Annotated in this window: 48 protein-coding genes (1 of these 48 running past the window's edge); 44 read left to right on the top strand and 4 right to left on the bottom strand. The window is 52.1% G+C overall.

Annotated features, from left to right (window positions below; translation table 11 throughout):
• Together ACLU9Q_RS18370 and ACLU9Q_RS18365 are read left to right on the top strand one after the other, a co-directional pair.
• Positions 1-3128 carry the 3' portion of an alpha-mannosidase gene (locus ACLU9Q_RS18370; RefSeq protein ID WP_298513140.1) on the top strand. The gene continues 55 nt to the left of window position 1, outside the view, so the window shows 3128 of its 3183 coding nt (coding positions 56-3183); the start codon falls outside the window, past its left edge; the stop codon is at positions 3126-3128.
• Positions 3125-4141, top strand: coding sequence for a zinc-binding alcohol dehydrogenase family protein (locus ACLU9Q_RS18365; protein ID WP_298513142.1), 1017 nt, complete (start codon positions 3125-3127; stop codon positions 4139-4141). Before ACLU9Q_RS18370 ends, ACLU9Q_RS18365 begins: the two co-directional genes overlap by 4 nt.
• A gap of 293 nt (positions 4142-4434) precedes the next feature.
• On the opposite strand, the gene ACLU9Q_RS18360 is transcribed toward ACLU9Q_RS18365, so the two are convergent.
• On the bottom strand, positions 4435-5895 hold the full coding sequence (locus ACLU9Q_RS18360) for a L,D-transpeptidase family protein (protein ID WP_412625802.1): 1461 nt from the start codon (positions 5893-5895) through the stop codon (positions 4435-4437).
• A 290-nt stretch (positions 5896-6185) separates the two neighbouring features.
• Here ACLU9Q_RS18360 and udk point away from each other — a divergent pair, with 290 nt between their 5' ends.
• The 4 genes from udk to sdaAA are packed head-to-tail and all read left to right on the top strand — an operon-like array spanning position 6186 to position 9242.
• Complete coding sequence (gene udk / locus ACLU9Q_RS18355; RefSeq protein ID WP_296833290.1) at positions 6186-6803, top strand: uridine kinase; 618 nt, start codon at positions 6186-6188, stop codon at positions 6801-6803.
• Positions 6804-6819: 16 nt separating this feature from the next.
• On the top strand, positions 6820-7704 hold the full coding sequence (locus ACLU9Q_RS18350) for an aldose 1-epimerase family protein (protein WP_296833288.1): 885 nt from the start codon (positions 6820-6822) through the stop codon (positions 7702-7704).
• Between the two features lie 21 nt (positions 7705-7725).
• Positions 7726-8388, top strand: a complete 663-nt coding sequence (sdaAB, locus tag ACLU9Q_RS18345) for an L-serine ammonia-lyase, iron-sulfur-dependent subunit beta (RefSeq protein ID WP_296833285.1) — start codon at positions 7726-7728, stop codon at positions 8386-8388.
• Positions 8385-9242: an L-serine ammonia-lyase, iron-sulfur-dependent, subunit alpha gene (sdaAA, locus tag ACLU9Q_RS18340; RefSeq protein ID WP_298513146.1), complete on the top strand. Its 858-nt coding sequence runs from the start codon at positions 8385-8387 to the stop codon at positions 9240-9242. The genes sdaAB and sdaAA overlap by 4 nt, the downstream gene beginning before the upstream one ends.
• Here the strand turns inward: sdaAA and arcC are convergent.
• Positions 9239-10171, bottom strand: a complete 933-nt coding sequence (gene arcC, locus ACLU9Q_RS18335; RefSeq protein ID WP_296841353.1) for a carbamate kinase — start codon at positions 10169-10171, stop codon at positions 9239-9241. The two genes, sdaAA and arcC, sit on opposite strands and share 4 nt — an antisense overlap.
• A 311-nt stretch (positions 10172-10482) precedes the next feature.
• On the opposite strand from arcC, the gene spoIIIAA reads away from it, so the two are divergent.
• The 20 genes from spoIIIAA (at position 10483) to spoIVB (ending at position 27681) form a co-directional block, all read left to right on the top strand.
• Positions 10483-11448 carry a stage III sporulation protein AA gene (gene spoIIIAA / locus ACLU9Q_RS18330; protein ID WP_296907294.1) on the top strand — a complete coding sequence of 322 codons (966 nt, stop codon included), beginning with the start codon at positions 10483-10485 and terminating at the stop codon, positions 11446-11448.
• On the top strand, positions 11442-11960 hold the full coding sequence (locus ACLU9Q_RS18325) for a stage III sporulation protein AB (RefSeq protein ID WP_296907291.1): 519 nt from the start codon (positions 11442-11444) through the stop codon (positions 11958-11960). Before spoIIIAA ends, ACLU9Q_RS18325 begins: the two co-directional genes overlap by 7 nt.
• 12 nt (positions 11961-11972) lie before the next feature.
• Complete coding sequence (gene spoIIIAC / locus ACLU9Q_RS18320) at positions 11973-12167, top strand: stage III sporulation protein AC (RefSeq protein WP_296841285.1); 195 nt, start codon at positions 11973-11975, stop codon at positions 12165-12167.
• 20 nt (positions 12168-12187) lie between these two features.
• Complete coding sequence (locus ACLU9Q_RS18315) at positions 12188-12574, top strand: SpoIIIAC/SpoIIIAD family protein (RefSeq protein WP_296841288.1); 387 nt, start codon at positions 12188-12190, stop codon at positions 12572-12574.
• Positions 12571-13710 (top strand): stage III sporulation protein AE, encoded by a 1140-nt coding sequence (locus tag ACLU9Q_RS18310; protein WP_296841290.1) that lies wholly within the window; start codon positions 12571-12573, stop codon positions 13708-13710. Before ACLU9Q_RS18315 ends, ACLU9Q_RS18310 begins: the two co-directional genes overlap by 4 nt.
• A gap of 9 nt (positions 13711-13719) precedes the next feature.
• Complete coding sequence (locus tag ACLU9Q_RS18305) at positions 13720-14286, top strand: stage III sporulation protein AF (protein WP_296841293.1); 567 nt, start codon at positions 13720-13722, stop codon at positions 14284-14286.
• Positions 14283-14840 (top strand): stage III sporulation protein AG, encoded by a 558-nt coding sequence (locus tag ACLU9Q_RS18300; protein WP_296907277.1) that lies wholly within the window; start codon positions 14283-14285, stop codon positions 14838-14840. Before ACLU9Q_RS18305 ends, ACLU9Q_RS18300 begins: the two co-directional genes overlap by 4 nt.
• A gap of 14 nt (positions 14841-14854) precedes the next feature.
• Positions 14855-15436, top strand: a complete 582-nt coding sequence (locus ACLU9Q_RS18295) for a SpoIIIAH-like family protein (RefSeq protein WP_296907268.1) — start codon at positions 14855-14857, stop codon at positions 15434-15436.
• A 141-nt stretch (positions 15437-15577) separates the two neighbouring features.
• Positions 15578-17164 (top strand): peptide chain release factor 3, encoded by a 1587-nt coding sequence (locus tag ACLU9Q_RS18290; RefSeq protein WP_296907265.1) that lies wholly within the window; start codon positions 15578-15580, stop codon positions 17162-17164.
• A gap of 120 nt (positions 17165-17284) precedes the next feature.
• Positions 17285-17674 (top strand): Asp23/Gls24 family envelope stress response protein, encoded by a 390-nt coding sequence (locus ACLU9Q_RS18285; RefSeq protein WP_330592648.1) that lies wholly within the window; start codon positions 17285-17287, stop codon positions 17672-17674.
• Positions 17675-17798: 124 nt separating this feature from the next.
• Positions 17799-18206 carry a transcription antitermination factor NusB gene (gene nusB / locus ACLU9Q_RS18280; RefSeq protein ID WP_296907257.1) on the top strand — a complete coding sequence of 136 codons (408 nt, stop codon included), beginning with the start codon at positions 17799-17801 and terminating at the stop codon, positions 18204-18206.
• Positions 18203-19438, top strand: coding sequence for an exodeoxyribonuclease VII large subunit (gene xseA / locus ACLU9Q_RS18275; protein ID WP_412625796.1), 1236 nt, complete (start codon positions 18203-18205; stop codon positions 19436-19438). The genes nusB and xseA overlap by 4 nt, the downstream gene beginning before the upstream one ends.
• Positions 19431-19646 (top strand): exodeoxyribonuclease VII small subunit, encoded by a 216-nt coding sequence (gene xseB, locus ACLU9Q_RS18270; RefSeq protein ID WP_296834678.1) that lies wholly within the window; start codon positions 19431-19433, stop codon positions 19644-19646. Before xseA ends, xseB begins: the two co-directional genes overlap by 8 nt.
• Complete coding sequence (locus tag ACLU9Q_RS18265) at positions 19636-20523, top strand: polyprenyl synthetase family protein (RefSeq protein WP_412625793.1); 888 nt, start codon at positions 19636-19638, stop codon at positions 20521-20523. Before xseB ends, ACLU9Q_RS18265 begins: the two co-directional genes overlap by 11 nt.
• An 11-nt stretch (positions 20524-20534) precedes the next feature.
• Positions 20535-22397 carry a 1-deoxy-D-xylulose-5-phosphate synthase gene (gene dxs, locus ACLU9Q_RS18260; RefSeq protein WP_412625791.1) on the top strand — a complete coding sequence of 621 codons (1863 nt, stop codon included), beginning with the start codon at positions 20535-20537 and terminating at the stop codon, positions 22395-22397.
• Between the two features lie 18 nt (positions 22398-22415).
• Complete coding sequence (locus tag ACLU9Q_RS18255; protein ID WP_296834673.1) at positions 22416-23237, top strand: TlyA family RNA methyltransferase; 822 nt, start codon at positions 22416-22418, stop codon at positions 23235-23237.
• The gene (locus tag ACLU9Q_RS18250) at positions 23234-24094 is read left to right on the top strand and encodes an NAD(+)/NADH kinase (RefSeq protein WP_296834670.1); all 861 of its coding nucleotides are present in this window, start codon (positions 23234-23236) and stop codon (positions 24092-24094) included. Before ACLU9Q_RS18255 ends, ACLU9Q_RS18250 begins: the two co-directional genes overlap by 4 nt.
• Positions 24095-24108: 14 nt before the next feature.
• A complete protein-coding gene (locus ACLU9Q_RS18245) occupies positions 24109-24558 on the top strand; it encodes an arginine repressor (RefSeq protein ID WP_296834668.1) in 450 nt (149 codons plus the stop codon).
• A gap of 37 nt (positions 24559-24595) precedes the next feature.
• Entirely contained in the window at positions 24596-26275 is a 1680-nt protein-coding gene (gene recN / locus ACLU9Q_RS18240; protein WP_412625788.1) for a DNA repair protein RecN, read from the top strand.
• A 155-nt stretch (positions 26276-26430) separates the two neighbouring features.
• On the top strand, positions 26431-27681 hold the full coding sequence (gene spoIVB, locus ACLU9Q_RS18235; RefSeq protein ID WP_412625810.1) for a SpoIVB peptidase: 1251 nt from the start codon (positions 26431-26433) through the stop codon (positions 27679-27681).
• 249 nt (positions 27682-27930) lie between these two features.
• Here spoIVB and ACLU9Q_RS18230 read toward each other — a convergent pair whose 3' ends face one another.
• Positions 27931-28944 carry a LacI family DNA-binding transcriptional regulator gene (locus ACLU9Q_RS18230; protein WP_296834663.1) on the bottom strand — a complete coding sequence of 338 codons (1014 nt, stop codon included), beginning with the start codon at positions 28942-28944 and terminating at the stop codon, positions 27931-27933.
• A 413-nt stretch (positions 28945-29357) separates the two neighbouring features.
• Here ACLU9Q_RS18230 and ACLU9Q_RS18225 point away from each other — a divergent pair, with 413 nt between their 5' ends.
• The 6 genes from ACLU9Q_RS18225 (at position 29358) to ACLU9Q_RS18200 (ending at position 35464) form a co-directional block, all read left to right on the top strand.
• Positions 29358-30743, top strand: coding sequence for an ABC transporter substrate-binding protein (locus ACLU9Q_RS18225; protein WP_412625786.1), 1386 nt, complete (start codon positions 29358-29360; stop codon positions 30741-30743).
• A gap of 184 nt (positions 30744-30927) precedes the next feature.
• Entirely contained in the window at positions 30928-31713 is a 786-nt protein-coding gene (locus ACLU9Q_RS18220; protein ID WP_412625784.1) for a carbohydrate ABC transporter permease, read from the top strand.
• A 3-nt stretch (positions 31714-31716) separates the two neighbouring features.
• Positions 31717-32544 carry a carbohydrate ABC transporter permease gene (locus ACLU9Q_RS18215; RefSeq protein WP_412625782.1) on the top strand — a complete coding sequence of 276 codons (828 nt, stop codon included), beginning with the start codon at positions 31717-31719 and terminating at the stop codon, positions 32542-32544.
• 60 nt (positions 32545-32604) lie between these two features.
• Positions 32605-33525, top strand: coding sequence for a dihydrodipicolinate synthase family protein (locus tag ACLU9Q_RS18210; protein WP_412625780.1), 921 nt, complete (start codon positions 32605-32607; stop codon positions 33523-33525).
• Between the two features lie 60 nt (positions 33526-33585).
• The gene (locus tag ACLU9Q_RS18205) at positions 33586-34503 is read left to right on the top strand and encodes an aldo/keto reductase (protein ID WP_412625778.1); all 918 of its coding nucleotides are present in this window, start codon (positions 33586-33588) and stop codon (positions 34501-34503) included.
• 46 nt (positions 34504-34549) lie between these two features.
• Complete coding sequence (locus tag ACLU9Q_RS18200) at positions 34550-35464, top strand: dihydrodipicolinate synthase family protein (RefSeq protein ID WP_412625776.1); 915 nt, start codon at positions 34550-34552, stop codon at positions 35462-35464.
• 179 nt (positions 35465-35643) lie between these two features.
• On the opposite strand, the gene ACLU9Q_RS18195 is transcribed toward ACLU9Q_RS18200, so the two are convergent.
• Positions 35644-36234, bottom strand: a complete 591-nt coding sequence (locus ACLU9Q_RS18195) for an alpha/beta fold hydrolase (RefSeq protein ID WP_412625775.1) — start codon at positions 36232-36234, stop codon at positions 35644-35646.
• A gap of 333 nt (positions 36235-36567) precedes the next feature.
• Between ACLU9Q_RS18195 and ACLU9Q_RS18190 the strand changes: the two genes are divergently transcribed.
• From ACLU9Q_RS18190 to ACLU9Q_RS18135, 12 genes are all read left to right on the top strand, one after another.
• Positions 36568-38832 carry a glycoside hydrolase family 2 protein gene (locus ACLU9Q_RS18190; protein WP_412625774.1) on the top strand — a complete coding sequence of 755 codons (2265 nt, stop codon included), beginning with the start codon at positions 36568-36570 and terminating at the stop codon, positions 38830-38832.
• Positions 38833-39233: 401 nt separating this feature from the next.
• Entirely contained in the window at positions 39234-40274 is a 1041-nt protein-coding gene (locus ACLU9Q_RS18185) for a LacI family DNA-binding transcriptional regulator (RefSeq protein WP_412625773.1), read from the top strand.
• Positions 40264-41220, top strand: coding sequence for an ABC transporter permease (locus ACLU9Q_RS18180; protein ID WP_006862619.1), 957 nt, complete (start codon positions 40264-40266; stop codon positions 41218-41220). The genes ACLU9Q_RS18185 and ACLU9Q_RS18180 overlap by 11 nt, the downstream gene beginning before the upstream one ends.
• Positions 41221-41232: 12 nt before the next feature.
• On the top strand, positions 41233-42159 hold the full coding sequence (locus ACLU9Q_RS18175) for a carbohydrate ABC transporter permease (RefSeq protein WP_006862620.1): 927 nt from the start codon (positions 41233-41235) through the stop codon (positions 42157-42159).
• A gap of 153 nt (positions 42160-42312) precedes the next feature.
• The gene (locus tag ACLU9Q_RS18170; RefSeq protein ID WP_006862622.1) at positions 42313-43737 is read left to right on the top strand and encodes an ABC transporter substrate-binding protein; all 1425 of its coding nucleotides are present in this window, start codon (positions 42313-42315) and stop codon (positions 43735-43737) included.
• A 125-nt stretch (positions 43738-43862) separates the two neighbouring features.
• Entirely contained in the window at positions 43863-46979 is a 3117-nt protein-coding gene (locus tag ACLU9Q_RS18165; protein WP_296834633.1) for an alpha-mannosidase, read from the top strand.
• Positions 46980-46981: 2 nt separating this feature from the next.
• The gene (locus ACLU9Q_RS18160; RefSeq protein WP_298514763.1) at positions 46982-49342 is read left to right on the top strand and encodes a beta-glucosidase family protein; all 2361 of its coding nucleotides are present in this window, start codon (positions 46982-46984) and stop codon (positions 49340-49342) included.
• Positions 49343-49378: 36 nt separating this feature from the next.
• Positions 49379-51811 carry a beta-mannosidase gene (locus ACLU9Q_RS18155; protein ID WP_296908517.1) on the top strand — a complete coding sequence of 811 codons (2433 nt, stop codon included), beginning with the start codon at positions 49379-49381 and terminating at the stop codon, positions 51809-51811.
• Between the two features lie 228 nt (positions 51812-52039).
• Positions 52040-52669: a TetR/AcrR family transcriptional regulator gene (locus tag ACLU9Q_RS18150; protein ID WP_302592233.1), complete on the top strand. Its 630-nt coding sequence runs from the start codon at positions 52040-52042 to the stop codon at positions 52667-52669.
• Between the two features lie 135 nt (positions 52670-52804).
• Positions 52805-54568: an ABC transporter ATP-binding protein gene (locus ACLU9Q_RS18145; protein ID WP_302592232.1), complete on the top strand. Its 1764-nt coding sequence runs from the start codon at positions 52805-52807 to the stop codon at positions 54566-54568.
• Positions 54561-56294 carry an ABC transporter ATP-binding protein gene (locus ACLU9Q_RS18140; RefSeq protein WP_302592231.1) on the top strand — a complete coding sequence of 578 codons (1734 nt, stop codon included), beginning with the start codon at positions 54561-54563 and terminating at the stop codon, positions 56292-56294. Before ACLU9Q_RS18145 ends, ACLU9Q_RS18140 begins: the two co-directional genes overlap by 8 nt.
• A gap of 217 nt (positions 56295-56511) precedes the next feature.
• Positions 56512-57671 (top strand): recombinase family protein (locus tag ACLU9Q_RS18135; protein ID WP_412625769.1); only part of this gene is annotated, 1160 nt, incomplete at its 3' end.

Below are 57671 nucleotides of genomic sequence, written 5' to 3'. Positions count from 1 at the left end.
TGAAAGCTTGTACGATTTCGCATGTTATCATTCCGGAAAAAATAAAATACCGTGCAGGGAAGATGGAGCCGGAACGGGAGAAAGAACTCGTCGATTTTTATCCGTTTGACAGTTGGGGAGGATTTGATGAGTACGGGTGGTTCCGCTGTGAATTCACTGTTCCGGAAATTTATGAGGGACGTTCACTGTGGGTTGAAATATCGCAGGATAAGCGCGACTGGTACGCCCAGAATCCTCAGTTCCTGCTCTGGTGTAATGGAGAGCCAATGCAGGGCATGGATATTTATCACGAAGAGTGCATGCTGCGGGAATGTGCCAGAGCAGGAGAAACTCTGTGCCTTGATTTTGATGCATGGTCCGGCATGTCGATCAGAGACAGAAGCTGGAGTGATAAGGAAAACAGAAAGGGAATGTTTTCAATCCGTTTTTATTCCGTAGAACCATTGATAAATAAGCTTTATTATGATTTGAAAACCCCATATGAAGCAGCAAAATATGTGGGACGTGAGAGCGATGCGGGGCTGAAAATCGTGGATGCGCTGACAGCGGCAGTGAATGCGATTGATATGCGTCAGCCGGGAAGTATGCAGTTTTTTGCGTCCGCAGAGTGTGCGGAGAAAATTCTGCAGGAAATGCTGTATGCGGATGGAGAATCGCTGAATGCCATCGCAGCAAGCATTGGACACACGCATATCGATGTAGCATGGATGTGGCAGTTTTCACATACACGGATGAAAACACAGAGAAGTTTTGATACGGCTTTAAAGCTTCTGGAAGAATATCCGGAATACGTGTTTATGTCATCACAGCCGCAGCTTTACGAATATCTGAAAGAAGCGCAGCCGGAGCAATTTGAAAAGGTGAGAGCGTATGTGAAAGCAGGACGATGGGAGCCGGAGGGTGGTATGTGGGTGGAAGCAGACTGCAATCTGACCTCCGGAGAGAGTCTGATTCGCCAGTTCTTAGAAGGAAAAAGGTATTTCCGGGAAGAATTTGGATCAGATAATAAGGTTTTGTGGCTGCCGGATGTTTTTGGATATTCGGCGGCGCTTCCGCAGATCTGTAAAAAATGCGGGATAGATTATTTCATGACCACGAAAATCAGCTGGAATGAGGTGGATAAAATTCCGTTTGACACATTTTTGTGGAAGGGAATCGACGGTACGGAGATTCTGACACATTTTGCCCCGGCAAAGCAGTTCGATGCTGTGAATTATAATCCATTTGGCTTTGCAAGAAGTCCGCATATTACGACCTATAATGGAGTGTTGGAACCGGATTACGTAATGGGCGGATGGAAGCGCTACAGTCAGAAAGCGCTGAATACGGAATTTTTACTGCCATATGGATACGGAGACGGCGGCGGCGGTACAACCAGGGAAATGATTGAAAAAGGAAGGCGCATGGAGCGCGGTATTCCCGGTTGTCCGAAAGTAAAGTTTTCTACTGTTCTGCAGTTTTTTAAGGAGCTGGAGGATCAGGTGATAAACGAGAAAAAGCTGCCGGTATGGAACGGGGAACTTTATCTGGAATTCCACAGAGGCACATATACGACGGCCGGAATTATAAAGCGGCTGAACCGAAAAGCAGAAAATCTTCTGCAGTGTGCAGAATTTTTGATGTCGGCAGCGGAATACAGTCAGAAAGGATATTGTTGGGATAAACAGGAATGGAGAAAAGCGATTCGTGCATTTTTGACCAATCAATTTCACGATATTTTACCGGGTTCCTCTATCACGGCAGTATACGACGATGTGAAAGGTATTTACAGGGAGATATTCCAGGTATTCCGGAAAAATGCGGAGGATGCACTGGAAGGGCTGATGCAGGAGGTTCCGGAAGGAAAACTGGCAGTGATCAATACACTTGGCTTTTCCAGAAACGGAAAACTGGAATTTTCCTGTCAGTCGGAAGCGCCGGTTCTTAGATTAAACGGGGAGGATGGAACGTCGTTCTATGCGCAGAACGCAGGGCAAAACTCTTATGTGACCAGTATCAGGAATGTACCGGCGGGAAGTATCAGTCTATTTGATGTGCAGGAAGTGCAGAATGAGACGGAAAATCCATGGAAATGGGACGGAGAGACTATCGAAAATGCGTATATCCGTGTAAAATTTGCAAATGACGGAACCCTGGAATCTATATTCGATAAGGAAGAACAGCGGGAGGTTTTATCTGCGCCTGCTAATGTGCTGGAAACATATGAAGACAGACCGTATCAGTATGACGCGTGGGAGCTGAGTCCGTATTACCGGGAAAAGATGTACTGCTGCAGCGATCTTACTTCCTCGGAGCTGGTTGAGATGGGGCCGGTCAGAGCATGCGTCCGCCAGAAGAGAAAGTATTTATCCTCTGAAATTTGTCAGGATATCTATTTTTATAGTGACAGTAAAAGAATTGACTTTCACACAATTATAGAATGGAGAGAAAGCCACATTTTGCTGAAAGCAGCATTTCCGGCAGATGTTTTGGCAGACCAGGCTACTTATGAGATTCAGTTCGGTACGGTGCAGAGACCAACGCATACGAACACTTCCTGGGATGCAGAAAAATTTGAGACATGTGCACAGCGGTTTGCAGACTTATCGGAGCCGGACTACGGCGCAGCGCTGCTGAATGACTGTAAATACGGATACGATATTCATGATGGTGTGATTCGTTTAACGCTTCTGCGCTCACCGTCTTTCCCGAATGATATTGATAAGGGAATTCACGAATTTACGTATTCATTTATGCCGCATAAAGGGGATTACCGCAGGGCGGAAATTCAGAAGGAGGCGTACGATCTGAACCGGCCGCTTATCAGCGCATGGGGAAGCGGAAAAGAAGCAAAGAAAGCAAAGAAGCCTGCTTACCAAGCGCCGATGGTTTGTGATTGCCCCGGAGTATTTATGGAAACATTGAAACCGGCGGAGGACGGTGACGGGCTGATCGCGAGATGCTATGAAGGCTTTGGATGCAGGCAGCACGCAGATATGAGAGTCATACCGGGGTGGTGTGTAACAGAGTGCAACATGCTGGAGGAAGAACTTGAGGGGGAAAAAGGAAAGAGGAATAATTTTTCCTGTATGTTCAGACCATTTGAAATCAAGACGTTTAGAATAATACCTGTGGAGGAAGAAAAATGAAACAGATTAAGCTGGTAAAGCCGTGGGAGATTATCCTGGAAGAAGGGGAAATGCCGGTACCGAAAGAGGGAGAGGCGTTGATAAAGGTAAGATCTGCCGGCATCTGCGGTTCAGATATTGGGGCTTTTCGGGGAACGAACGGACTGGTAAGCTATCCAAGAATTATCGGACACGAGATTGCGGGAGAAATTGTTTCTATCCCGCAAAATGAAAAGGGGCTGAAGGCAGGTGATAAGGTAATTCTTGATCCTTATCTGTACTGTGGAAAATGCTATCCGTGCAGCATTGGGAGAACAAACTGCTGCACAGATTTAAAGGTGCTTGGAGTACATGTAGATGGAGGATTTGCAGAATATTTTACTCATCCCGCCGATATGCTGGTTCCGGTACCGTCGGATATGCCGTGGGAATTAATTCCGCTTGCAGAACCGGTTACGATCTCGCTTCACGGAATTCATCGTGCAAAATTAAAGGCAGGCGAACACATTGCAATAAGCGGGGCAGGACCGATCGGTCTTCTCGCGGCAATGATAGCGCTCCATTATGGCGCGCAGCCGATTATGATTGATCCGGTGGATGAAAGACTGGAAAAAGCAAGAGAGCTGGGAGTAAATTATACGGTAAATCCGGCAAAGGAAAACCTTCTGGAAAAAGTGAAGGAGTATACGAATGGCAGAGGACCGGAAGTGGTGATGGAAGCATCCGGAGCACAGTCTGCTGTTCGCAGTGCAATCGATATGGTATCCAACGCCGGAAGAGTGATTCTTACCGGCTGGCCCAAAGCAGCAACGGAACTGGACACTGCAATGTTTACGAAAAAAGAACTGGATATCCGTGGAGCGAGGACAAGCGCCGGAGAATTTGAAGAAGCGATTGATTTGATTTATAACAATAAAATCAATGCGAAGGCAATTCTTACGAAGGTAATATCTATAGAAGAGGTGCCGGAAACGGTAATAGATATAGAAAAAAATCCGGGCAGTTATTTAAAGGTAAATGTCTTAATGCAGTGAAAATACTGCTCTTGAAAAAAGCTCCCCGCTTTGCAGTGAGTTGAAAGCATTCACTGCCGGGCGGGGAAATTTTAATCGTCCTGCCTGCCGGGCGCACTGCTGTAACGCAAAAGCTTTGATACTCCGGGAAGTAAACGGGTATGATAAGGAGTACTATTTCTGGGACAGAAAAATGTTACAATCTCGCCTGAAAAAGTGAGAAAAACGTTACAAACAGCTGTTTGAGGTGGATCTGAGCGCACTTCCGTAGATAAAATTGAGCCGTCCGGTTAATCCGGGCGGCTCAGACATTTCTAGCTATAAATCAGAATACAAACATTTTCTTCCATTTCGTTATAAATCGCAGCCGCTACATCGAGCGGAAGATTGATGCAGCCGTGGGAGCCGTTTGTCTGGTATACGGTTCCGCCGAAGCTGTACTGCCAGGTGGCGTCGTGCAGTCCCTGACCGTCATCGAACGGCATCCAGTACTGCACCTCAACGTCCCAGGTTTCGCCTGGGCCTCCGCCTTGTCCGACAAGATTTGCCGGGCTTTGCTTGTAGGGAATGGTAAATACTCCCTCGTGTGTGGCGCGCTCCTCTGTGGGCAGACCGGAGACGATCGGGCTTTCGACCACCAGACTGCCATACTTGTAGAACCAAAGATACTGATTGGTGAGATCCACTTCTACATAGGTGCCGTTCAGATCGTCCTTGCCGTTACGGTTGTAGCCCTCGTGATAGTAAATTGGTTCGCGCGTGGTGACGGTGTTGGCTTCAATATCAGCTATCAGCTGCGCTGCTTCCTGGTCGATATCTATTTCATAGCCGTAGCTGTTGTACTCGATGGTCATGGTGCCGCGGTTGGTGCTCTCAAAGGTGCGCGGCAGGCTGTAGGTGTCGTATTCCTCCGCCAGCGCGTACACATAATTGTACACCGCTTCCGTGTCGATCGGATCGTCCGGCTGATCCGGCAGAATCCAGTCGCGGATCGTATTCCAGTCGAGCACCTCCGTCACCTCGCCGAACGTATAGGTGATCTCGGCATTGCAGTATCGCTGGTAAAGCGCGATGGTGTCTGCAAGATCCGGATCGTCCTGGGTGATTGCGGGCACGTAGTAAATACTCTCCGGGATTTCCACGGTAACGGTAGTGTCTGCAGAGCCGTCGGAGAGCTGTTTGTTGATTGCTTCTTTTACAAGAGCCTGCAGGTCGCTGTCCGCGAAATCCGTTCCGTAGACCTCCGGCTGAATCACAAAGCTGCCGTCCTGCTCCACAAGCGTGGCGTCCGTCGTGGCAACGCGCGGCTTTGTGAGGCTGTCGGCGCAGACCGCAGAGGAAAATGCAGTCTCATCCACCGTAAAGGGGACGCGGGCTCCGTAACGGTCGCCGAAAAGAAGTCCGGGGTACACAAATGTGCTCTGCCGGTCGATCAGCTCTTCGACTGCACTGAGAAGCGCCTGCTCGTCCACTGCATAGCCGATCTCGTCGAACGGGATATTCAGAACCGTCTCCCCCTGCTCATCAATGCGGAGGGTAAGTTCGTTGTAGGGCTTCTTCAGATATTCCACGGCTTCCGCAGCGGTCATGCCGGATACGGAGTAGCCGTTCAGGGTCGTGTGGTGATAGAAACGACCATCCATCAGTTTTACATATAATAAATCAACGGCAGTAACCGCGGCGACCACCGCAGTGAAAATAAGCGCTTTTTTTCGGAAAGCACGCTTTTTTTCCTGTCGCTGCCGGTTTATACGTTTTCGTCTGTTGCGTCTCATAAAAATCTCCTTGTCATAATAAAAATATAGCCTGTTCTTATATCCTACACCGTTGCTATGAAAATGTCGACAGGAAACAGACATTTTTACAGTATTTTTACAAAAAAGTGTAGACGGCTGTGTAAAATCCCAAAGGGAGCGGAGTGGACGCTTGATAAACAGGGCAGTTTATGGTACGATTAGAGCAGAAAAAGGAGCGCAGATATCCATCTGCATGGGAGCATCAGTGCTCGATCGGGAGACTGAAAAGATAGTAGATCATATACGAAGCATAAAGGAGAGAAAAGACGATGGGAGATGTTTTGGTAATTGGGATCGCGGGTGGTTCCGGGAGCGGGAAAACGACGCTGACAAACCAGATCGCGGCGCAGCTGAAGGAGAGCGTGACAGTCATCAAGCATGATGACTACTACAAAGCGCACGACGAGATGACGTATGAGGAGCGCTGCAGGCTGAACTATGATCATCCGAACGCATTCGATACGGAGCTGATGATCGAGCACTTAAAGCTGCTGCGGCAGGGCAGATCGGTGGAGTGCCCGGTCTACGACTATACGGTGCACAACCGCAGCAAGGATACTGTGATCATCAATCCCGGACAGGTAATTATTGTCGAGGGAATTCTGATTTTTGAAAATAAGGCACTCTGCGAGCTGATGGATATCCGTATTTTTGTGGACACCGATGCCGACCTGCGTATCATCCGCAGGATCCAGCGGGACGTAATGGAGCGGGCCCGCAGCCTTGATTCCGTCATCAGCCAGTATCTGCACACGGTCAAGCCGATGCATGAGCAGTTTGTGGAGCCGAGCAAGAAAAACGCAAACATCATCGTGCCGGAGGGCGGGTACAATCAGGTCGCGATGGAAATGATCCGCAACCACATTTTAAATCATCTGGAGAAATAGGAAGGGAGAAAAAACGATGCAGACATACGTATTGGAAAATGAGCAGTTAAAGGTGACGATCCGCAGCAAAAGCGCGGAGCTGATTTCGATTATAAAAAAGGAAAACGGGGCAGAATATCTCTGGAACGGCGACAGCCGCTACTGGGGCTGGACATCCCCGGTGCTGTTTCCGTTTGTGGGCGGTCTGCGGGACAAAAAATATACGTATCAGGGTAACACCTACACGATGAACCAGCACGGCTTCGCCAGAAATCAGGAGTTCGACCTGCTTTCGCAGACGGAGGAGGAAATCTGGTTTGCATTCTCAGCGACGAGGGAGACGAAGGAAAATTATCCGTTCGACTTTTGCCTGAAAATTGGCTACCGTCTGGAGGGCAGTAAAATTTCGGTGCTCTGGAAGGTGGAAAATACAGATGAAAAGACACTGTATTTCTCTATCGGCGCACATCCGGCATTTATGTGCCCGCTAAACGGAGCGGGAGAGCAGACCGATTATTATATGGGCTTTGAAACCGATAAGGAGGAGCTCAGGTATCGTCTGATCGATCTGAGCTGTAATCTGATCGACCCGAAGGAGTATCCTATGACACTGGAGAACGGGCTGCACAAAATTGAGAAGGATCGATTCGACCTGGATGCGCTCGTGATCGAGCATCACCAGACCGGAAAAATGTGGCTGGCAGGACCGGACAAGAGGCCGTATGTGAGTGTGGAATTTGATGCGCCGCTCTTTGGCGTATGGTCCCCGGCGGGCAAAAACGCGCCGTTCATATGCATCGAGCCCTGGTATGGCAGAAGCGACAGCACCGAATTTTACGGAACACTGGAAGAACGGGAATATGGAAATACGGCAGAGCCGGGCGAAGTATTTGAGCGTTCCTATACGATTACCATCTGTTAAATAAAATGAGCGGGGATTTTGATGAAGGAGTACGGACTATTTGATATTATCGGACCGCGGATGATCGGACCGTCCAGCTCCCACACTGCCGGAGCCGCAAGGCTCGGGCGCGTGGCGTACCGTCTGTCCGGCGGCAGAGTGAAGCGGGCAAGGGTGACGCTGTACGGATCCTTTTCCGATACCGGCAGGGGACACGGCACGGATCGGGCGATCGTCGCCGGGCTTCTCGGAATGGAGCCGGATGACAGCCGGATACGAAATGCGCTTGTGCTGGCGCGGGAGCAGGGAAAGGATATTTCCCTGGAATTTTCCGGTCAGAGCATGAAGCACCCGAATACCGCCAGAATCATCGTTGAGGACGAAAACGGTCATGTGATCAATATGGTGGGAGCCTCCGTGGGCGGAGGGAATATTGAGATACAGGAAATTAATGGCATGGAGGTATCCTTTGGCTGCGAATATCCGACCATTCTGATCTTCCACCGGGATATGCCGGGCGTGATCAGCCAGGTGACAGGGATGCTGGCGCAGAAGGGAATCAATATTGCCTTTATGCGCTGCTTCCGAAGCTCCCGGCGGCAGAACGCCTGTATGGTGCTGGAGACGGATGAAGCGGTGGAAGAGGATATTTTAAAGAGCATAAAGAAAAATCTGACAGATATCATGGAGGTGTGCGCGCTTTGAGGTATGAATTTCATTCCGGCTCCCGGTTAGAGGAAATCAGCAGACAGGAAGGGCTTCCGATCAGTGAGATCATGCTGCGCTATGAGATGGAAAAAAGCGAGCGGACGCGGGAGAGTATCGTCGATGAGATGAAGCTGAATCTTTCCGTTATGCAGGAATCCATCCGGGAGGGGCTGCGGGAGGACAAAACGCAGCGCGGATTTTTTACCGGCGAGGATGCGGCGAAACTGATGAAATTTGCCGGACAGAGTAATATGGGAAAAAATCTGGCGGAGGTGACTGCCGCTGCGATGGCGGTCGTGGAGTGGAACGCTGCGATGGGAAAGATCGTGGCGGCTCCGACAGCCGGGGCGAGCGGGATCCTTCCGGCAGTGCTGATCATCTGCGGCGGTCAGAAGGGGTTTGATGAGGACGAAATCTGCCGCGGACTGTTTACGGCGGGAGCGATCGGACGCATCATCGCGCAGAACGCCAGCATTGCGGGAGCCTCCGGCGGCTGCCAGGCGGAGACCGGAAGCGCGGCGGCAATGGCGGCGGGAGCGCTTGCCGAGCTGTGCGGCGCAGACGCTGCTGCCGTGCTGCACGCGGCAGCGATGGCTCTGAAAAATGTGATGGGACTGGTCTGCGATCCGGTTGGCGGACTGGTGGAATGTCCCTGCGTAAAACGCAACGCGATCGGAGCGGTAAATGCGGTGCTCTCCTGCGATATGGCGCTTGCCGGCATCAGGAGCCTGATCCCTTTCGATGAAGTAGTCGGCGCGATGAGAAGCGTGGGAAACCAGATGCATCCCGATCTGAGAGAGACAGCGCGGGGCGGGCTTGCGGGCACGCCTACCGCGCAGAAGCTCATCTAGCAGGTGATATGCGTCCCTGTCTTTCCCTCGATCGCCTCAAGCGCATGCTCCAGGTTCGTGATGATCGCCTCGCGTCCCTCATGTCCGGAGACGAAGTCGACAGCAGCCTGGATCTTCGGCAGCATTGCCGTCTCGCCGAACTGTTTCTTTTCGATATGCTCCCGCGCCTCTGCCGCAATGATCGTTTCCAGAACAGTCGGCTGCGCGCTGTCGCGGTCGATTTCTACTTTTTCCTCATTGGTGAGGATCAGCAGCACATCTGCATTTGTCATTTCTGCCAGCTTTCCGGCCGCGTAATCCTTTTCAATAATCGCGCTGGCGCCTTTCAGCACATTTCCCTGTTCCATCACCGGCACGCCGCCGCCTCCGCAGGCGATAACAAACTGCCCTGCGTCCAGAAGTGCGTTGATGGCGTCGATCTCGATGATCGCCTGCGGCTTCGGCGCCGACACGATCCGGCGGTAGCGGTTTCCGCTTTCCTCAACTACATGATTTCCCTTGGCCTCTTCTTTTTCTGCCTCTTCCTTTGTAAGATAACGCCCGATCACCTTTACCGGATGATAAAATGCCTCGTCATACGGATCGACCAGCACCTGCGTGAGGATCGTGCTGACGGTCTTGAAAATGCCGCGTTTTACAAGCTCTGCACGGAGGGCATTCTGGATGTCGTAGCCGATGTAGCCCTGGCTCATGGCGGAGCAGACAGACATGGGCGCGCCGGTATAGTCGCTGTGAAAATGAGCAAATTCATTCATTGCGGTGTGGATCATGCCCACCTGCGGCGCGTTGCTGTGCGTGATGATAAGCTGGCAGCCCGCCTGCGCCATATCAGCAAGCACCTTTGCGGATTCTTTCACCGCGATCTGCTGCTCCGGGAAGGTGGTGCCGAGGGCACGGTGTCCAAGTGCGATAACAACTTTCTTCTTCATAATGCAAATACCTCTCTTTATTCTTAAATATAAAGCATATATCCCTATTCCGCTGCAGTTCATCCGTGCCATTCGCAAAGGCTCCTGAGTTAAATGCCCCGCAGCAGGCAGCAGCTGTAGAATTATGATACAACGCCTGTGGCAAAATTGCAAGCAATCCACAGGCATATTTTTTGGACAGACTCATATATTGAAGTATGGCAGCTGCTGGCACAGGCCGGGCGCTTACCGGTAAAGAAGAAGCAGTGTTGCTGTGAACGGAGAGAACAGTAACGAAGCAATGCCAACGGAAATATCACAGGAGTGTTGTTATGAGAAATATACAGGAATTTTTAAAAATTTTTTCACGGAATCTGCGCCGTGTTCTGGAGCGTCTGAACGTGGATTTTGAAAAGCTGCAGGAAATCCGGATGCGGGTGGAGCAGCCGCTGCTGGTCACCTGGGACGGGCGGGAATATTTTGTGCGTTCGACGGGTGAGATCACGGACAAAGAGGAGGAGGGCTACCTGGTGGAGCGCCGGGAGCTTCTGGAGACGGTGGAGTACATCGCACACTACTCGCTGTATGCCTTTGAGGACGAGATCCGCCAGGGCTTTCTCACCATTCAGGGCGGGCACCGCATCGGGATCGCCGGAAAAATCATCATGGAGGGAGAGAAGATCAAAAGCGTGAAGCATATTTCTTTTTTAAATATCCGCCTTTCCCATCAGAGAAAGGGATGCGCGGACAACATTCTGCCGTATCTGATTGAGCGGGACGAGGTATGCCACACATTGATCATTTCACCGCCGCGCTGCGGAAAGACGACGCTGCTGCGCGATCTGATCCGGCAGATATCAAATGGAACATCTTATTTTCCGGGCATTACCGTCGGGGTGGTGGATGAACGCTCGGAGATCGGCGGCGCTTACCTTGGTGTGCCGCAGAATGATCTTGGAATCCGCACGGATGTGCTGGATTGCTGCCCGAAGGCGGAGGGCATGATGATGCTGATCCGGGCGATGTCGCCGCGCATGATCGCGGTTGATGAGATCGGGGATTACCAGGATATCCGGGCGATCGAATCTGTGATACACTGCGGCTGCAAGCTGCTGGCAACCGTCCACGGAGATTCCATGGAGGACGTACAGCGAAAGCCGCTCTTACAGAAGCTTGTGCAGGAGCGGGTGTTCGAGCGCTATATTGTGCTACATAACCATCGAAAAATCGGACAGGTGAAAGAGATTTTCGACGACCGCGGAACGGATATTTATCACGGCGGGGGAGCGCTATGCTGAAAGCGGCGGGAATGATTTTCATTGTCATTGCAAGCAGCGCGCTTGGAGCCGGAATGAGCAGGGAATTGGCGGAGCGCGTGAAATGGCTTTCGGAGCTGGAGCGTCTGATGCAGGTGCTGAAGGGGGAGATTCAGTATGCGGCGACGCCGCTTCCGGAAATTTTTTCGGAATTGTCGAAAAGGACGGAAGGAAATCTGAGCGCTTTTTTTGCCGGGATAGCAGCGGCGATGGAGCAGCGAAGCGGCAGCAGCATGGGGGATATTTTTGAGGAACAGGCGCAAAGGCTCTCGCGGATATCCGGGCTGAACCACAGGGACATCCAGGAAGTGGCACGCTTTGGCAGGCGGCTGGGGTATTCTGACCGGGAAATGCAGGTGCAGGCGATACGGCTCTACCAGGAGGAGCTTGCGGCGGCGCGCGCCCAGGCGCAGGAGGATTACCGGCAGAAGGCGAAGATGTACCGGAGCCTGGGATTTTTGGGCGGCTGCTTCTGCGCGCTGCTGCTGGTATAAAAGGGGTGGCTCATGAGCGTAAACATTATTTTCAAAATTGCGGCGGTCGGAATTCTGGTGTCGGTCATCAGCCAGGTTTTAAAGCACGGGGGACGGGAGGACCAGGCATCCCTCGCTTCGCTGGCGGGACTGGTGCTTGTGCTGTTCTGGCTGCTTCCCTATATCTATGAACTGTTTGATACGATCAAAAGTCTGTTTGCGCTGTAGGCAGATAGGAGGACAAGGATATGGACATGCTGAAAATCGGGGTTCTCGGGATCGCGGGCGTTTTTCTGTCGCTCTTTGTGCGGGAGTGGAAGCCGCAGTTTTCCGCGCTCATCAGTATTGCGACCTGCACGCTGATTTTTTTCTGCGCAATTTCCAGGATCCAGGCGCTTGCCGGAGTGATCGCACAGCTTGTGCAGTATCTTACCGTGAAGGAAGCCTATCTGAAAATCCTGCTGAAAATCGTCGGAATTGCCTATATTGCCGATTTTGCCGCCAGCATTTGCCGGGATGCCGGTTATTCGGCGGTTGCCGGGCAGATCGAGCTGACCGGAAAAATATCGGTGCTGACCGTCAGCACGCCGATCGTGCTGGCGCTTTTAAATACTATCTCGGAGTACCTGCAATGAAGCGGGCATGGATAGTTGCCGTGATTTTTATATTTCTATTGCTTTCGGACGGCACGGCAGTGCAGGCAGAAGAGACGGAGGAGCTGATCGGCTCTTATCTGGACGAGCTGGATTTCGGGGAGCTGCAGGACAGCATCGACGAGATGTTCCCAACGTATGATTTTGATTTCCGCGAGAGCATTCTGAAGCTTTTAAAAGGCGAGCTTCCGCTGAGCAGGGAGACCTTGCAGGAATTACTAAAGGAAGCGGCGTTCGCTGAGCTTTCTAATCAGAAAAGCATGGTATTTCAGATTATGGTGCTGGCGATCGCCGCCGCTGTTTTTTCGAATTTTGTGAAGGTGTTCGAAAAAAATCAGATTTCTGACATCGCGTTTTATATGATCTATCTTTTGCTGTTTGTGATCTTAATGAAGGCATTTGGCGACCTCGGGCGCATGACAGAGACGCATCTGCGGCAGATGCTTCATTTTATGAAGCTGCTCCTTCCGACCTACCTGGTGGTAGCTTCGCTGGCGGCGGGTTCTCTGACGGCGATTGCATTTTATGAGCTGACGCTGGTTTTCATTGCGGCGGTACAGGTGCTGATGACATATGTCGTGCTGCCGGGCATTCGCTTTTACGTTCTGTTTCTGCTGCTGAACCACCTGGGAAAGGAGGAGCATTTTTCCAAGCTTGCAGAGCTTATTCATCTGGCGCTTTCCTGGCTTATGAAAACACTGCTGGCGTTTGTGGTCGGCATCCAGACCGTGCAGGCGCTGCTGCTTCCGGCAATTGACTCTTTAAAAAATTCCGTCTGGACGAAGGCGACCGGGGCGCTTCCGGTGCTTGGAAATACTTTGAACGCTGTCACGGAGACGGTTCTTGGAACAGCGGTGCTTCTGAAAAATGCAGTCGGGGTGGCGGGCCTTCTGGTGATCGTGCTGATCTGCCTTGCCCCGGTGGTGCGGCTTCTGGTGTGTACTTTTTTGTATAAGGCGGTCGGGGCGGCGGTGCAGCCAATTTCTGACCGGCGGATTACGGAGTGTATCAGCGGCGTTGGAGAGGGCGCGGCGCTGCTTTTAAAGACCATATCCGTCACAGGCGTGATTTTTTTGATCACACTGGCAATGGTGACGGCGTCAATTCGCGGCGTTTAGGAGGAAGTTATGGAGATTGTTTATCGCTGGGCAAGAAATTTTATTTGCTGTCTCTGTCTGCTGGAGTTGTTCTGTCACCTGGTGCGAAATGAGGATTATCGCCGGTATATCCGTTTCTTTGGCGGTCTGCTCGTGCTGATGCTGGTAATCTCGCCGCTTGCGGAAATATTTTCTTTGGGGGAGACCTTTGGGGAAGAACTGCGGCAGGCGTTCGCCGCAGAGGAGGCGCGCGAGCTTACCGTTTCGCAGGAGGCGCTTTCCGGGCTGCAGAACGAGAAAATTTCCGAGGCCTATGAAAAAGAATTGAAGCGGCAGATCGAGGAGATCGTGAAGGCATACGGGCAGCAGCCACTCTCGGTGACACTCCGGCTCGAGGAGCAGCAGGAGAGCGCGGCACTGCTTACCGGGGTTTCTGTTTTGCTTGCTTCTGCAAAAAGCGCTCCGGGCGATACAGAGGGCGCGCAGGCGGCGAAGGAGCGGCAGCAGGAGGAGATCGGGAAGCTGCGGACGGAGATTTCCGCAGTTTATGGAGTGGAGCGAGAGGCTGTTACGGTGTCGGTAAAGGAGCAGGGATGAATAAAAAATATCATTTGCTGGAAAAACTGAAAAATGTGCGGCGGGATCAATGGATCGTCCTTTTGCTTGCCGGTGTGCTGCTGATCGTCATTTCGCTGCCGGTGGAAAACGGCGCAGAGGAGGAGGCGCAGGCAGAGACCGAGGCGGAGGGCGGGACGCAGGAGTCGGTCTATGAGATGGAACGGCGTCTGGAGGACATTCTCTCAAAGCTTGACGGCGCCGGAAAGGTGAGTGTGATGATCCACTGGCAGGATTCGGGGGAAAAGATCGTGGAGAAGGATACCGCCTCCGTCAGCCGCACGACGCAGGAGGACGGCGACGGGACGGCGCGCAGCACGCTGGAGGAGGAAGCGCGCCCGGAAACGGTTTACGGAAAAAGCAGCGGCGGGAGCGAGACGCCTTACGTCACAAAGGAGCTGACCCCGCAGATCGCCGGAGTGCTGGTGCTCGCGCAGGGCGCGGACAGCGCGGTGGTGAAAAAGGACATAACTGACGCAGTGATGGCATTATTCGGGCTGGAGGCGCATAAAATCAAAGTAATGAAGATGAATTGAAAGGAGAGGATAAGGTGAAACAGATCATGAAAAAGAACCAGATCATCATAACGGCGCTTGCTATTATGATCGCGGTGGCGGGTTACTTAAACTACTCGGGGACGAAGCTGGAGGAAGCGGTGGTGCAGAGCGCGGTGTCGGAGGAGCAGGTGCTTATGGAGAACGGCGTCAGCACGGCGGACGCCACGTCGTCGGAGGTGACGGATACGCCGGGCGAGGCGGTTCTGACCAGCCTTACGGGTTCCGCAGTGGCGGCGGAGGCGAAGCTCACGCGGGAGCAGCTTCGCGCGCAGAATAAGGAGACGCTGCTGGAGGTTATTAATAACGAAAGCATCACCCAGGAGCAGAAGCAGAATGCGATCGACAGCATCACCTCGCTGACGGAGAATGCAGAGCGGGAAGCGGCGGCGGAGCTTCTGCTTGACGCCAAGGGCTTTGAGGGAAGCGTCGTGAGCATCACCGACGGCAGTGTCGATGTGGTCATTAATATGGCGGAGATCACCGACGCCCAGCGCGCGCAGATCGAGGATATCGTAAAACGGAAAACAGAGATCTCCGGCGAGAACATAGTCATCACCCCGGTGAGCGGGGAATAGGACGAAAGCCCATTGCAGGCCGTGCAGTGGGCTTTCCCTGTTCCTTTTTTTACAAGCCTCGTTGACAGCGATTCCGGCATCTGCTAATATGGATGGGTCAAGGGACAACTGAACGTTAAAACATATTTTGGAGGAATTACAGTGAGTAATATTACAGATGAGATAAAAAAGCGGCGCACATTTGCGATCATATCCCACCCGGACGCCGGAAAGACAACGCTGACGGAGAAGTTTCTGCTCTACGGCGGCGCGATCAATCTTGCCGGTTCGGTAAAGGGAAAGGCAACGGCGCGCCATGCCGTTTCCGACTGGATGGAAATAGAGAAGGAGAGAGGTATTTCCGTCACCTCTTCGGTGCTGCAGTTTAATTACGGCGGCTACTGCATCAATATTCTGGACACGCCGGGGCACCAGGACTTCTCGGAGGATACTTACCGCACGCTGATGGCGGCGGATTCTGCGGTGATGGTGATCGACGCTTCGAAGGGCGTGGAGGCGCAGACGAGAAAGTTGTTTAAGGTCTGTGTGATGCGTCATATTCCGATCTTTACCTTTATCAACAAGATGGACCGCGATGCGAACGATACGTTTGAATTGCTTGACGATATCGAAAAAGAGCTTGGCATTGCCACCTGCCCGATCAACTGGCCGATCGGTTCCGGGAAAAATTTTAAAGGCGTGTATGAGCGCGGCAGCAAAAAGGTGACGACGTTTTCCGATACACAAAAAGGTACGAAAGAGGGGGAAAGCCGCGAGATTCCGATCGATTCCCCGGAGCTGGAGGAGTTTGTCGGAGCGGAAAATATGGAGCAGCTTCTGGAGGAAATCGAGCTGCTGGACGGTGCCAGCGCGGAATTTGATCAGGAGCTCGTGAGTGCGGGAAAGCTCTCTCCGGTATTCTTTGGTTCGGCGCTCACCAACTTTGGCGTGGAAATTTTTCTGAAGCATTTCCTGCAGATGACGACCTCCCCGCTTCCGCGCAAGGCGGATATCGGGCTGATCGATCCGATGAAGGAGGAGTTTTCAGCGTTTGTCTTTAAGATCCAGGCGAACATGAACAAAGCGCACCGCGACCGTATTGCCTTTATGCGCATCTGCTCCGGGAAATTTGACGCCGGCATGGAGGTTTACCATGTGCAGGGCGACAAGAAGCAGCGCCTCTCACAGCCGCAGCAGATGATGGCGCAGGAGCGTCATGTGGTGGATGAGGCATATGCGGGGGATATTATCGGTGTATTTGATCCGGGTATCTATTCCATCGGCGATACCATCTGTATGCCGGGCAAAAAATTTGCCTACGAGGGCATTCCGACCTTCGCTCCGGAGCATTTTGCGCGCGTGCGCCAGGTCGATACCATGAAGCGCAAGCAGTTTGTTAAGGGTATTACGCAGATCGCGCAGGAGGGCGCCATCCAGATCTTTCAGGAATTTAACACCGGCATGGAGGAGATCATCGTCGGCGTAGTCGGCGTTCTGCAGTTCGAGGTGCTGAAATACCGTCTCGAAAACGAATACAATGTGGAAATCCGCATGGAGGATCTGCCTTACGAATACATCCGCTGGATCGAGAATGAGGATATCGACATGAACAAGCTGACCGGTACCTCCGACATGAAGAAGATCCAGGACCTCAAGGGCAGACCGCTGCTCATCTGGGTAAACTCCTGGAGCATCCGCATGACCGAAGAGCGCAACCCGGGGCTTGTGCTCGCGGAATTTGGACGATAACAAATCCTTAACAAATCCTGCCGGCAGGCTTTGCTTGAAGAAACAGTTTACAAACCTCCATATTTTTGGTATACTGAAAAGAGCAAATGACAGGATATGTCATTGAAGGAGGTAATCGTTATGGGAAAGGAAGAGCGTCAGAACAGCAATTATACCATTATGGATAATGAAGGAACAGGCAGAGTTCAGATTTCGAACGAAGTCATTACAATTATTGCAGGGCTGGCTGCCACCGAGACGAAGGGCGTGGCGAGCATGGCAGGAAATATCACAAACGAGATGGTGAGCAGGATGGGTATCAAGAGCCTTTCCAGAGGCGTGAAGGTCACGGTGGACAACGGCATCATCAATGTGGATCTCACCTTGAATCTTGACTACGGCTACAGCGTTCCGAAGACCTGTCAGAAGGTGCAGGAGAAGGTGAAGAGCGCTATAGAAAATATGACAGGGCTTACCGTGGAGAATATCAATATCCAGATTGCAAATGTAATGATGGAAAGCGGCAAATAAGCAAAAAGAAGAATGTGCCGGAGCAGCACATTCTTTTTTTCTATGAGTTGCCATGCATCCGAAAGGAGCTGCCGGTGGCAGGTCCTGTAGGTAATTTTACGAGACTTTACGACAGGAGATTTTTATGAGCAGGAGAGAGATTCGGGAGCATATTTTCAAATTGCTTTTTTTGAGGGAATTCTACCAGAAGGAAGAGATCAGCGAACAGGCGGAGCTTTACATGGATGAGGTGGAGGAAGCGGCTCCCACGGAGAAAGAGGCCGAATATATTATCGAAAAATTCCGCAAAATAGAAGAAAAGCTGCCGCAGCTCGACGAGCGCCTTGCGGCGGAATCACAGGGCTGGAAGCTTGGCAGGATGAATAAAGTGGATCTTGCGATCCTGCGCCTTGCAGCGTATGAGGTGCTGGAGGATGACGACATCCCGGTGGGTGTTGCGATCAACGAGGCGGTGGAGCTTGCGAAGAAATTCGGTGGGGATGATTCTCCGTCCTTTGTAAACGGCGTGCTTGGGAAAGTAGCGAAGGAATGAAAAACGTCTATTCGGTAGGACAGGTAAACCGATATATCAAAAATATGTTTCAGCAGGATTTTATGCTGAAACGGATTTACGTAAAAGGCGAGGTCTCCAACTGCAAATATCATACCTCCGGGCATATTTATTTTTCGCTGAAGGATGAGACGGGCAGCATGGTGTGCGTCATGTTTGCCGGCAGCCGCAGCGGGCTGTCGTTCCGGATGCAGGACGGGCAGAGTGTGATCGCGCTCGGCAGCATCAGCGTGTATGAGCGCGATGGAAAATACCAGCTCTACGCAGAAGAAATCATTCTGGACGGGGCCGGTCTTTTGTATGAAAAATTTGAGGCATTAAAGCGCGAGCTTGCGGAGATGGGCATGTTTGCGCCGGAGTATAAGCGTCCGATTCCGGCATTTTCCAGAAAAATCGGAATCGTGACGGCGCCGACCGGGGCAGCGATCCGCGATATCCAGAACATTGCTCACCGGCGGAATCCGGGAGTGCAGCTTATTTTGTACCCGGCTCTGGTGCAGGGAAAGGATGCCGCGCCAAGTATTATCAGGGGCATCGAGACGCTGGATGCCTGCGGCGTCGACGTGATCATTGTCGGCAGGGGCGGCGGCTCCATTGAAGATCTCTGGGCATTTAACGAGGAAAGCGTGGCATATGCCATTTTCCGCTGCAGTACGCCGGTGATCTCCGCGGTGGGACATGAGACAGATTTTACGATCGCAGACTACGTGGCGGATCTGCGCGCGCCGACGCCCTCGGCGGCTGCGGAGCTGGCGGTGGCGGATGTCAGCGGGATCCTGGCGCAGATGGAGCAGTATCAGCAGCAGCTTGCGCGCCGCATGACGGACCGGCTGCTGGATAAGCGGACGCGGCTTTCAGAGATCTCCGGAAAGCTTCAGTTTTTAAGCCCGCAGAACCAGATACGCGAGCAACGCCAGCTTTTGATAGAAAAAGAAGAAAAACTGCAGTACCGGATGACGAATGTGCTGGAAAGCAAGCGGCATCAGATGCTGATTTATATAGAGCGCTTCCGGGGGCTGTCGCCGCTGGATAAATTAAAACAGGGCTACGCCTATGTGGCGGATGCGCAGGGAAAGACGGTCACGAGCACGAAGCAGGTGAAGCCGGAGGATATGCTGACGCTCTATGTGGCGGACGGCTGCATCCACGCGCGTGTGGCGGATACGGAAAGCGAAGGAAACGAAGCGCGGCAGGAGGAGAGGACAGATGGCTGAGGAAAAGCAGGAAATGACGCTGGAGGAAGCCTTTGAGAAGCTGGACGGGATACTGGCGGCGCTGGAGAGCCGCGATATCACGCTGGAGGAATCCTTTCAGAACTATCAGCGAGGGATGGAGCTGCTGAAAAAGTGCAACGAAAAGATCGATCTTGTAGAAAAAAAGATGCAGCTCATAAATGAAGAGGGTGAATTAAGTGACTTTTAGCGAAGAACTTTCAAGACGCAGTGAAGCGGTGCAGAAGATAATTTACACATACCTTCCGGCGGAGGAGGGCTTTCAGAAAACCCTTCTGGAAGCGATGAATTACAGCATGACGGCAGGAGGAAAAAGGCTCCGTCCGCTTCTGATGCAGGAAACCTACCGGCTGTTCGGCGGAAACGGGAAAGCGGTCGAACCGTTTATGGCTGCGATGGAGATGATTCACACGCACTCCCTCGTGCATGACGACCTTCCGGCAATGGACAACGACGAGTATCGTCGCGGAAAGAAAACCACGCACATCGTTTACGGCGAGGCGATGGCGATCCTTGCCGGGGACGGGCTTTTAAATTATGCCTATGAGACGGCGTGCCGCGCGTTTGTACTGGAGCCGGAAAATCCGCATATCGGCGAGGCGATGGCAATTCTTGCCGGAAAAACAGGGATTTACGGAATGCTCGGCGGACAGGCGGTGGACGTGCAGGCGGTCGGTGAGCCGCTCTCCAGGGAAAAGCTTGACTTTATCTACCGTTTAAAGACGGGCGCGCTGATCGAGGGGGCCATGATGATCGGAGCGATCCTTGCAGGAGCGTCAAAAGAAGAGATAGAGACGATTGCGCGGGTGGCGGCGGACGTCGGGCTCGCGTTCCAGATCCAGGACGATATTCTGGATGTGATCAGTACAAACCAGGAGCTTGGAAAGCCGACCGGCAGCGATGAGCGCAACCACAAAACGACGTATATCACCGTGCAGGGGCTTGAAAAAGCAAAGACGGACGTTGCCGCGATCTCAGAGCGCGCGATTCGCACGCTTGCGTCTCTGCCGCAGAAAAATGATTTTTTGGAGGAACTGATCGGGGCGCTTGTTACCCGCAGGAACTGACAGGAGAAAACATGATTCTGGATAAAATTCAAAAGGAAAATGATATCAAGGAACTAAAGCGCGAGGAGCTGCCGCAGCTTGCGGACGAGATACGCACTTTCCTGATTGAAAAGATCAGTGAAAACGGCGGACACCTCGGCTCGAATCTGGGTGTGGTGGAGCTGACGATGGCGCTTCATTTAAGCTTTACGCTTCCGCAGGATAAGATCATCTGGGACGTCGGGCATCAGTCCTACACGCACAAGCTGCTCACCGGGCGCAGGGAGGGCTTTGAGACGCTGCGCAAATACGGCGGAATGAGCGGCTTCCCGAAGCGCAAGGAGAGCGCCTGCGACGCTTTTGATACCGGGCACAGCTCGACCTCGATCTCTGCCGGTATGGGCTATGCGATGGCGCGCGACCTGCGCGGGGAGGATCACTATGTTGTCTCGGTGATCGGCGACGGCGCGCTCACCGGCGGTATGGCGTGGGAGGCGATGAACAACGCGTCGCGCCTTGACACCAATTTTATCATTGTTCTGAACGATAATAATATGTCGATCTCTGAGAATGTCGGTGGAATTTCGACATATTTAAATTCGGTCCGCACAAAGGAGGGCTATATCAATCTGAAGGCGGGGGTGGAGAATGCGCTCTCACAGATTCCGGTGTACGGCGATGAGATCATAAAAAGGGTGCGCCGCACAAAAAATGGTCTGAAGCAGTTTGTGGTACAGGGAATGCTTTTTGAGGAGATGGGGCTGACGTACTTAGGCCCGGTGGACGGGCACAACATCGAGCTGCTTACAAAGACCTTCCGGGAGGCAAAAAAGGTGAAGGGCGCGGTTATTGTGCATGTCTGTACGCAGAAAGGGCAGGGTTATGAGCCTGCGATGCGCCATCCGGCGCGGTTCCACGGGGCGGAGCCGTTTGTGATCGAGACGGGACTTCCGAAGAAGAAGCGTGTGAAGGCAAATTATACGGACATTTTTTCCACAGTAATGTGCAAGATGGGCAACCGGGAGCCGGACGTGGTGGCGATCACAGCGGCAATGCCGGACGGTACCGGATTAAAGCGTTTCCGCAATATGTTTCCGGAACGCTTTTTCGACGTGGGAATTGCGGAGCAGCACGCAGTTACCTTTGCGGCTGGTCTGGCGGCTGCCGGATTGAAGCCGGTGGTTGCGGTATATTCGTCATTTTTGCAGCGCGCCTATGACCAAGTGCTGCATGACGTCTGTATCCAGAATCTGCACGTTGTGTTTGCGATCGACCGCGCCGGTCTGGTGGGAAGCGACGGGGAGACGCACCAGGGCATATTTGACCTCTCATATCTGTCATCTATTCCGAATATGTGTGTGATGGCGCCGAAGAATAAATGGGAGCTGTCCGATATGATGAAATTTGCGGTCGCTTACGGCGGACCGATCGCCGTGCGTTATCCGCGCGGGGAAGCCTACGACGGGCTGGAGCGGTTTCGTGCGCCAATGGAATACGGGAAAAGCGAGGTCATCTACGATGAATCTGAGATCGCGCTGCTGGCTGTCGGAAGTATGGTAAAGACGGCGGTGGAGGTGCGTGAAAAGCTGCGCGTCATGGGCTACGGCTGTACGCTTGTAAACGCCCGGTTTGTGAAGCCGCTCGATGAGAAAATGATACGTACTCTTCAGGCGGAGCATAAGCTTCTGGTGACGATGGAAGAAAATGTCAGGAGCGGCGGCTTTGGCGAGGCTGTTCTTGATTATTTAAACGAGATCGGCGGTAAGGTGAGAAGCATCAACATTTCGCTGCCGGACGATTATGTGGAACATGGCAATGTGGAGATCTTAAAGGCAGATGCGGGCATCGACGCCGATTCGATCGTGAAACGCATTGTGGCAGAATACATTGGATGATACCAGGGGACAAAAAAGATGAAAGAAAGACTGGATGTGCTTGTAGTGCAAAAAGGGCTTGCGCCCTCCAGGGAGAAGGCGAAGGCGCTGATCATGGCAGGCTGCGTGCTGGTGGACGGAGAGCGCGAGGACAAGGCGGGAACGATGTTCGCAGACACTGTGGAGATCACTCTAAAGGGCAGCACACTGAAATATGTGAGCCGCGGCGGGCTGAAGCTGGAGAAGGCAATGGAAAAATTTTCCGTCACGCCGGCGGATAAGGTCTGTATGGATATCGGCGCTTCCACTGGCGGTTTTACCGACTGTATGCTGCAAAACGGCGCCCGGAAGGTGTACGCGGTGGACGTAGGGTACGGGCAGCTCGACTGGAAGCTGCGGCAGGATCCGCGCGTGGTCTGCATGGAAAAGACGAATATCCGCTACGTTACGCCGGAGGATATCGGGGAACCGGTGGCGTTTGCGTCCATCGATGTGTCGTTTATTTCACTGACGAAGGTGCTGATCCCGGCGAGAGAGCTGCTGACGGACGACGGAGAAATCGTCTGTCTGATCAAGCCGCAGTTTGAGGCAGGCAGGGAAAAGGTCGGAAAAAAAGGCGTTGTGCGCGATCCGAAGGTACACGTGGAAGTGATCGAAAAGGTGATCGCTTTTGCGCGGGAAAACGGATTTGCGCCGCTGGAACTGGAATTTTCGCCGGTGAAGGGACCGGAAGGCAATATCGAATACCTGCTTCATCTGAAAAAGGGGCTGCCGCAGACGGACGGGGAGCTGCCGTTCTCTATCGGTGATGTAGTAAAGAGAGCGCACGATACGCTCGATAAAACGGGGAAAGAGGCATGAAGAAGTTTTTTATCATTGCAAACAGGATTAAAGACCCCGATCTTATGATAGCCGGAAAGATCAAGGATAAGATAGAGCAGCTTGGCGGAGAATGTGTGATACAGCATCTGGCGCACGCGGACGGGGAGGGCGGCTATAAATATACCGATCCGGCGCAGGTGCCGGGCGATGTGGACTGCGTGCTGGTGCTCGGCGGCGACGGCACGGTGCTGCAGGCTTCGCGTGATTTGGTGAAACGGAATATCCCGCTGTTTGGAATTAACCTTGGAACGCTCGGCTATCTCGCAGAGATCGGCAAAGAGGATGTGGAGCAGGCGCTTGGGAAGCTGACGGCGGACGAATATCTGCTGGAGAAACGCATGATGCTGGAGGGAAATGTGTTTCGCTCCGGAAAGCAGGCAATTTCCGACGTGGCGCTGAACGACATCGTCATTTCGAGGAGCGGAAAGCTGCGCGTGATGGATTATCATATTTTTGTCAACGGCAGATTTTTAAATTCCTACAGCGCGGACGGCATTATTATTTCCACGCCGACCGGTTCAACGGGCTACAACCTCTCAGCGGGCGGTCCGATCGTTTCGCCGTCGGCGTCCATGATCCTGATCACACCGATCGCGCCGCACACGCTGACGGCCAGAAGCGTGATCCTGCCGGACGACGTGACGGTGAAGATCGAGATCGGCGAGCGGGCGGGGAATGACGAGAGCGCCGAGGCGACCTTTGACGGGGACGCCAGTGTGGAGATGAAGTGCAGAGATTATATTGAGATCAGAAAGTCTGACCGGACGGTTCAGTTTGTGAAGATCGACCAGGTAAGCTTTCTGGAGATTCTGCGGAGAAAAATGAGCGGGGCTTAATTTCGGAGGAAGACATGAAGATAGAAAGACATGCAAAAATAGTGGAGCTAATCAATCGTTTTGATATCGACACGCAGGAGGAGCTGGCGGATCGGCTGAATGAGGCGGGATTTCGCGTGACGCAGGCGACCGTTTCCAGGGATATCCGGGAGCTGAAGCTGACAAAAATATCTGTGGGGAATCGCCAGAAATATGCTGTGATGGATACATACAGCAGCGCGCTTGATGAAAAATATCTGCGTGTACTGCGGGACGGTTTCCTCTCAATGGATATGGCGCAGAATATTCTTGTTGTGCGCACGGTTTCCGGGATGGCAATGGCGGTGGCGGCGGCGTTGGATGCGATGCACTGGCAGGAGATCGCCGGCTGCATTGCCGGGGACGACACGATCATGTGCGCGATCCGCAGCGCGGACGATACGCTGCTGGTGATGGATAAGATCCGCAAAATACTGGAGGTTTAGATTTCTTCCTGCCGGGAGAGAAAAGACGGGTATTTGTATGTTATTGAATTTACATGTAAAAAATATGGCGTTGATCCGCGAGCTTGAGATGGATTTTGGCAAGGGGCTAAATATTCTTACCGGAGAGACGGGCGCCGGAAAATCGATCCTGATCGGCTCGATCAACGTGGCGCTTGGAATGCAGAGCTTTAAGGGCTTTGCGCGCGAGGGCGCGGACACGGCGCTGGTGGAGCTGGTGTTTTCGGTGGAGGATGATGCTCTGCGCAGAAAAATAGAGGCGTTGGAGCTGTCCGTGGAGGATGGCCAGGTGATTCTAAGCCGCAGGCTGTCCGGCACGCGCAGCATCAGCAAGGTGAACGGAGAGACGGTGCCGCTTTCCGTGGTGAGGGAGCTGGCGTCACTTTTGATTGATATTCATGGACAGCACGAGCATCAGTCGCTGCTCTATAAGAAAAATCATCTGCGCATTCTTGACGAGTTTGCAAGGGAGGAGCTTGGCGCTTATAAAGAAAAAAACGCGGAGCTTTACGCACAGTATGCCGCGCTGAAAAAGCAGATGGAATCCTCCGTGCTCGATGAGGCGGCGCGCAAAAAAGAAGCGGATTTCCTGCAGTTTGAGGTGGAGGAAATTGAGAACGCCGGACTGCGTGCGGGAGAGGATGAAGAGGTCGAGGCACAGTATCGCAAAATGGCAAATGCCAGACGCATTGCCGAGGATGCGGCCGAGGCTTACCGTCTCACCTGCGAAGGGCCGGGAAATGCCGGAGATAGTGTTTCAAGCGCGCTTGCCCGTCTCCTTTACGTAAGCGGTTATGACAGAGAAGTGGAGGAGCTTGCCGGGCAGCTAAGCGAGATTGAGAGTCTGCTCTCGGACTTTAATCGCAGCCTTTCTTCTTATTTGGACGATCTCACCTTCGACGAGGGCGAATTTGCACAGTTGGAGAGTCGATTAGATGAGATCAATCGTTTAAAGACAAAATATGGCAATACGATCGAGGAAATTCTGGCATATAAAGAAGAAAAAGAGCAGCGCTTGCAGAAATTGGCGGATTATGATACATATCTTGCAAATTTAGAGAAACAATATAGGCAGAGTGAAGAAAGACTTCGGGAAAACTCCGAAAAAATGTCGGAGATCCGCAGCCGCTATGCGAAAAAGCTTTCGCAGATGATACAGGCGGAGCTGATCGATCTGAATTTTCTGGAAACGAATTTTGAGACGGAGGTCTCGCAGACCGGGACGCTCTCTGCGGAGGGAATGGACGAGGTGTGCTTCTTGATTTCCATGAATCCCGGATCGCCGCTGCGTCCGCTTGGCGATGTGGCTTCCGGCGGCGAGCTTTCTAGGATCATGCTTGCGATCAAGACAGTGCTGGCGGAGAAGGACGACATGCCCTCACTGATTTTTGACGAGATCGACGTCGGCATCAGCGGAAGGACCGCGCAGAAGGTTTCAGAAAAAATGGCGGTCATTGCCGCAAATCATCAGGTGCTGTGCATCACGCATCTGGCGCAGATCGCGTCGATGGCGGACAACCATTTCCTGATCGAAAAGTCGGTGCAGAACCAGTCCACCGAGACAACCATCCGCGAATTAAACCGCGACGAGAGCATCAAAGAGCTTGCGCGCATTCTCGGCGGCGCCCGGATTACCGATCTGACGCTGCAGAGCGCAAGAGAGATGAAGGAAATGGCAGAGTCAGCAAAAAAATACTAGAGTACATTTTTTCGAATACTCGCATACTAGAAGAGGATACCGCTACGGTATCCTTTTGTAGTTGCCAGGCATATAGGTTTGGTCCGGCGGGCTGCTTGCGACAGCTATGATGCCAAAATGGCGGATCAGGTTTGTATGCTGGTATCCGAAAGGATGTGAGTATTTTGGAAAAAAAGCGGAAGGGCAGGTATCTTTTTACGCTTTTGGCTCTTCTTATAATGATGGCGCTGCTAAAGTGGTATCTGCTGATGCAGGAAATCCCCGATTATCTGCAGGTGCCCTCGGACAGCAGCCGGGAAAAGGTGCTTGGCGACGCGCTGCCGGAATGGATGCAGGAAACGGTGAAGGAGGCTGCCGGACGGCAGGCATCTGATATCCCGCAGGAGAATCTTCATATATCCTCGCCCGATTCCTATGTTGTGGAGTGCAGTCTGCTTGGCGTTTTGCCGGTAAAAGATGTGCAGGTGGAGGTAGTGGAGCGGCAGCAGTTAATTCCGGGCGGAATGCCGGTGGGAATCTACATGAAGACAGAGGGCGTGCTGATTGTGGGAACCGGCGAGGTCTGCGATATGAACGGGCAGACGTGTGAGCCAGGCAGCGAAATCGTACATTCCGGTGATTATATTCTTGCCGTCAACGATGTGCCTGTCTCGGAAAAAGAAGAGGTGGTCAGCCAGATGAACCAGGCGGTCGGCGGGGAGGTGAAGCTGACGGTCCTGCGCAAGGGAGAGCGCACCGAGCTGCAGGTGCCTGTGGTGCAGACCGGGCTTTCCGAATACAAAGCCGGTATCTGGATCCGCGATGATACCCAGGGAATCGGTACGCTGACCTATCTGGATGAAAATGGGAGTTTCGGCGCGCTCGGTCACGGCATCAGCGATATTGACACCAGCACACTGCTCAACCTGCAGTCCGGCACGCTCTACAATACCGATATCCGTGCTGTCATTAAAGGCGAAAACGGCGTGCCGGGCGAGCTTTCCGGAATCATCCGCTACTCCGGCGACGAAATCCTTGGCACCATCGAGGAAAACACCGGCATCGGGATTTTCGGCAGCATCACGGCGGATATAAGCGAGCTTTCCGGCAGTGACGCCCTCGACATCGCCTACAAGCAGGAAGTAGAGGAAGGTCCGGCAACGCTTCTCAGCGCTGTGGACGGGGAAGTGAAAGAATACGACATCTCCATTGAAAAAATCAACCTCAACAGCAGCGACGCCAACAAAAGCATGGTCATCCGCGTCACCGATGAGGAGCTGTTGGAAATAACCGGAGGAATCGTGCAGGGAATGTCAGGCTCACCGATCCTGCAAAACGGAAGGATCGTCGGCGCAGTAACACATGTATTCGTCAACGACCCCACCAAAGGGTATGGAATATTTATCGAAAACATGCTGGAGCATTGAGTCCGGGCAGAAATCGGAAAGGATAAATTTGCGTGAGCTTGCTCACGGGCGGATTTGTCCTTTTTGATTTATATCCGGCGAAAGCCGGACATCGAGAAGAAGCGAAGCTTTTTCGAGATGCTGCCCGGACGTAGCCGGTGAAACATGGCGAAAGCCGAACACCGAGAAGAAGCGAAGCGTTATGTAAAAAGGTCAGAGGGCAGCATGATAAAACGTGCTGCCCTGCAGTCTGTAATGGACAGAAAAGCATCAGGTGGATTCCCGGATGATTAGTTTTGGCGTTACGGTGATGGTCCGGGCGAAAAATTCTCCGTCGGAATTCTGATTATTTACAATGATTCCCACCGCCTCCCTTGCCAGCTCTGATAAGGGGGAGCGCACGGAGGTAAGCGGAATCGTGGAATAGGATGCCAGAAAATCATCGTATCCGACCACGGCGGTCTCCTCCGGAACCCGGATTTGTTTTTTATACAAAAACTGCATGGTGGTGATAGCATAAACATCGGACCAGCAGACGATGCCATCCGGGATAAAGCTGCTCTGATAAATCTTTTCCAGGGCATCGGCGCAGGCTTCCCGCTGCATCGATTCACAGATACGTATCTCATATCCGAAGTCCGGCTCAGGACATTCCTTCACTGCAGTCTGAAATCCTACAAGTCTGTCATTCTCAACGCTGCCGTCTATGGACTTTGTCAGATACAGCAGCCTTTTTCTGCCGCTTTCTATCAGATATTTTGTAGCCATGTAAACACCCTGCATGGTATCGATGTAAACGCCGTTCAGCTCGGCGCACACGGCGCGCTCGGTGATGACCACAGGAACGCCGCAGTTTGCAAGAAAGAGTTTATTTGACTGCGTAAGAGACAGGTCCTTAAAATCGGAGATAATGATACCGCAGACCTGCTCGGAGAGGGCGATCCGTATAATGTCGGAAAGATTTTCATTGTCGGGCTGTCTGGCAATGTACATCGTATAATATCCCATTTTGCCGGCGGCAATCGATAAAGCATGGGAAAGTCTTGGAAGATAAGTATGCTCTATGCCGGCAGAGCCTCCGATAACGGCGATGATTCTGCGCTTTTTATCGCAGGAGGGTTCTGTTTTCTGCTTTGTCTGATAGCCCAGATAATGAACCGCCTCGTCTATCTTTTGGGCATTCGCCTCTGAGACATATCCATTAGAGTGAATCCATCTGGAAACAGTTGCAACGGATACGCCCGCTTTTGCAGCGACATCTTTGATGGTAGCTTTCTTTTTCATAGAAGGTCTCCCTGTTTAAATTAGAATAACGTGCTTCAAATGTGATGTATATGGTGTAATTATATCACATTATTTACGGAAAGAAAATAGAAAAAGTATTGAAAAGTGAAAATATTTCATATGAAACCGCAGGAATGTCGCTTTTAAATATGTAATATTACATATAAGAATTTCACAAAAACAATCAGATGTTTTCGTGAAATTGTGATAATTGACAAATGAAAGAGAAAGATATATTATTAACATAGCAACTGACACAACAAAGAGCTTTATAACAATTCGAAAAATTACACAAACAATTACATAAATATGTAAAAAATATGTAATTGTTAGAAAGGGGAATGGAAAAGAACATCGTGTAACTGTATCAATAATTTCACACAACAAATCATTTTAAATGGGAGGAAAAAGAATTGAAAAAGAAGATTATCAGCAGTATTTTATGTGCAGGAATGGCAGCGGGATTGCTGGCGGGCTACGGAAATATCAGCGCAGAAGCAGCGGAACTGGATGAAAATGAGGAGATTACACTCCGGCTGATGGGTCCTGGACTTCTGGGTTCCCAGGGAGAATCGGGCGCACTGGATATGGTGACCGGTCTGGAGACTCCGGGATACAATGTGATCATCGACAGATGGGAAGAGCTTCATCCAAATGTAAAACTGGAAATCGAAAATGCGCCCTGGGACAGCTGGCAGTCAGCAGTGCAGGCGGCGGTGCTCAGCGGTGAGGTGGACGTCGTTCTGCACGGCGCTACGCTGACGGCTCTGGTGGAGCCTCTGGATGAATATCTGGCGGCGGACCCGGAGTATGCGGACAGCATTTATACAACGGAGACCAGAAGAACCACGGACATCAACGACCTGACGGTACCGACGACGACCGGTATTCCGTATACGCTCAGCCCGATGCTCTGCTATCTGGATAAGGACATCTTTGAGCATTACGGCGTAGACCTTCCGGATGAAAACTGGACCTGGTCGGATATGCTCTCTCTGGCAGAGCAGATGACCGGCACGGACCCGGTGACCGGCGAGCAGACCTACGGGGTCCAGATTGACAGCATGGACAGCGCAAACAATGCCTTCTTTACGTTCCAGATGATAGCCAGCGCATATGACGCCCAGGTATTTACCTACGGAAAGACGGTGGAGGAGAGCGCCGTTGATTATACAAGCGATAAGGCTCTTTCGGTATTCCAGATGATTAAGGATCTGGGAGAATACTGCAGTCCCGCTGTCCGGGAGGGTGTAAACATTGCTTATCAGCTCACGGAGGACAATGACACGGCGATCCGCTACAGCCAGGATGTTTTCAAGCACTTTAATGAGGCACAGGTAGGCGGAGTGGAAGATAAATTCGTTTTCATGTCCATGCCGGTGATTGAAGAGGGAGAGCACGCAGGAAGTCCCTCCAGCTTCAAGGGCTGCAACAACATGGCTATCTGCAAAACAAGCGAACACAAAGACTGGGCGTGGGAATTTATCAAATTTATGACCACAGACCCCGTGGCGGTACAGTGGGTGATTGACTGCGGACAGATTCCGAATGTGCCGGAGGGACTGGATACCGTGCGTGAAATCATGGGCGATAAAGCGGACGCCATCAGCAGAACGCTGGAGGCTATGCCGAATGAATTCAGCAACTCTACCACCGCGTACTACAACAACATCAGCTTTGGACCGGTTACTGCCACACTGGGTTCCGTGACGCTGGACCTTGTTAAGGGAACGATATCTGCGGAGGATGCGGCGCAGACCATGCAGAATACAGTGGAAGAGTTTTTGGCTGTGAAATAATATCCGGCAGGCTGGCAGATAAACATTTGATGCAGTAAAGGAGAAAACGGATGAAAAAGAAACTTAGTGTGAGGGAATTAAAAAAACAGCTTAGATGGTATCCCTTCCTTATTGTCAGTGTCATCGCTTTGATACTGTTTGTATATCTGCCAATGGGAAAACGATTCAATACAGTCTGTATGATGTGTCGATAGTCGGGTATGGAGAGAAATTCGTCGGGCTCAGGAATTACCGTACAATTTTCGGGCAGTCGCAGTTTATAAGAGCCATCGTCAATACATTTGTACTGGCGTTCCTGGGACTTCTGACGATACCGCTTGGGTTTTTTCTGGCGGTGCTGATTAACAGTCTGGGCAAAGGAAAGCTGCAGAGCTTTTTTAGGATTGGATTTTATCTTCCCAATATTATTACCGGCGTCAGCGTCATTCTGATGTTTTCCGTAGTGCTGCAGGGAAACGGCGGTCTGCTCAATACCTTCCTGTCGGCGATTCTGGGAAAAGAGGTTACCATCGGATGGCTGTCTGATGCCAGATACTCCAAGATTGGAGCGACGATACTGTGGTGCTGGTCCAACACGGGTTATTCTATGCTGATTAATCTGGCGAGTCTTCAGTCGATTCCGGGAGAGCTGTATGAGGCGGCAACCGTCGACGGGGCAACGCCCTGGAAAACGATCCGGTACATCGTAATGCCGCTGATGAGAAACTGCTTTACGTTTCTGCTTGTAACGGGCGTTATCAATGGTCTGTCCCGTTTCACGGACCTTTACATAGTGGGACAGAACAGCGCAGCCGGCATTCCGAGCGGCACGCTGCAGACCATATTGATGTATATATACCAGTTCAGCTTTGATGTTCCGCAGTTCGGGCTGTCTTCTGCGGGTTCCATAGTGCTGTTTCTGCTGGTGTTCGTGTTTACCATGATTAATGTGAAAATGACCGGATTTTTGAATGATGAAGAGGAGGGCTGAGGGATGCGCAGAAAAAATATAAGAAAAATTGTGATAGTTATCGTTCTGCTGGTACTCCTGGGAATTATCCTGACGCCGCTCTGGTGGGCAGTCGTTCTTTCCTTCGACCGTGAGGCGACCACGGCGCTTCCGGCTTTCTCGTGGCTTCCGCATGAGTTTACGACCTTTAACTACGAGGCGGCGGCAAAGCTGATAGATTTACCGCGGTATTATATGAATACTCTTTTTCTGACGGTGGTGAATACCGTGATATCCGTGTTCTTTGCCCTGTGCTGCGGCTTTGCGTTTGCAAAAGGCAAATTTCCGGGAAAGAAATTTTTGTATATCTTCATGCTTGCGGTGATGATGGTTCCCTTTGAGTCGAGAATGGTTACGCTTTATATCCAGTATCGGGACTGGGGATTGCTGAATACTTACTGGCCGCTGATTCTTGGACAGTTTGCCTACGTTTACGGTGTATTTTTTGCGAGACAGAACATTGCCACGATTCCGAATGCTCTGATTGAATCGGTTTATCTGGACGGCGGCGGTGTGTGGAGAGTGTTTTTCAGCATTATTCTGCCGCTTTCCAAGCCGGTAATTGCAACGCTGAGTATTTTGCAGGTCATAGCCCACTGGAATTCCTATCTCTGGCCGCTGGTGGTCATAAGGGATTCATCGAAACAGGTCATATCCGTCGGTGTTGCGCTGTTTAACTCGACACAGAGCAGCGTATACTACGGACCGAGAATGGCGGTAGCCGTACTGAGCGCCATCCCGCTGACAATCGTATTTCTGTTCCTGCAGAAATATATCGTGGAGAGCGTGGCGGTATCGGGTGTTAAGCAGTAAAAAATAAAGAGAATATGTTTACCGGCGGAGGCGGCTGCTTCCGCCAGAGAGGAGAAAACGATGAGTTTGATTAAAGGAGTGCTTCCCGCGTTGATGACGCCCCTTGATAAGAATGGAAATGTGAAAACGGAACTGGCGCCTGCAATGCTTGATTTTTATAAAGAGCAGGGCGCAGATGGTCTGTATATGCTGGGATGGACGGGAGAAGGCGCCTATCTGTCGAAGGAGAAGCGTATGCAGTGGACGGAAGCGGTTCTGAAAGCGTCAGATGGAACGCTGCCCATTTTTGTCCATGTGGGATATAATCAGAATCTTGATGATTCCATCGAGCTTGCGGCTCACGCGGCAGAGCGCGGCGCTTATGCCGTATCTTCGGTGGGAATTTCCAGAGAAGCGTCTCTGCAGGATAATATTGATTATTTTTGCAGAATTTCAGAGGCGGCTCCGGATACGCCTTTTTTTATCTACTGGGTGGACAACGGCAGGACGCTGACGGGAGATAAGCCCATTTCCCCGGTGGAATTTCTGGAAGCCATGAAGGCAGTTCCAACGTTTTGGGGCATTAAGTTTACCGATACCAACTTTTACATACTGGAGAGGTTTAAAAAACATGCGCCGGAGCTGAATATCCTGACAGGAGCGGACGAGCTGGCTTACTGCTCGAAGCAGATGGGGGCGGACGGCAATATCGGCGCTCTTCAGGCAGTCACCTGTTATCATTATAAGGAGATGATGCGCTGCCTGGAAAACGGGGATTACGCAAAAGCAAGAGAGCTGCAGTACCGGGCGAATGAGGTATCGGAAGCTTACGCAGATGAACGGATTGGAAATATGCCGGGGATTAAGCTGCTGATGAAGGAAATATACGGAATAGACGCAGGATATTGTTCCCCGTCGGGACCCTTTGCCGGACATGAGATTGCAAAAAAGGACGCGGAGTATCTGATGGAAGTATTCCGGAAAAACATACTGGTAAAATAACGGCGGGGAATCCTGTTTTCTGCTGGATTGCAGGCTGTAGAAAGGGACGGGTAAAAAGGCATGAAATATATAAACATCAATGAACAGGAAACCAGGGCGTCCCAGGTGGTTCTGGGATGTATGCGGATCGCGGATATGAGCGCAGGAGAGCTGGATGCGCTCGTCGGGGCTTCGCTGGAGGCGGGGATCAACACCTTCGACCATGCGGATATTTATGGCGGAGGGATGTCGGAAACCAGATTTGGTGAGCTGCTGGCGGGGCAGTCTGGGCTGCGGGAAAAAATGTTTATTCAGTCAAAGTGCGGTATCCGCGAGGGCTTCTACGATTTTTCCGCAGAGCACATTCTGAAATCGGTGGACGGTATCCTGCAGAGGCTTCACACGGATCACCTGAATCTGCTGATTCTGCATAGACCGGATGTGCTTATGGATACGGACGAGGTGGCTGAGGCATTTGAGAAGCTGGAGGCGTCGGGCAAGGTGCTGGATTTTGGTGTCAGCAATATGAATCCCATGCAGATAGAGCTGCTGCAGCGCTGCACAAAGAAGCATCTGTGTGTAAACCAGCTTCAGCTCAGCGCTGCCTATACAAAGATGATTGATGAGGCGGTCAACGTAAACATGACGTCGGAGTGCGCTGCCATGAGTACGGGCAGCGTCATGGACTACTGCCGGCTGCGGGGGATAGCGATCCAGAGCTGGTCCTCTCTTCAGTACGGATTTTTCGAGGGCAGCTTTCTGGGAAGCAGTAAATATCCCGGGCTGAATGAACAGCTTGGACGGCTGGGCGAAAAGTATGGGGTCTCTGCGGGAGCAATAGCGATTGCTTGGATACTGAGATGCCCGGCGGTAAAACAGGCTGTGATAGGAACCACAAAGCCTTCGCGTGTTGCGGAGCTGGCGGCTGCCGCCACAGTGACGCTTGACAGAGCAGAGTGGTATCAGATATATACAAGCGCGGGAAATCAGCTGCCGTAAGGTGCGGCTCGCAAAGAGACATCCTGAATGTGAGGAGAGAGGAAAAGTGAAAAAGCTTTATGGGGTCGTTGCGCCCATCATTACACCGGTAAAGGAGAATGGAGAGATAGATTACGCTTCTTTGAAAAATCTGTCTCTGAATCTGATCGAAAGAGGCTGTGACGGTCTTTATGTATGCGGCACTACCGGCGGAGTGGCATATTTTGATAAAGAAGAGCGGAAACGTATTCTGGAGACGGTCTGGGAGGCTGCAAAAGGGAAAGCCCTGGTGTACGCCCAGACAGGCGGAACTATTCTGCGGGATACGCTGGAGCTGACGCGGCACGCGCTGGAGTTGGGCGTGGATGGTCTTGGGCTTCTGACGCCGACGTATTTTAAACTGAGGGACGAGGAGCTGGAAAATTATTATACGACAGTAGCAAAATCCGTGCCTGCGGACGTACCCATCTATCTCTATGCGATTCCGGACTTTGCGGGCAACGATTTGTCGCTGCCTCTGGTGACAAAGCTTGCCGAAAAGTGTGAGAATATCGTCGGCATCAAGTACAGCTCTGGCGACTATGAGCGCATCTGCCGGTTTAAGCAGATCCGGGACGGAAAGTTTTCCGTGCTGGTGTCCAGTCCTGCGGTGGCGCACTCCGCTTTCAGCATCGGCTGTGACGGAATCATTTCCGGTGCATGTATCCTTTTTACGGAAGAGGTTAAGGCACTGTATAATGCGTACCGGGACGGCGATGTGGAAAAGGTGGTCCGTCTGCAGCGCGATATGTACAGATGGCTGGCACATTCGTGGCCGGATGAAATGGCAAAATGTACCGCATTCGCCTGCCATGAAGGGGTGATTTCCACGGACGCCATGAGGGCTCCGCTGATGCAGTTAAACCGGGAAGAGAAGGAAAGCTTCCTGAAGGTTATGGAGGAGTATAAGAACAATCTTTCGGAAGGTTATGGAAGAGTATAAGAACAATCTTTCTGCATGATATAGCAGAGAAAAACCGGAATCAGAGCCCGTTATCCGGGGCTGGTTCCGGTTTTTTATATCAAAAATTTTACTAAATTATTCAGAAGGTTTTACCTGTTCCGTTGCCTGGTCCTGTGCTCATGATATTCCCTGCCGTGATGGTGGGAGCCTCCCTGAGACTATTCTTCGGCAAGAACAGCGGCAATGGCATCCGGCGCGCATTGATTGAGCTCGTGCCCTGCACCGGGGATGATGTGCAGCTTTGCCTGCGGCAGAAGTTTTTCAAGCTGCCTGGAGGCTTTCAGATTGGCATGGTCCTTTTCGCCGCACAGAAGCGTTACCGGGCATTTGATTTTATGCAGTCCGCGGCTGAAATCAAGGGAGCGCATGGAGCGGGACAGGCTGATAACGTCCTGTTTCGCCATACCCATATCCGCGAACGACTTCTGCGGCATACAGCGGAACAGGAGGTTCTGAAAATCAATAAGAAGCGTGGGAACCTTATACTGTACGCCGATTAAAACGAGGGAAGATATCTGGCTGCCATGCCGTATGGCATAGTCCAGCGCAAGCAGCGCACCCAGAGAAAGACCGCATATGCGGAAGGACTCTTTTTCATTTCTGTAGCGCTTTTCCAGCCCGGCTAATATACCGGAATAAGAAATGTTTCCTTTTGAAAGTGAAAAAAGCTCCGGGCAGTCTGCATCCGGCAGCGTAGTTCTGGAAATGACAGCCTGCCAGTCGCGGGCGGTCTGTCCTAAACCATGCAAAAAACGGTTTTCATTTCTATATCAGCTTCTCCTTTCTTCTGTGCGGTAAATAATCTGAGACGGAGCGGTCGGACACCGCAGAGGCTGTGACATATGGAATTATTATAAGCATTCCACAAGCTTTTGTCCACAAGAGATCATCCGGCTTTTGTGGGGAATTTAAAAAAGTCGCTCATTTTTTGGCGGATATCTTGAAAAAGTCGCTCATTTTTTTGTATAATATAAAAATCAAAAAGAGGACAGGAGGCACAGCGTGATTATCAGTGCGGATTGGCAATTCTGTCTGTTTTTGATTTACTAGAAACGTAATTGAGATGTAAAAGGAGGATGTATATGCGGAATATAATTCATTTAAATAACGGCTGGCGATTTATCAGAGAGGATGCCGGACTTCCGGAGACACTGCCGGAGGAATGGGAGGAGGTGGAGCTGCCGCACTGCTGGAACGCGGTTGACGGGCAGGACGGCAATGGCGCCTATTACCGTGGAAGGTGCTGGTATGCCAGAAACTTTCAGACGCCGGTGCAGCCGCTTGGAAACGGGCGGGTGTACGTGGAGGTCCTGGCGGCGGGGCAGCAGGCATCTGTTTACGTAAACGGCAAAGAAGCGGTATATCACGAGGGCGGTTATTCCACCTTCCGCGCGGATATTACCGGGCTTTGCAGGGACGGCCAGGAAAATCTTCTGGTGATTGCCTGCAGCAATGAGGAAAAGAGCAGCGTGTATCCGCAGTCGGCGGATTTCACATTTTACGGCGGCCTGTACCGGGGAGTGAATCTGATCAGCGTGCCGGATACGTATTTTGACCTGGATTATTACGGGGGACCCGGACTTCAGGTGACGCCGGAGCCGTGCGATGACGGAGGAGCCGTTTTCAGACTGGCTTCCTGGGTAAAAAATGCCGACGAAAACTTTACGGTTCTGTATTCCATCCGGGATGCCGAAGGAAACGAGGTCGCCGGCGCGGCGCGTCCGGCGGCGGATGCCGGGGTGACAGTTTACGTTCCCGACGCCGAAAAATGGGAAATCGACAGACCGTATCTTTACACGGTGACGGCAACGCTGCAGAGGCGCAACGAGGCGTTTGATGAAATATCGGTGCGTGCGGGTGTGAGAAGCTTCTCCTGCGACCCGGAGAAGGGCTTTTTTATCAACGGCAGACAGACGCCGCTGCGTGGTGTCAGCCGCCATCAGGACCGGCTGTATAAGGGAAATGCGCTCAGCCGGGAGGAGCATTATGAGGATGCCCGCCTGATTAAGGAGCTTGGGGCGAATACGATCCGGCTGGCGCACTATCAGCATTCGCAGGATTTTTACGACGCCTGCGACGAGCTTGGCTTTATTGTGTGGGCGGAGATTCCGTTTATCAGCGTGTTTAACACTGACCCGGCGGCGCACGAAAACTGCATCAGCCAGATGAAGGAGCTGATTATACAGAATTACAACCATCCGTCCATCTGCTTCTGGGGAATTTCGAACGAAATTCTTATCGGAGGCATATCGGAGAAGCTGGTGGAAAATCACCGGGAGCTGAATGCGCTCTGCAAACAGCTTGACCCGACGCGGCTGACAACGATTGCGCACGTATCCATGACGCCGGTGGACAGTCCCCTGCACGGGATTACAGATGTGGAGAGCTATAACCATTACTTCGGCTGGTACGGCGGAAAAATGGAGGACAACGGTCCCTGGCTGGATGATTTCCACAGGATGCATCCGGAAATCTGCCTGGGACTTTCCGAATACGGATGCGAGGGGATTATCACCTATCACGGAGCAAATCCGGCGTGCAGGGATTACAGCGAGGAATACCAGGCGCTTTATCATGAGCACATGGCAAAGGTTCTGGAGGAACGCTCCTATATCTGGTCCAGCCACGTATGGAATATGTTTGATTTTGGCTGCGCGGCGCGCAACGAGGGCGGCGTTGCCGGGAGAAACAACAAAGGTCTGATGACGATAGACCGGAAGACGAAAAAAGACAGCTACTATGTGTACCAGGCATACTGGAGCAAAAAGCCGATGATCCATCTGTGCGGCAGACGCTACGCGCAGCGCGCAGGCGAAACGACGGAAATCCGCGTATATTCCAATCAGCCCTCCGTTGCCCTGTACCTTGATGGAAAGCTGGTGGAGGAAAAGACGGCGGATAAGGTTTTTGTATTTCATGTTGCACTGGCGGACGGCGTTAATATCGTGACAGCCGGGGCAGGAAAAATCAGCGACAGCATGACGCTGGAGAAGGTGGATGCGGAGCCGTCCGTTTATGCGCTCCCGGAAGCAAAGGAGAGAGCGGAGGGCGTAGCAAACTGGTTTAAGCTGGCGGGAAATCTGGACCTGAAAGCGCCGATGGAATTTCCGGAGGGCAGATACAGTATCCGGGATACCATAGAAGAACTGGCGGATTCACAGGAAGCGTGGGACATTACGGCGGAAGCATTCCGGCTGGCGGCCAATATGAAGCTTGCCAGAAGGGAAGGAATGTGGGATATGATAAAGAGCGTGACACTGGAGGATGCCCTGAAAATGGCTGGTTCGATGGTCCCGGAGGGCTTTACGGAAAGCGTCAATGCAAAGCTGATAAAGATAGAAAAGTAAAATACGAAAAGCAAAAAACAAAAAAACAGGGAACGGTCAGAGAAGCTTCCGGATGTACGAAAAAACATCCGGAGGTTTTTCTTTTATGGGAAAGCGGCACTTTATCCCGGATATCCGCAGGATTGGATTTGTGAAAGCCGCGTCACTGAAAAAAGTTAATTAAAAGTTAAGCAACAAACAAATGGGCAAAAAGACGGAAAATATTTTTAAAATACCAAACAAAATGAAAAAATACATTTATATAAATATTTTCATCAAAAATCGATTGCAAAAACAAACAAAGAAAAAAAGAAATTAAAAAAAAAATAAGCAAAATGACGAAAACACACTTGACAAAGAAGTAATGCGGGTTTATGATAAAGATACATAAGTTAAGTAACAATATGCGGGCAGGAGGGCAGGTGAATATTTTGGCAGGACGAGGCGCGGTTTCCATGCAGAATATTGCAGATGAGCTTGGCGTCAGCAAGGTGACGGTTTCCAAGGCAATCAATGGAAAAGAAGGTGTCAGCGGACCGCTCAGACAGAAAATATTGCAGACTGCGGCGGATCACGGATATGTGCTTCCGGATTACGGACAGCGGAAGGCACGTACCATTGCGATTATCATGAGCGAGCGGTTTCATTCCGGAGACAGCGGCCGTTTTTATATGGGCATGTACGAGCACATCAACCGCGAGCTGCGGATGCGGGCGTACTCCAGCGTTATGATTACACCGAATCCCGAAACTCTGGAGCATGACGCGGAGACGATCGAAAAGCCAGGAATGTTCGACGGTCTTATTTTTCTGGGGATTCTTGATAAAGAGGTGCGTGAGCGCATCGACAGGATTCCGCTTCCGAAGGTGTACGTGGATCTGTACGATGTCGGATACCGCTCGGATTCTGTTGTGACGGAGAGCATTTATTCCGCATACGAAATCACGAAGCATCTGATACGCAGCGGACATCGGGAAATCGGATTTGTGGGGACGCTTGGTGTGACAACGAGCATCAACGACCGCTATCTGGGGTATATGCGCGCACTGATGGAAAAAGGGCTGAAAGAGCAGGAGCGCTGGAGGATTCCGGACCGCGATCAGGCGGGCAGAGCGGTCGACCTGCAGCTTCCGCAGGAACTTCCGGAGGCGTTCATGTGCAACTGTGATGAGACAGCCTTCCGGCTTGTCCGGGAGCTGAAGCGCAGAGGTCTGTCTGTGCCGGAGGATGTGTCGGTTGTCGGGTTTGACGATGATATTTATGCGGGGCTCTGCGAGCCGCAGCTTACGACGGTTGCCGTAGATATGAAGGAAATCGGCAGAACCGCTGTAAAATGCATGGTCAGACGCATGGAGCGTACCGGGACAGAAAATAGTGAGGGAGAAGTTTGCCGGATACCGGGAAAACTGATTTTCCGGGATTCGGTACGGGAAAGGAAAGGGAGAATGAAAAGTGAAAAATAACAAAAAGGTCCGTTCGAAAAAGCCGCGCTGGACAAAGAATGACACGGAACTGAGCATTCTGGCGCTGCCTACCACCATCTGGTATATCTTATTCTGCTTCCTGCCGATGTTCGGTCTGGTTATCGCATTTAAGAATTACCGTGTGACGGGCGGAAAGAGCTTTATCTATAATGTAATCCACAGCGAATGGGCGGGATTCAAAAATTTTGAATTTCTTCTGAAATCAAAGGATTTGTTTGTGATTCTCAGAAATACCATTCTTTATAATCTGGCGTTCATCATTCTGGGAATGCTTCTGTCGGTCGGGCTGGCGATTATGATAAGCCTTCTGCACAGCAAACGGAAGTCCAAGGTGTATCAGACGCTGATGTTCTTTCCGTACTTTATGTCGTGGGTAGTCGTGGCGTACTTTCTGGATGCTTTTCTGAACCAGGACAATGGTCTGATTAACAGTATGCTGCGCGATGCCGGGAGCGAGCCGGTCCGCTGGTATATGACGGCGGGCGTGTGGCCGTTTCTGCTGATTTTTATGTATCTGTGGAAATCAACCGGCTATAACATGGTTATTTACCTTTCCAGTATTACCGGCATCGATACGACGCTGTATGAAGCCGCGGTGGTGGACGGGGCAACCAAGAGGCAGCAGGTGTGGTACATTACGCTGCCGTGTCTGAAAAATGTCATCATCATGATGTTTATTCTGAATGTGGGCAAGGTCTTTTACTCGGATTTCGGTCTGTTTTATCAGCTGTCGCAGGGTGCTACCGGTTCAATTTTCAATACGACGGCAACGATTGATACCTATGTATTTAACGCTATCCGCTCGTCCACGCCGATCGGCATGACGTCGGCGGTTACGTTTTTCCAGTCTGTCGCCTGCTGTATCACCATTCTGGTGGCAAATGGAATTGTGCGCAAGATAGACGAAGACAGCGCGATTATATAAGGAGGCAGGAAGATGGCAAAGAGAAGAGAGGAGCCGGATGCTCCGAACAGGCTGAACCGGATAGCAAAAAAGACGGACATATGTTTCAATATCATATTTGCAGTGCTGGCGCTGATGTGCATAATTCCGGTAATCTTTATATTTATTATTTCGATTTCCTCGGAGGAATCCATCCGGCATATCGGCTACCGCTTTATTCCGGAATCGTTTTCGGCGGATTCGTATATTTTCCTGTTCCGCGAGGCGGATATGATTCTGAGAGCGCTCGGCGTATCCTTTGTGGTGACAATAGTCGGCACGGCGCTCGGCGTGATGCTGACCACGATGATGGGCTATGTGATGTCCAGGAGCAATTACAGGCTGAACGGGCTCTGCACGATGATTGTATTTATCCCGATGATTTTCAACGGCGGTATGCTTTCCTCCTACGTGGTAAATACGCAGCTTCTGCATTTAAAGGACAGTATCTGGGCGCTGATTCTGCCGCTGCTTGTTTCATCGTTTAATGTCGTGATATGCAAGACGTTCTTTAAGACAAACATACCGGATTCTGTTATGGAATCGGCGCAGATCGACGGCGCGACGCAGTTTACGATTTTCGGAAAAATCGTGCTGCCTCTGGCAAAACCGCTGCTGGCAACGATTGCACTGTTCCTGACATTCGGCTACTGGAATGACTGGTTCCAGTCCTCTCTGTACATTACGAACACAAAGCTGTATTCGCTGCAGGCGCTGCTCGACCATGTACAGAGGAGTATTGAAATGATGGCGAACAATCCGACAATGGGCGTTACCATGACAGAGTATATGAATTCCATGCCGAAGGAAGGGGCACGTATGGCAATGGCGATTCTGATTATTGTTCCAATCGCGTGTACATATCCGTTTTTCCAGAGATATTTTATCTCCGGTCTGACGGTAGGATCGGTAAAAGGATGACACAGGTTTTAACGGAAATGCAGATTTCCGTAGAACAGGGCGGGAGATTCCGCCTGCGAAGCGGCAGGCGCCGGACTGATTTTCCGGTTTTCCGCGCCGCGAATATAAAAAAGCTGCCGTCGGCAGCGCAAAGCAAAAAGGAGGGTTTATAAAATGAAAAAGAAACAGGTACTTGCAATGGCTCTGACAGCTTCAATGGCACTCGGCATGACGGCCGCTACTGGCGTAAGCGCAGCGGCGGAGGATGAGGTTGTTACACTGAAATGGATTCAGGTGGGCAACGGGATGCCGGAAAATTATGATGCATGGCTGGCGCAGATTAATCCGTATCTGGAGGAGAAAATCGGCGTAAATCTCGACATGGAGATTGTTCCGTGGGGCGACTGGGACAATCGCAGAAGTGTAATTACAAACTCCGGTGAATATTTTGATATTCTGTTTACAGACCAGACGCGCTACAGCGCGGAGGTGACGACGGGTGTGCTGATGGATATCACGGAACTGCTTCCGGAGGCGGCTCCCGATCTGTATTCCTTCATTCCGGAGGATTACTGGAAGGCTGTTTCCGTGAATGATGCGATTTACGGAGTTCCCACCTATAAGGACAGCTCGATAACCGAGTATTTTATCTGGGATAAGGATATTGCGGATAAATACGATATTGATATTGAGAGTATTACTACATTTGAGGATCTGGAACCGGCTCTTGCAAAAATCAAGGAGGGCGAAGGCGGCAATCCGTATTATATGTCAAAGTCCGGCGCAGATTTCCTTGTAACGGCATATTATGACCAGCTTGGCGCAGGTCTGTCCGCGATTGGCGTAAAATATGACGACGAGACAAAGACGGTTGTTAATCCGCTGGAGGACGAGGAGATTCTCTCAAAGCTCGACATCATTCACCGGATGTATGTGGACGGTATCATCAACGGTGATGCACCGACAGCAGACGATTCCAACAAATACAGAACCTTCTTCACAGCGCAGGGCTGGAGCGGAGCTGCCAAATCCACATGGGGACCGAATAACGGCATTGCAAACTGCGTGGCAATTCAGTACGGCGATACGGTTGTGTCAAATACATCGGTTCGCGGCTCCATCAGCGCAATTTACTCCGGCTGTGAGCACCCGGACAAGGCGCTTGAACTTCTGCAGCTTGTAAATACGGACAACAAGGTGCGTGACTGGCTGTACTACGGTGTAGAGGGTGAAAACTTTGAATATACGGAAAACGGCACTGTAAACAAGCTGAACAGCGACTGGAGTATGGCGGGCTATACCCAGGGTACCTTCTTCGCAGTTACCGACCTGGAAGGCTCCGAGGGACAGTGGGATGAAGTAAAGGCTCTGAATGAAGCGGCAAAACCGTCCGCGATGCTTGGATTTGATATGGACACCAGCAACGTGGAAACAGAGCTGGCGAACTGCCGCGCCGTATACGAGAAGTATAAATCCGAATTCTTTACGGGTGCGCAGGACCCGCGCGAGCTGATAGAAACCATTAAGAGCGAGCTGGACGCTGCCGGCTGGGAGACCATCCGTGCGGAGGCACAGGCACAGATCGATGCCACAAAATAAAATAGCTCTGCTCTGAGCGGGACGAAAAAGCCGGAAATAGCAGCTGCTGCAAATTGTGTTTAATTTATATGGCGCATTTTGCAGCAGCTTTTTTTATAACTGATAAAAGGGGGCAGGAAGGAAAGATGTGGTATCTTGATAAGAGAGTGCAGGTAATCTGCGATGAATTGAAGAAGCTGATAACGGTGAAGACCATGAAATTCGATAAAATCCGCTATAAGGAAGGACTGTTTTTTTATCCGCGGGAGGCGCAGGAGAACGGCGGGGAATGGCGGGAATTTTATCCGGAGAAGATGAAATGGTACGGTCCGGACCGTCACTACTGGTTCCAGGCGGAATATACCGTACCGGGGGAGCTTGCCGGGCAGGCGCTGCGCCTTTGCGTGAAGACGCAGATCGAGGAATGGGACGATGGAAAAAATCCGCAGTTTCTTCTGTTTGTAAACGGCGAAGCGACGCAGGGACTGGATATGAATCACCGTCTGGTGCATATGACGGAGGTGGCTGCGGCGGGGGAAAAGTGGCGCTTCGATCTGCAGGCGTACACCGGCACGCTGCACGCGGAATTTGATTTGATTCTGGAAATGCAGCAGGCGGATCTGCGCATTGAAAAGCTGTACTATGACCTTGTGGTGCCGCTGCGCGCATTCTCCCGGATGGAAAAAGATGACCGGAACCGGATGGAACTGGAGAGAGTATTAAATGAAGCAGTGAATCTTCTCGATTTGCGGACGCCGTACTCGGAGGACTTTTATCAGAGCATCCGGGCGGCGGAGCAGTATCTGGAGAAGACCGTGTACGGAGACATGGCGGGGTGCGCAGATGTGGTTGCGACCTGCATCGGTCACACGCATATTGATGTGGCGTGGTGGTGGACGGTGGCGCAGACGCGGGAGAAGGTGGCGAGAAGCTTTGCCACCGTGCTGAAGCTGATGGAGGAATATCCGCAGTACCGTTTTATGTCCAGCCAGCCGCAGCTTTATCAGTTTTTGAAGGAGCGGTATCCGGATATGTACGAGCGCATTAAGGCGCGCATCCGCGAGGAACGCTGGGAGCCGGAGGGCGGCATGTGGCTGGAGGCGGATACCAATCTGACGTCCGGGGAATCGCTTGTGCGTCAGCTCTTTTACGGAAAGAAATTTTTCCGGGAGGAATTCGGCACGGACAGCCGGATTTTGTGGCTTCCGGATGTGTTCGGGTATTCGGGCGCGCTGCCGCAGATTATGAAAAAGAGCGGAATCGATTATTTTATGACAACAAAGCTTGCGTGGAACCAGATTGACAAGATGCCGTATGATACATTCATGTGGAAGGGCATCGACGGCTCGACGGTGTTTACGCACCTGATTACCACGCTCGGCGTCGGGCAGAGCGAGGAGGATTTCTTTACGACTTATAATGGAATGCTGCACCCGGATGCGATCATGGGCGGCTGGCATCGGTATCAGAATAAAGATATCAATAACGATATTCTGGTAGCGTTCGGCTATGGAGACGGAGGCGGCGGACCGACGAGGGAGATGCTGGAGACGGCAAAGCGCATGGAAAAGGGCATCTGCGGAATCCCGAAGGTGCGGCAGGAATTTTCGCGCGTGTACTTTGATGAATTGTATGAGCGCGTGAAGGACAGCCGGAGACTTCCGGTGTGGGAAGGAGAGCTTTATTTTGAGTACCACCGGGGAACGTATACTTCGATGGGCCGCAATAAGCGCGCAAACAGAAAATCGGAGATTCTGATGATGGATGTGGAGCTTCTGTGCACGCTGGCGGCGCTGCGCGGAATGCAGACGCCCGCAGAGGAGCTGGAGCGGATGTGGAAGGTGATTCTGCTGAACCAGTTTCACGACATTCTGCCGGGTTCGAGCATCCGCGAGGTGTACGAGGTGACAAAGCAGGAATACGGGCAGCTTGCCAGAAAAGGCGGGGAACTTCTTTCTGAGCGGATGCATCTGTTTGCAGGAGAGGGGGACTGTGTGACGCTCTTTAACACGACAGGCTTTACGCGGAACGATATCGTGCGCCTGCCGGAAGGTATTTGCGGTGCGCTTGTGGATGCGGACGGAACGCGCTATCCGGTGCAGAGCCTCGGTGCGGAGGCAGTGGTTTATGCTGCAGGACTTCCTGCGAAGGGATGGAAATCATTCTATATCGACAGAGAGAATGGAAAGCCGGATGTTGCGCGCAGCGTGCCGTTTGTGCAGGAGGGCAATATGCTGGAAACGCCGTATTACCGAATTCTGTTTGATGATGACGGTATGTTCTCTTCGATTTATGATAAGAAAAACAGAAGAGAAATCCTGAAGCCGGGCAGACCGGGAAACCGCTTCTGCATGTACGAAGATAAGCCGATGAACTACGATAACTGGGATATTGATATTTATTATACGGAAAAAAGCTGGGATGTACCGGCGCCTGTCCGGATGGAGTGGACGGCGTGCGGCCCGGTGTGCGCCGTTCTGGAGCAGGAGCGCCGGATAAGCAATTCCCGGATTTGCCAGAAAATATATTTTTACGCGGATACGCCGCGCATTGATTTTGAAACATGGGTGGACTGGCGGGAGCACCAGCATCTGCTGAAGGTACATTTTCCGGTGGATGTGCATACGGACGAGGCGTCGTTCGATATCCAGTTCGGAAATCTGACGCGCAAGGTGCATACGAACACGAGCTGGGATATGGCGCGCTTTGAATCCTGCGGACAGAAATGGATAGACCTGTCGGAAGGACATTACGGCGTCAGTCTGCTGAATGACTGCAAGTACGGCCATTCCGTGCGGGACGGAGAGATTGGTCTGACGTTGATTAAATCCGGGATTGAGCCGAATCCGGCAGCCGACCAGGAGGAGCATGTGTTTACATACGCTCTGTATCCGCACAGTGGGAGCCTGCGGGAATGCGACACGGTGCGCGAGGGCTACTGTCTGAATTTCCCGGTGCATACCCACGCGGACAGTGCGTTTCAGCCGGAGGCGTCCTTCCTCTCCTGTGACAGCAAAAATGTCATGCTGGAGACGGTAAAGGAAGCAGATGACGGGAACGGCATCATTATCCGTATGTATGAGTATGAAAATGCGCGCACGCAGGCGACGGTTTCCTTTGGCATGGGATACGAAATCGGGCAGGTACAGGAATGCAATCTGATGGAGGAGACGCAGGGCGGCGATATCGTCCCGGAGGGCGGCAGCTTCCGTTTTGAAATCCGTCCATATGAGATCAAGAGCTACAGGGTGGTGCTGAAATAAGTATGGAAAAATATAAAGACAGAACGCTTTCGCCCGGTACGCGGGCAAGGGATTTGCTGGAGCGCATGACGACGGCGGAAAAGGTGGGTCAGCTTAACCAGAGGCTGTACGGGTTTCGCGTCTGCACGCGCAGCGAAAACGGTCTGGAGCTCTCGGAGGAATTTTGCCGGGAGGCGCAGAAATATGGCGGAATCGGCGTGCTGTACGGGCTGTACCGCGCCGACCCCTGGTCCGGGCGCGATTATCAGAACGGACTGGCGGGACACTTTGCCGTGCAGGCATATAATCTTGTGCAGGAATATGTGATCACACAGTCGCGCTTCGGGATTCCGGTGCTGATCGCGGAAGAGAGTCCGCACGGGCATCAGGCGCTGGACGGCTATCTGCTGCCGGTCAATCTGGCTGTCGGGGCGACCTGGAATCCAAAGCTTGCCGGGCGGGCCGTCGGTGCGTGCGCGCGGCAGATGAAAAAGCTGGGGGTCGACCTGGCGCTCGTTTCCATGCTTGATGTGCTGCGCGACGCGCGCTGGGGACGGTGCGAGGAGTGCTTTGGCGAGGATGCATATCTGGCTGCGCAGTTTGCGCGGGAGGTCGTCGGCGGCTACCGCGCGGAGGGTGTGGACGTTGTGGCGAAGCATTTTGCGGCGCAGGGAGAGACCACCGGCGGCGTGAACGCCAGCTCCGCGAGGATAGGAGAGCGGGAGCTGCGTGAGATTCATCTGCCGCCGGCGTATGCGGCGGTAAAGGCAGGAGCCGCCGGTATCATGGCGGCGTACAATGATATTGACGGGATTCCGTGTCACAATAATCCGTGGCTTCTGGGCGATGTACTGCGCGGGGAAATGGGCTTTGACGGCATTGTGATGGCGGACGGTGTGGCGGTCGACCAACTCGGATTTCTGTATAATACCCCGGCAGAGTGCGGGGCGGCGGCGCTTTCCTCCGGTGTGGATGTATCGCTCTGGGATGAGGGGTTCGCTCATCTGGAGGAGGCGCTTGCGCAGGGAATGGTAAGCCGGGAGCGGCTGGATGAGGCGGCGTGGCGGGTGCTGAAGCTAAAATTTGAACGGGGGCTGTTTGATGCGCCGTATCTGACGGCGGACGGACAGCGCTGCCCGGTACCGCCGGATTCGGAGGCATATGTGTCCGGCAGTCCGGAGCCGGGAAAGAGTCCACAAAGAGAGCAAAATCGGGGATTGGCAGAGTATGCGTCTGAGAGCCTTGCGCTGGCGCTGGAATCGGCGGTGCTTCTGAAGAATGAAGGCGGTATCCTTCCGCTTGCGGGCGCGGGAAAGAGGGGCGGCGATTCAGAGCGGAAACGGCTGCGTGTTGCGCTGACCGGAGAGATAATCCGGGATGTGTATGCGCTGCTCGGCGATTATACGCCGCCGGTGCGTCAGGAGTTCTCCTGGAGCATCGAGCGCGGATTTTATGAGGTATTTGCGCGGAGGAAGGACCTGGAGCTGGTAATCTGTGACAGAGCTGAGAAGACGGCGGAATGTGATGTGACGGTACTTGTGCTGGGCGGCAGCTCCAGCCGTTTTGGCGGGGCGGAATTTGACATTAACGGCGCAGCGGTCACAGACGGCGGAGGGCATGGCCTTATGGATTGCGGCGAGGGTGTGGATTTATCTTCGCTGCAGCTTCCGCAGACGCAGCTTATTTTTGCACGGAAGGTATTTGCTGCGGCAAAACGGGTTGTAACGATAGTGACTGGCGGAAGACCCTATGCGCTGGGAGAGATAGCGGAGCAATCCGATGCGCTTCTGTACGCTTTCTATCCGGGACCGGTGGGCGCTCTGGCGCTGGCGCAGCTTCTTACCGGAGAGTATGCCCCGTCCGGACGTCTGCCCGTATCGCTGCCGCGCAGCGCCGGTCAGCTTCCGGTCTGGTATAATTCCCGCATATCCTATGAGGCGATGCATTACTGTGACGAAAAGGATGGGGCGCTGTATTCCTTCGGCTCCGGAATGGGATACGGGGACGCGGAGTATCAGGATATTGTGGTCAGAATGCAGGAGGATGGTGTGGTCGTCTCCTTTACAGTGTTGAATCCATTCGAATGGGAGGAGACGGCGGTCCCGATGGTATTTCTCCGGAACCGGGGCGGAAGCGTTCTGCCGCGGAGAGCGGAGCTGAAGGCATTCGGAAAATACCGGCTGGCTCCGGGGGAGACAAAGCGCGGGAGGCTTTTGCTGCCGGCGGAGGCGTTTGCGGTGTGGGACAGCGCGATGCGCCGCCGCGTGGAGCCGGGAGGGGCGGTTCTGACGGTGCGTGACGGCAGTCGCGTATTGCTGGAAACGGAAATAAGAAAAGACTGCTATTGCGCTGCTTTACAGACCGGGACGGGAGGCTTTCTCTGACCGGCATCATAACAGGAAATGACTGGGAGGGAAATTATGGAAAGACAATTATTGCGGGATGGCTGGCATCTGCTCTGGAAAGGACGCGCGCTTCCGGCATCCGTGCCGTTTTCCGTTTATCATGATTTGCTTGCGCACGGGGAAATAGAAGACCCCTATTACCGGGACAATGCGGAGGCGGCGCTCGCGCTGTCCGCAGAGGACTATACGTATGACTGCGACTTTCGGGCGGAGGCGGCGCTTTCCTCCTGCCGGGAGGTACTGCTTCATTTTGACGGCGTCGATACGCTTGCCGACATTTATCTGAACGGCACGCTGCTCGGACATACCTGCAACATGCACCGGGAGTGGGAGTTTCCGGTAAAGGAGCTTTTAAGGGAGGGCGATAACCGCCTGGAGGTGCGCTTTTATTCGCCAGTCCGTTATATGGAGGAGAAGGTGAGAGAGCAGGGCTCCATTCCATGCAATACGGATACGCTGGACGGCTTTAACTATCTGAGAAAATCGAGCTGCATGTCTGGCTGGGACTGGGCGCCAAAGCTGCCGGATATGGGGATTTTCCGCCCGGTAACGCTGCTGGGCGTTTGCGATGAGCGTATTTACAGCGTGCTCATCCGCCAGAAACATATGGAAGGAAAGGTATGCCTGTCGTTTGATGTGGATACGCTGCGCCGCCGCACAGGCGGGGAGGTGGCGTACCGGGTAATGGTGACGGCGCCGGATGGAAGCGTGCAGAGGCGGGACGATTCTCCGCGGGAGCTTGTGATAGAGCAGCCGGCGCTGTGGTGGCCGAGAGGCTACGGCGGACAGCCGCTCTATACGGTGCGCGTGGAGGCGCTGGCGGACGGCGCGGTGCAGGATGTGTGGGAGCGCCGGATCGGTCTGCGCACGATGGGTATGAAGATTGAAAAAGATGCGTGGGGAGAGAGCTTTGCCCACGAGATCAACGGCATAGCGATTTTTGCGATGGGCGCGGACTATATTCCGGAGGACTGTCTGCTGCCGCGGTTTTCCAGGGAGCGCACAGAGAGGCTGCTGGCGCAGTGCGCGGAGGCGAATTACAATACTATCCGCGTCTGGGGCGGCGCGGGCTACCCGGAGGACTGGTTTTTTGATTTGTGCGACGAGTACGGCTTTCTGGTGTGGGAGGATTTGATGTTCGCCTGCTCCACCTACCGTCTTACGGAGGAATTTGAAGAAAACATTTCGCAGGAGATTGCGGAAAACATCCGCCGTATCCGCCATCACGCCTGTCTGGGACTGTGGTGCGGGAACAACGAGATGGAGGGCATGATTATGGACGGCTATACGCGCGACCCGCATCTGATTGGCGATTATACGCGCATGTACAGCTATGTGATTCCCGGAATCGTGAAAAGGGAGGACCCGGACGCTTTTTACTGGCCGTCCAGCCCGTCGTCCGGCGGGGATTTCGACGAGCCGGAGGCGGAATCCAGAGGAGACGCCCATTACTGGAAGGTATGGCACGGCTATCAGCCGTTCCCGGATTACCGCAGGCACAACTTCCGCTATGCCTCTGAGTTTGGCTTTGAGTCGCTTCCGGCGCTGAAGACGATAGAGAGCTTTACGCTGCCGGAAGACCGCAACGTCTTCTCGTATGTGATGGACCGCCATCAGCGCAGCGAGAACGGCTATGCGAAGATGATGGTCTATATGGCGCAGTATTTCCGCTATCCGGAGAATCTGTCCGACCTTGTGTACGCTTCCCAGCTTCTGCAGGCGCAGGCAATGCGCTATGCGGTGGAGCACTGGCGGCGTCACCGCGGCGAGTGTATGGGAGCTATTATATGGCAGCTGAATGACTGCTGGCCGGTGACGTCCTGGTCGTCGATTGATTACTTTGGACGCTGGAAGGCGCTGCATTATTTTGAGAGGCGCTTCTTCGCGCCGGTGCTGCTGTCGTGCTGCGAGGAGGGACTGCTTACGCAGAATCCGAATCTGAACGCCCGACCGTATACGGTGGAAAAGAGTGTCCGCCTGCATGTGGCAAATGAGACGATGCAGGAACAGAACGTAACGGTGCGCTACAGTCTCCGCGACGCGGACTCGCAGCTCATCGGGCAGGAGAAGGAAATCAGCGTGCAGGTGCCGCCGCTTTCCGGCGTCTGGCTGGAAAAGGAGGAATTCCCGCAGGCGGATCTGCTGGAGCACCATGTGTTTTATACATGCGTGCAGGAGGGCGGGGTGATTTCCTCCGGCAGCGTGCTGTTTTCCATGCCGAAATTTTATAATTACAGAAATCCGCAGCTTTCCGTGCGGCGCGAGGGCAGCGAGCTGATTGTGACGGCAGCCGCCTATGCCTCCGGTGTGGAGCTGCAGAATGAAAACGAGGACTGGGTATTAAGCGATAATTATTTTGATATGGAAGCCGGGGAGCGCCGTGTGCAGATTCTCTCCGGAAACGCCGGTCATATCCGTGTGCGCAGCGTATATGAAATCGGACGTTGAAGTGTTCATCGTTATTCCCGTAAACAGCAATCCGGACAGATGTTCCGGCAGAATTGCATGGCTGTTTCAATGAAAATTTGAGAGAAGGACCGTCAGAACCCAAAAAGGATTCTGGCGGTTTTTTCTGCTGATGTACAAATTTTGTATTTTCTCTTGACAGCCTGTTCTTTTTCTATTATGATTATAACAGTGTTATATAACGATGTTACATACGGAGGCAGAAGAAGGATGGAGGAAGAAAAATCCACTCTGGAGAGAATACATGAGGCGGCGAAGTGCGAGTTTCTGGAAAAGGGCTTCCAGGCGGCTTCCCTGCGCAATATTGTAAAGCGGGCGGGTGTGACGACGGGTGCGTTTTACGGGTATTACGACAGCAAGGAGGAGCTGTTTGCCGCGCTGGTGGATAAACAGGCAAACTATGTGCTGGAGCTGTTTTGCAATACCATTGATGATTTTGAAAAGCTTCCGGGACAGACGCAGACGGAGCAGATGACGGATACCTCTGTCGTCTGTCTGGAAAAAATGCTGGATTATATTTATGATAATTACGACGCATTCAAGCTGCTGATTGAATGCGCGGAGGGCACCGCCTATGCGGATTTTGTACATCAGCTTGTGGTGCGGGAGGTGGATTCCACCTTCACCTACATACAGACGCTTGCCAAAATGGGATGTCATGTGGAGCCGCTGAATAAAAATCTGATACACATTATCGCCAGCGCGCTGTTTTCCGGAATTTTCGAGGTGATAGTGCATGATATGCCGAAGGAGGAAGCCAGGGAATATATCTCACAGTTTCACCGGTTTTACACGGCGGGCTGGTCGGAGCTTCTGAATGTAAAATTCGGAAAATCCTGAAAGAAATCCGGGAATATAAGGAAGGGTTCTTTGCCGGGCAACACATAAAATGCTTATGGGAGAAATCCGTTGAGGATTTCTCTTATAAAAATATCAATGGTTAGAAAAAACTAACCAAAACAAGGAGGAGAAGAAATGAAGCAAAAGGAAAAATCAGTGACAGGCTGGCTTGCCGATTTTACAGGCACGCACAAAAACCTGTACATAGCCAGCGTCCTGCTGGCGGTATGCGGCGTCGCGTGCAGCATCGTGCCCTATGTGATTATGGGGGACGTTGTTTCCAGGCTTATCGCAGGAGAACGGCAGTGGGGGATTTATCTGCGCGAGGGGCTGCTGATGGCGGTGCTCTGGCTGGCGAGAGTAATTTTTCACGCTCTCTCAACAACCTGCTCCCACAAAGCGACCTTTCACGTTCTGGGGAATATCCGCAGACAGGTGTGCGACAAGCTGGCGCGGGTTCCGCTGGGAAGGGTGAAAGACACGCCGTCCGGTTCCCTGAAAAACATTATTGTGGAGCGGATCGACAGCATCGAGACAACGCTTGCGCATATCCTGCCGGAATTCACGTCGAACCTGTTGGCGCCCGTCGCAGTGTTTGTCTATCTCTGCGTCATCGACTGGAGAATGGCGCTGGTATCTCTGGTCAGCCTGCCGCTTGGGCTGCTCGCCTACATGGGGATGATGATAGGGTACGAGGAGAGCTTTAAAAACACCGTAATAAAAACCAGGATTCTCAATGACACGGCGGTGGAATACATCAACGGCATCGAGGTGATTAAGGCGTTCGGAAAGGCGCAGAGCTCCTACGAAAAGTTTAAAATTGCGGCAAAGGAGGGCGCAGACTGCTACATCGAATGGATGCGCCGCTGCAACGTATTTTTCAGTATCGCTATGGTTTTGTTTCCGTGTACGGCGGTTTCCGTGCTCCCCATCGGCGGCCTGTTTGTGAAAAACGGCACTCTGGCGGTCGCGGACTTTGTGCTCTGCCTGATTCTTTCGCTGGGGCTGACGACGCCGCTTATCACGGTGATGTCCTATTCGGATGACATCGGCCGTCTGCGGACGATTCTGGGCGAGGTGACGGAAATCCTGTGCTGGGAGGAGCTCTCCCGTCCGGAGGAGGACAAAAAGAAGCCGGCGGACTACTCGGTGACGCTGAAGGATGTAACCTTTGCCTATAAGGAGAAGGAGGTGCTGCACGGCATTGACATGCAGATACGTCCGGGAACCGTTAATGCTCTGGTGGGACCGTCGGGAAGTGGAAAATCTACGATTGCGAAGCTGATTGCGTCGCTGTGGGATGTAAAGAGCGGAAGCATCTGCATCGGCGGCGTGGATATCCGGGAGCTGTCTCTGGAGGAATACAACCGCAGGGTGGCTTACGTTTCGCAGGACAATTATCTGTTTGATGATACCATCCGGGAAAATATCCGCATGGGAAGAATGGACGCCACGGACGCGGAGGTGGAGGAGGCGGCGAAAAAGAGCGGCTGCCACGAGTTTATTATGCAGCTTGAAAACGGCTATGATACGGTGGCGGGCGGCGCCGGCGGACACCTCTCCGGCGGAGAGCGCCAGCGTATCGCCATTGCCCGCGCGATGCTGAAGGATGCGCCTATTGTCATACTCGATGAGGCGACTGCCTACACGGACCCGGAGAATGAGGCGGTCATCCAGTCCTCCGTGGCGAAGCTTGTGCAGGGAAAGACGCTGATTGTGATTGCGCACCGCCTCTCGACGATTGCGGATGCGGATTGTATTTTTGTGGTCGATGACGGCAGGATTGCGGAGCGTGGAACGCACCGCGAGCTGCTGGAGAACGGAAAGCTCTACGCAAAGATGTGGAAGGCGCACATCGGCGTGAAAAACAGTGAGAGGGAGGGCGTATCCTATGCTTAAAATATTCCGGAAGTTTTTCGATTTCTGCGGCGAAACAAATAAAAGAAAATTTTACAAATCCCTTGCGTACGGCGTGCTGCTCGCTTTTATGGAGGCGCTGAAGATACCCGCCATCATGCTGATGCTGCAGGCAGCCATTGGCGGAACCGTTACCGGCGGGCTTATCTGGCAGTGCTTCGGCATCCTCTTATTTAGTATTGTGGCAGGCTCTGCGGCAAAATACCGCTCCACCATCCTGCAGTGCGAAGCCGGCTATGGCACAGCGGCAAACAAGCGGGTGGAGATAGCGGAACATCTGCGGTATCTGCCGATGGGATACTTCAATGAAAACAGCCTCGGCTATATTACCTCCGTAACGACAAATACAATGGAAAATCTTGCGGATACGGCAACCCGCGTGGTAATGCTGACTACGCAGGGAATCCTGACGACGGCGCTGATTGCTGTGATGGTGCTTCTTTACGACTGGCGCATCGGGCTGGTGGTGCTGGCGGGAATGCTGCTTTTCTTCGTGATAAACAGCCGGATGCAGAGAAAATCCCAGAAGATTTCTCCGGAAAAAATCAAATCGGATACGTCTCTGGTGGAGAAGGTGATTGAGTATGTGCAGGGCATCGCGGAGGTGAAGGGCTATAATCTCACCGGACGGATGGCAAAGAAGCTCAATCAGGCGATCGACCGGAACACGGATATCAATATAGAGATGGAGCTGATGTTTGTTCCCTTTATGGCGCTGCAGAATGGACTGATTAAGCTGACCGGCGTTGTGATGACGCTGCTCTCCATCTGGTTTTATCTGCAGGGGAGCATGGAGCTAATCACCTGCATCGGCATGACGATCTGCTCCTTCCTGGTATTTTCCAGCCTGGAGCAGGCGGGCAACTATTCTGCGCTGCTGCGCGCCGTGGACGTCAGCGTGGACAAGGCGCAGAGCGTGCTGAGCCTTCCGGCGATGGACATCGAGGGAAAAGAGATTGCGCCCGAAAATACGGACGTGGAGCTGTCCGGAGTGGAATTTTCTTACGAGAAGAAGAAAATCATCGACGGGGTCTCCATACATATTCCGGAAAAGACGACGACGGCGATTGTCGGACCGAGCGGCGGCGGAAAGACAACGCTCTGCCATCTGATTGCCAGATTCTGGGATGTGGATGCGGGAAGTGTGACGCTGGGAGGACATAATGTAAAAGAGTACAGCATGGACAGTCTGATGAAAAATTTCAGCTTTGTGTTCCAGAATGTCTATCTGTTCCAGGATACTATCGCCAACAATATCCGCTTCGGGCAGGAGGACGCCCCGATGGAAAAGGTGATTGAGGCGGCAAAGAAGGCGTGCTGCCACGATTTTATCATGGCGCTGCCGGACGGATATGAGACGGTCATCGGCGAGGGCGGAGCGTCGCTCTCCGGCGGAGAGAAGCAGCGGATTTCCATCGCCAGGGCGATTATGAAGGATTCGCCGGTCATTATTCTCGATGAGGCGACCGCCAACGTCGACCCGGAAAATGAAGCGGAGCTGATGGCGGCAATCGATGCGCTTACCAGAGAAAAAACCATCTTCATGATTGCGCATCGTCTGAAAACCGTTCGCGATGCCGATCGGATTCTCGTGATGGACCAGGGAAAAATCGTGCAGCAGGGGCGTCATGAGGAGCTGATGAAACAGGAGGGCATCTATAAGCGTTTCGTCGAGGCGAGAGAGCTGGCGGCAGGCTGGAAGCTGTAGAGCGACTGGCAGGATATTGACTGATTACCAGAGTATAGTAGGGTTACTGCGAACGGAGTGAATAGTAACGGAATGGGGACGCAGAGATTTGAAATTTGCCAGCACCAATTGACATTCTGATTTGTTTGAGCGATAATTGGAATGTCAATGAGGGCGGCTGGTCACCGCAAAGGCAAATTCCAGAAGTCAATTTCCTGAGAAATAGGAGGATTGATGAATGGGAGCATATTTTAATTCTGAAAATGATAACAATTCAATTCTGTATTATGCAATCGCATACTACCGTTTGTCAAAAGATGATGGTAGCAGAAGCGAAAGCGATAGTATCTTGAACCAGAGAAAACTGGTACGTAATTATATTTCCTCACATGATAATATTATTCTTGTTGATGAAGCATATGACGATGGTTATACAGGAACAAATTATGACCGTCCTGGTTTTATGACCGTTATGGATGCAGTAAATGCAGGAAAGGTGAACTGCGTCATTGTAAAAGATTTATCACGTCTTGGACGTGAATATATTGAAACGGGTAAATATCTGGAAATGGTTTTTCCAGAGAAAGGGATCCGATTCATTGCAATCAATGATGATTTCGACAGCGATCATAGCAGGTCGGGCGATGATATTATTATTCCAGTAAAAAATATCATGAATGAAGCTTACTGCAGGGAATTATCGAAAAAGCTGCGTAAGCAGTTTAAAATTCAGAGAAGCAACGGAGAATTCTTAGGTGCTTTTGCCTGCTATGGCTACCTCAAAGACCCGGATGATAAACATAAACTGATTATTGATGAGTATGCTGCGGAAGTGGTGAAAATTATATTTGCAATGAAACTACAGGGAAGCAGCCCGGCAGATATAGCGGTATTTTTAAATCATGAAGGAATCCTGCCACCATCAGAATACAAGAAAAGCCGAGGCTTGAATTATAAATCCGGTTTGAAATCTGCTGAAAATAGTAAATGGAGTCATATGACGATTAGAAATATCCTTGCGAATCCAGTTTATAAAGGGGATCTGGTACAGGGGAAAAGAGGAACCCCCAATTACAAGTTGAAAAAAATGAGATATAGAAAAACGGAGGAATGGGTGACTGTTATACAAAACCATGAGCCTATTGTAGAGGCATGTATGTTTGATCTGGTCCAACGAATGTTGGAACGAGATACCAGAAAATCTCCATTGGAAAATACTGTTCAGCCTTTAGCGGGATTATTATTCTGTGGGGATTGTAAAAGGGGCATGTGCAGACGAAGTGTGAGCAGGAACAATAAGAAATTTTTTTATTATGTTTGTTCAAATAACAAGAAAAGCAACGAATGTGTTGTGGGGCGCGGTGTCTTTGAGGAAAACGTCGCGCTCCCGGAAACAGT

The organism is Marvinbryantia sp. (assembly GCF_047017445.1).
In the GTDB taxonomy this organism is placed as follows: Bacteria; Bacillota; Clostridia; order Lachnospirales; family Lachnospiraceae; genus Marvinbryantia.
Note: the sequence above shows the minus strand (reverse complement) of the source record. Positions and strands in the feature narration are given on the sequence as shown.

What these genes read in the sequence shown, in the direction of transcription:
- ACLU9Q_RS18365 (WP_298513142.1), top strand. Translation starts at nt 3,125, where the DNA reads ATGAAACAGATTAAGCTGGTAAAGCCGTGGGAGATTATCCTGGAAGAA.
- ACLU9Q_RS18360 (WP_412625802.1), bottom strand. Translation starts at nt 5,895, where the DNA reads ATGAGACGCAACAGACGAAAACGTATAAACCGGCAGCGACAGGAAAAA.
- udk (WP_296833290.1), top strand. Translation starts at nt 6,186, where the DNA reads ATGGGAGATGTTTTGGTAATTGGGATCGCGGGTGGTTCCGGGAGCGGG.
- ACLU9Q_RS18350 (WP_296833288.1), top strand. Translation starts at nt 6,820, where the DNA reads ATGCAGACATACGTATTGGAAAATGAGCAGTTAAAGGTGACGATCCGC.
- sdaAB (WP_296833285.1), top strand. Translation starts at nt 7,726, where the DNA reads ATGAAGGAGTACGGACTATTTGATATTATCGGACCGCGGATGATCGGA.
- arcC (WP_296841353.1), bottom strand. Translation starts at nt 10,171, where the DNA reads ATGAAGAAGAAAGTTGTTATCGCACTTGGACACCGTGCCCTCGGCACC.
- spoIIIAA (WP_296907294.1), top strand. Translation starts at nt 10,483, where the DNA reads ATGAGAAATATACAGGAATTTTTAAAAATTTTTTCACGGAATCTGCGC.
- ACLU9Q_RS18325 (WP_296907291.1), top strand. Translation starts at nt 11,442, where the DNA reads ATGCTGAAAGCGGCGGGAATGATTTTCATTGTCATTGCAAGCAGCGCG.
- spoIIIAC (WP_296841285.1), top strand. Translation starts at nt 11,973, where the DNA reads ATGAGCGTAAACATTATTTTCAAAATTGCGGCGGTCGGAATTCTGGTG.
- ACLU9Q_RS18315 (WP_296841288.1), top strand. Translation starts at nt 12,188, where the DNA reads ATGGACATGCTGAAAATCGGGGTTCTCGGGATCGCGGGCGTTTTTCTG.
- ACLU9Q_RS18310 (WP_296841290.1), top strand. Translation starts at nt 12,571, where the DNA reads ATGAAGCGGGCATGGATAGTTGCCGTGATTTTTATATTTCTATTGCTT.
- ACLU9Q_RS18305 (WP_296841293.1), top strand. Translation starts at nt 13,720, where the DNA reads ATGGAGATTGTTTATCGCTGGGCAAGAAATTTTATTTGCTGTCTCTGT.
- ACLU9Q_RS18300 (WP_296907277.1), top strand. Translation starts at nt 14,283, where the DNA reads ATGAATAAAAAATATCATTTGCTGGAAAAACTGAAAAATGTGCGGCGG.
- ACLU9Q_RS18285 (WP_330592648.1), top strand. Translation starts at nt 17,285, where the DNA reads ATGGGAAAGGAAGAGCGTCAGAACAGCAATTATACCATTATGGATAAT.
- nusB (WP_296907257.1), top strand. Translation starts at nt 17,799, where the DNA reads ATGAGCAGGAGAGAGATTCGGGAGCATATTTTCAAATTGCTTTTTTTG.
- xseA (WP_412625796.1), top strand. Translation starts at nt 18,203, where the DNA reads ATGAAAAACGTCTATTCGGTAGGACAGGTAAACCGATATATCAAAAAT.
- xseB (WP_296834678.1), top strand. Translation starts at nt 19,431, where the DNA reads ATGGCTGAGGAAAAGCAGGAAATGACGCTGGAGGAAGCCTTTGAGAAG.
- dxs (WP_412625791.1), top strand. Translation starts at nt 20,535, where the DNA reads ATGATTCTGGATAAAATTCAAAAGGAAAATGATATCAAGGAACTAAAG.
- ACLU9Q_RS18255 (WP_296834673.1), top strand. Translation starts at nt 22,416, where the DNA reads ATGAAAGAAAGACTGGATGTGCTTGTAGTGCAAAAAGGGCTTGCGCCC.
- ACLU9Q_RS18250 (WP_296834670.1), top strand. Translation starts at nt 23,234, where the DNA reads ATGAAGAAGTTTTTTATCATTGCAAACAGGATTAAAGACCCCGATCTT.
- ACLU9Q_RS18245 (WP_296834668.1), top strand. Translation starts at nt 24,109, where the DNA reads ATGAAGATAGAAAGACATGCAAAAATAGTGGAGCTAATCAATCGTTTT.
- recN (WP_412625788.1), top strand. Translation starts at nt 24,596, where the DNA reads ATGTTATTGAATTTACATGTAAAAAATATGGCGTTGATCCGCGAGCTT.
- ACLU9Q_RS18230 (WP_296834663.1), bottom strand. Translation starts at nt 28,944, where the DNA reads ATGAAAAAGAAAGCTACCATCAAAGATGTCGCTGCAAAAGCGGGCGTA.
- ACLU9Q_RS18215 (WP_412625782.1), top strand. Translation starts at nt 31,717, where the DNA reads ATGCGCAGAAAAAATATAAGAAAAATTGTGATAGTTATCGTTCTGCTG.
- ACLU9Q_RS18210 (WP_412625780.1), top strand. Translation starts at nt 32,605, where the DNA reads ATGAGTTTGATTAAAGGAGTGCTTCCCGCGTTGATGACGCCCCTTGAT.
- ACLU9Q_RS18205 (WP_412625778.1), top strand. Translation starts at nt 33,586, where the DNA reads ATGAAATATATAAACATCAATGAACAGGAAACCAGGGCGTCCCAGGTG.
- ACLU9Q_RS18190 (WP_412625774.1), top strand. Translation starts at nt 36,568, where the DNA reads ATGCGGAATATAATTCATTTAAATAACGGCTGGCGATTTATCAGAGAG.
- ACLU9Q_RS18175 (WP_006862620.1), top strand. Translation starts at nt 41,233, where the DNA reads ATGGCAAAGAGAAGAGAGGAGCCGGATGCTCCGAACAGGCTGAACCGG.
- ACLU9Q_RS18170 (WP_006862622.1), top strand. Translation starts at nt 42,313, where the DNA reads ATGAAAAAGAAACAGGTACTTGCAATGGCTCTGACAGCTTCAATGGCA.
- ACLU9Q_RS18165 (WP_296834633.1), top strand. Translation starts at nt 43,863, where the DNA reads ATGTGGTATCTTGATAAGAGAGTGCAGGTAATCTGCGATGAATTGAAG.
- ACLU9Q_RS18160 (WP_298514763.1), top strand. Translation starts at nt 46,982, where the DNA reads ATGGAAAAATATAAAGACAGAACGCTTTCGCCCGGTACGCGGGCAAGG.
- ACLU9Q_RS18155 (WP_296908517.1), top strand. Translation starts at nt 49,379, where the DNA reads ATGGAAAGACAATTATTGCGGGATGGCTGGCATCTGCTCTGGAAAGGA.
- ACLU9Q_RS18150 (WP_302592233.1), top strand. Translation starts at nt 52,040, where the DNA reads ATGGAGGAAGAAAAATCCACTCTGGAGAGAATACATGAGGCGGCGAAG.
- ACLU9Q_RS18145 (WP_302592232.1), top strand. Translation starts at nt 52,805, where the DNA reads ATGAAGCAAAAGGAAAAATCAGTGACAGGCTGGCTTGCCGATTTTACA.
- ACLU9Q_RS18140 (WP_302592231.1), top strand. Translation starts at nt 54,561, where the DNA reads ATGCTTAAAATATTCCGGAAGTTTTTCGATTTCTGCGGCGAAACAAAT.